The organism is Inquilinus sp. NPDC058860 (genome assembly GCF_042743185.1).
Lineage (GTDB): Bacteria > Pseudomonadota > Alphaproteobacteria > DSM-16000 > Inquilinaceae > Inquilinus.
This window is the reverse complement of the sequence record NZ_JBHYMS010000016.1, coordinates 54,242-109,131: the sequence shown is the minus strand read 5'-3', so window position 1 is coordinate 109,131 and position 54,890 is coordinate 54,242. Positions and strand designations below refer to the sequence as shown.

At 70.5% G+C, this 54,890-nt stretch carries 55 protein-coding genes and 1 riboswitch (2 of these 56 running past the window's edge); of the genes, 23 read left to right on the top strand and 32 right to left on the bottom strand.

Annotation, left to right across the window (positions count from 1 at the left end; all coding sequences use genetic code 11):
* Window positions 1–777: the 5' portion of a LysR family transcriptional regulator gene (locus ACFW16_RS13780; RefSeq protein ID WP_380305786.1), read on the bottom strand. It extends 147 nt beyond the left edge of the window; the window shows 777 of its 924 coding nt (coding positions 1–777); it begins with the start codon at window positions 775–777; its stop codon lies off the left edge, out of view.
* A 94-nt stretch (window positions 778–871) separates the two neighbouring features.
* Here ACFW16_RS13780 and ACFW16_RS13775 point away from each other — a divergent pair, with 94 nt between their 5' ends.
* From ACFW16_RS13775 to ACFW16_RS13760, 4 genes are all read left to right on the top strand, one after another.
* Window positions 872–1,669, top strand: coding sequence for an NAD(P)H-dependent oxidoreductase (locus tag ACFW16_RS13775; RefSeq protein WP_380305785.1), 798 nt, complete (start codon window positions 872–874; stop codon window positions 1,667–1,669).
* 66 nt (window positions 1,670–1,735) lie between these two features.
* Window positions 1,736–2,626, top strand: a complete 891-nt coding sequence (locus ACFW16_RS13770) for a LysR family transcriptional regulator (protein ID WP_380305783.1) — start codon at window positions 1,736–1,738, stop codon at window positions 2,624–2,626.
* A gap of 124 nt (window positions 2,627–2,750) precedes the next feature.
* Complete coding sequence (locus ACFW16_RS13765) at window positions 2,751–3,335, top strand: NADPH-dependent FMN reductase (protein WP_380305781.1); 585 nt, start codon at window positions 2,751–2,753, stop codon at window positions 3,333–3,335.
* Window positions 3,332–4,528, top strand: coding sequence for an MFS transporter (locus ACFW16_RS13760; RefSeq protein ID WP_380305779.1), 1,197 nt, complete (start codon window positions 3,332–3,334; stop codon window positions 4,526–4,528). The genes ACFW16_RS13765 and ACFW16_RS13760 overlap by 4 nt, the downstream gene beginning before the upstream one ends.
* Here the strand turns inward: ACFW16_RS13760 and ACFW16_RS13755 are convergent.
* On the bottom strand, window positions 4,525–5,427 hold the full coding sequence (locus ACFW16_RS13755) for a LysR family transcriptional regulator (protein ID WP_380305777.1): 903 nt from the start codon (window positions 5,425–5,427) through the stop codon (window positions 4,525–4,527). The two genes, ACFW16_RS13760 and ACFW16_RS13755, sit on opposite strands and share 4 nt — an antisense overlap.
* Window positions 5,428–5,480: 53 nt before the next feature.
* Between ACFW16_RS13755 and ACFW16_RS13750 the strand changes: the two genes are divergently transcribed.
* The 3 genes from ACFW16_RS13750 to ACFW16_RS13740 are packed head-to-tail and all read left to right on the top strand — an operon-like array spanning window position 5,481 to window position 8,233.
* Complete coding sequence (locus tag ACFW16_RS13750) at window positions 5,481–6,455, top strand: nitrilase family protein (protein WP_380305775.1); 975 nt, start codon at window positions 5,481–5,483, stop codon at window positions 6,453–6,455.
* 46 nt (window positions 6,456–6,501) lie between these two features.
* A complete protein-coding gene (locus tag ACFW16_RS13745; protein ID WP_380305773.1) occupies window positions 6,502–7,002 on the top strand; it encodes a MarR family winged helix-turn-helix transcriptional regulator in 501 nt (166 codons plus the stop codon).
* A 4-nt stretch (window positions 7,003–7,006) separates the two neighbouring features.
* Window positions 7,007–8,233, top strand: a complete 1,227-nt coding sequence (locus tag ACFW16_RS13740) for an MFS transporter (RefSeq protein WP_380305771.1) — start codon at window positions 7,007–7,009, stop codon at window positions 8,231–8,233.
* Between the two features lie 101 nt (window positions 8,234–8,334).
* Here the strand turns inward: ACFW16_RS13740 and ACFW16_RS13735 are convergent, their stop codons facing one another.
* The 7 genes from ACFW16_RS13735 to ACFW16_RS13705 form a co-directional block, all read right to left on the bottom strand.
* Complete coding sequence (locus tag ACFW16_RS13735) at window positions 8,335–9,009, bottom strand: glutathione S-transferase family protein (protein WP_380305769.1); 675 nt, start codon at window positions 9,007–9,009, stop codon at window positions 8,335–8,337.
* Between the two features lie 147 nt (window positions 9,010–9,156).
* Window positions 9,157–9,453, bottom strand: coding sequence for a 50S ribosomal protein L28 (rpmB, locus tag ACFW16_RS13730; RefSeq protein WP_342240429.1), 297 nt, complete (start codon window positions 9,451–9,453; stop codon window positions 9,157–9,159).
* Window positions 9,454–9,575: 122 nt separating this feature from the next.
* Window positions 9,576–11,096: an alpha-N-arabinofuranosidase gene (locus ACFW16_RS13725; protein WP_380305766.1), complete on the bottom strand. Its 1,521-nt coding sequence runs from the start codon at window positions 11,094–11,096 to the stop codon at window positions 9,576–9,578.
* Between the two features lie 64 nt (window positions 11,097–11,160).
* Entirely contained in the window at window positions 11,161–12,474 is a 1,314-nt protein-coding gene (locus ACFW16_RS13720; protein ID WP_380305764.1) for an extracellular solute-binding protein, read from the bottom strand.
* 40 nt (window positions 12,475–12,514) lie between these two features.
* Entirely contained in the window at window positions 12,515–13,378 is an 864-nt protein-coding gene (locus ACFW16_RS13715; protein ID WP_380305762.1) for a carbohydrate ABC transporter permease, read from the bottom strand.
* Complete coding sequence (locus ACFW16_RS13710; RefSeq protein WP_380305760.1) at window positions 13,375–14,304, bottom strand: carbohydrate ABC transporter permease; 930 nt, start codon at window positions 14,302–14,304, stop codon at window positions 13,375–13,377. Before ACFW16_RS13710 ends, ACFW16_RS13715 begins: the two co-directional genes overlap by 4 nt.
* Before the next feature lie 24 nt (window positions 14,305–14,328).
* Window positions 14,329–15,411 carry an ABC transporter ATP-binding protein gene (locus ACFW16_RS13705; RefSeq protein ID WP_380305758.1) on the bottom strand — a complete coding sequence of 361 codons (1,083 nt, stop codon included), beginning with the start codon at window positions 15,409–15,411 and terminating at the stop codon, window positions 14,329–14,331.
* 117 nt (window positions 15,412–15,528) lie between these two features.
* Here ACFW16_RS13705 and ACFW16_RS13700 point away from each other — a divergent pair, with 117 nt between their 5' ends.
* Window positions 15,529–16,260: a FadR/GntR family transcriptional regulator gene (locus ACFW16_RS13700; RefSeq protein ID WP_380305756.1), complete on the top strand. Its 732-nt coding sequence runs from the start codon at window positions 15,529–15,531 to the stop codon at window positions 16,258–16,260.
* An 85-nt stretch (window positions 16,261–16,345) separates the two neighbouring features.
* On the opposite strand, the gene ACFW16_RS13695 is transcribed toward ACFW16_RS13700, so the two are convergent.
* The 7 genes from ACFW16_RS13695 to ACFW16_RS13665 all read right to left on the bottom strand — a co-directional run bounded on the left by ACFW16_RS13695 (window position 16,346) and on the right by ACFW16_RS13665 (window position 22,210).
* A complete protein-coding gene (locus tag ACFW16_RS13695) occupies window positions 16,346–16,711 on the bottom strand; it encodes a hypothetical protein (RefSeq protein ID WP_380305754.1) in 366 nt (121 codons plus the stop codon).
* 20 nt (window positions 16,712–16,731) lie between these two features.
* Window positions 16,732–17,271, bottom strand: a complete 540-nt coding sequence (locus tag ACFW16_RS13690; RefSeq protein WP_380305752.1) for an SRPBCC family protein — start codon at window positions 17,269–17,271, stop codon at window positions 16,732–16,734.
* A complete protein-coding gene (locus ACFW16_RS13685) occupies window positions 17,268–17,588 on the bottom strand; it encodes an ArsR/SmtB family transcription factor (RefSeq protein ID WP_380305750.1) in 321 nt (106 codons plus the stop codon). Before ACFW16_RS13685 ends, ACFW16_RS13690 begins: the two co-directional genes overlap by 4 nt.
* Window positions 17,589–17,739: 151 nt before the next feature.
* The gene (locus ACFW16_RS13680) at window positions 17,740–19,482 is read right to left on the bottom strand and encodes an ABC transporter ATP-binding protein/permease (protein WP_380305748.1); all 1,743 of its coding nucleotides are present in this window, start codon (window positions 19,480–19,482) and stop codon (window positions 17,740–17,742) included.
* Window positions 19,483–19,593: 111 nt separating this feature from the next.
* Window positions 19,594–20,226 carry a pseudouridine synthase gene (locus ACFW16_RS13675; RefSeq protein ID WP_380305746.1) on the bottom strand — a complete coding sequence of 211 codons (633 nt, stop codon included), beginning with the start codon at window positions 20,224–20,226 and terminating at the stop codon, window positions 19,594–19,596.
* Between the two features lie 546 nt (window positions 20,227–20,772).
* Window positions 20,773–21,717: an alpha/beta hydrolase gene (locus ACFW16_RS13670; RefSeq protein ID WP_380305744.1), complete on the bottom strand. Its 945-nt coding sequence runs from the start codon at window positions 21,715–21,717 to the stop codon at window positions 20,773–20,775.
* Window positions 21,718–21,730: 13 nt separating this feature from the next.
* On the bottom strand, window positions 21,731–22,210 hold the full coding sequence (locus ACFW16_RS13665) for a Tat pathway signal sequence domain protein (protein WP_380305742.1): 480 nt from the start codon (window positions 22,208–22,210) through the stop codon (window positions 21,731–21,733).
* A gap of 218 nt (window positions 22,211–22,428) precedes the next feature.
* Here ACFW16_RS13665 and ACFW16_RS13660 point away from each other — a divergent pair, with 218 nt between their 5' ends.
* The 4 genes from ACFW16_RS13660 to metA all read left to right on the top strand — a co-directional run bounded on the left by ACFW16_RS13660 (window position 22,429) and on the right by metA (window position 27,749).
* Window positions 22,429–24,063, top strand: coding sequence for a cell wall hydrolase (locus ACFW16_RS13660; RefSeq protein ID WP_380305740.1), 1,635 nt, complete (start codon window positions 22,429–22,431; stop codon window positions 24,061–24,063).
* 159 nt (window positions 24,064–24,222) lie between these two features.
* Entirely contained in the window at window positions 24,223–25,515 is a 1,293-nt protein-coding gene (locus ACFW16_RS13655; RefSeq protein WP_380305738.1) for an MFS transporter, read from the top strand.
* 11 nt (window positions 25,516–25,526) lie between these two features.
* Complete coding sequence (locus ACFW16_RS13650; RefSeq protein WP_380305736.1) at window positions 25,527–26,591, top strand: TAXI family TRAP transporter solute-binding subunit; 1,065 nt, start codon at window positions 25,527–25,529, stop codon at window positions 26,589–26,591.
* A gap of 86 nt (window positions 26,592–26,677) precedes the next feature.
* Window positions 26,678–26,784: riboswitch (SAM-I-IV-variant riboswitch) on the top strand.
* A 44-nt stretch (window positions 26,785–26,828) separates the two neighbouring features.
* Complete coding sequence (metA, locus tag ACFW16_RS13645; protein WP_380305734.1) at window positions 26,829–27,749, top strand: homoserine O-succinyltransferase; 921 nt, start codon at window positions 26,829–26,831, stop codon at window positions 27,747–27,749.
* A 259-nt stretch (window positions 27,750–28,008) separates the two neighbouring features.
* On the opposite strand, the gene ACFW16_RS13640 is transcribed toward metA, so the two are convergent.
* Complete coding sequence (locus ACFW16_RS13640) at window positions 28,009–28,644, bottom strand: glutathione S-transferase family protein (protein ID WP_380305732.1); 636 nt, start codon at window positions 28,642–28,644, stop codon at window positions 28,009–28,011.
* Between the two features lie 91 nt (window positions 28,645–28,735).
* Between ACFW16_RS13640 and ACFW16_RS13635 the strand changes: the two genes are divergently transcribed.
* From ACFW16_RS13635 to ACFW16_RS13625, 3 genes are read left to right on the top strand one after another with little or no spacing between them, the layout of a single operon-like run.
* Window positions 28,736–30,121, top strand: a complete 1,386-nt coding sequence (locus ACFW16_RS13635; RefSeq protein WP_380305730.1) for a leucyl aminopeptidase family protein — start codon at window positions 28,736–28,738, stop codon at window positions 30,119–30,121.
* 40 nt (window positions 30,122–30,161) lie between these two features.
* Window positions 30,162–30,518 (top strand): MarR family winged helix-turn-helix transcriptional regulator, encoded by a 357-nt coding sequence (locus ACFW16_RS13630; RefSeq protein ID WP_380305728.1) that lies wholly within the window; start codon window positions 30,162–30,164, stop codon window positions 30,516–30,518.
* A complete protein-coding gene (locus ACFW16_RS13625; RefSeq protein ID WP_380305726.1) occupies window positions 30,515–31,384 on the top strand; it encodes an NlpC/P60 family protein in 870 nt (289 codons plus the stop codon). The genes ACFW16_RS13630 and ACFW16_RS13625 overlap by 4 nt, the downstream gene beginning before the upstream one ends.
* 14 nt (window positions 31,385–31,398) lie before the next feature.
* Here the strand turns inward: ACFW16_RS13625 and ACFW16_RS13620 are convergent, their stop codons facing one another.
* From ACFW16_RS13620 to ACFW16_RS13610, 3 genes are all read right to left on the bottom strand, one after another.
* Window positions 31,399–31,635 (bottom strand): type II toxin-antitoxin system RelE/ParE family toxin, encoded by a 237-nt coding sequence (locus tag ACFW16_RS13620; RefSeq protein ID WP_380305724.1) that lies wholly within the window; start codon window positions 31,633–31,635, stop codon window positions 31,399–31,401.
* Between the two features lie 43 nt (window positions 31,636–31,678).
* A complete protein-coding gene (locus tag ACFW16_RS13615) occupies window positions 31,679–31,978 on the bottom strand; it encodes an antitoxin of toxin-antitoxin stability system (RefSeq protein WP_380305722.1) in 300 nt (99 codons plus the stop codon).
* Between the two features lie 66 nt (window positions 31,979–32,044).
* Window positions 32,045–32,977 carry a 2-hydroxyacid dehydrogenase gene (locus ACFW16_RS13610; protein WP_380305720.1) on the bottom strand — a complete coding sequence of 311 codons (933 nt, stop codon included), beginning with the start codon at window positions 32,975–32,977 and terminating at the stop codon, window positions 32,045–32,047.
* Window positions 32,978–33,238: 261 nt separating this feature from the next.
* Between ACFW16_RS13610 and cysE the strand changes: the two genes are divergently transcribed.
* A complete protein-coding gene (gene cysE, locus ACFW16_RS13605; protein WP_380305718.1) occupies window positions 33,239–34,090 on the top strand; it encodes a serine O-acetyltransferase in 852 nt (283 codons plus the stop codon).
* Between the two features lie 53 nt (window positions 34,091–34,143).
* Window positions 34,144–34,962, top strand: coding sequence for an arylamine N-acetyltransferase (locus tag ACFW16_RS13600; RefSeq protein WP_380305716.1), 819 nt, complete (start codon window positions 34,144–34,146; stop codon window positions 34,960–34,962).
* Here ACFW16_RS13600 and ACFW16_RS13595 read toward each other — a convergent pair.
* Window positions 34,946–36,322, bottom strand: coding sequence for an Nramp family divalent metal transporter (locus ACFW16_RS13595; protein WP_380305714.1), 1,377 nt, complete (start codon window positions 36,320–36,322; stop codon window positions 34,946–34,948). The two genes, ACFW16_RS13600 and ACFW16_RS13595, sit on opposite strands and share 17 nt — an antisense overlap.
* 229 nt (window positions 36,323–36,551) lie before the next feature.
* Here ACFW16_RS13595 and mntR point away from each other — a divergent pair, with 229 nt between their 5' ends.
* Both mntR and ACFW16_RS13585 read left to right on the top strand, forming a co-directional pair.
* A complete protein-coding gene (gene mntR, locus ACFW16_RS13590) occupies window positions 36,552–36,986 on the top strand; it encodes a manganese-binding transcriptional regulator MntR (RefSeq protein WP_225770744.1) in 435 nt (144 codons plus the stop codon).
* Between the two features lie 198 nt (window positions 36,987–37,184).
* Window positions 37,185–39,047 (top strand): calcium-binding protein, encoded by a 1,863-nt coding sequence (locus tag ACFW16_RS13585; protein ID WP_380305711.1) that lies wholly within the window; start codon window positions 37,185–37,187, stop codon window positions 39,045–39,047.
* Here ACFW16_RS13585 and zapE read toward each other — a convergent pair whose 3' ends face one another.
* The 10 genes from zapE to ACFW16_RS13535 form a co-directional block, all read right to left on the bottom strand.
* Complete coding sequence (zapE, locus tag ACFW16_RS13580) at window positions 39,048–40,214, bottom strand: cell division protein ZapE (RefSeq protein ID WP_380305709.1); 1,167 nt, start codon at window positions 40,212–40,214, stop codon at window positions 39,048–39,050.
* 109 nt (window positions 40,215–40,323) lie between these two features.
* Window positions 40,324–40,524, bottom strand: a complete 201-nt coding sequence (locus ACFW16_RS13575; protein ID WP_380305707.1) for a DUF433 domain-containing protein — start codon at window positions 40,522–40,524, stop codon at window positions 40,324–40,326.
* Between the two features lie 29 nt (window positions 40,525–40,553).
* Window positions 40,554–41,345 (bottom strand): GNAT family N-acetyltransferase, encoded by a 792-nt coding sequence (locus ACFW16_RS13570; RefSeq protein WP_380305705.1) that lies wholly within the window; start codon window positions 41,343–41,345, stop codon window positions 40,554–40,556.
* The gene (locus ACFW16_RS13565) at window positions 41,342–42,754 is read right to left on the bottom strand and encodes a homospermidine synthase (protein ID WP_380305703.1); all 1,413 of its coding nucleotides are present in this window, start codon (window positions 42,752–42,754) and stop codon (window positions 41,342–41,344) included. Before ACFW16_RS13565 ends, ACFW16_RS13570 begins: the two co-directional genes overlap by 4 nt.
* Window positions 42,755–42,897: 143 nt before the next feature.
* Entirely contained in the window at window positions 42,898–43,680 is a 783-nt protein-coding gene (locus ACFW16_RS13560) for a succinate dehydrogenase iron-sulfur subunit (protein ID WP_380305701.1), read from the bottom strand.
* 7 nt (window positions 43,681–43,687) lie between these two features.
* A complete protein-coding gene (gene sdhA, locus ACFW16_RS13555) occupies window positions 43,688–45,478 on the bottom strand; it encodes a succinate dehydrogenase flavoprotein subunit (RefSeq protein WP_380305699.1) in 1,791 nt (596 codons plus the stop codon).
* A 4-nt stretch (window positions 45,479–45,482) separates the two neighbouring features.
* A complete protein-coding gene (gene sdhD / locus ACFW16_RS13550) occupies window positions 45,483–45,878 on the bottom strand; it encodes a succinate dehydrogenase, hydrophobic membrane anchor protein (protein ID WP_380305697.1) in 396 nt (131 codons plus the stop codon).
* Window positions 45,878–46,285: a succinate dehydrogenase, cytochrome b556 subunit gene (gene sdhC / locus ACFW16_RS13545; RefSeq protein WP_380305695.1), complete on the bottom strand. Its 408-nt coding sequence runs from the start codon at window positions 46,283–46,285 to the stop codon at window positions 45,878–45,880. The genes sdhD and sdhC overlap by 1 nt, the downstream gene beginning before the upstream one ends.
* A 172-nt stretch (window positions 46,286–46,457) precedes the next feature.
* Window positions 46,458–47,330, bottom strand: a complete 873-nt coding sequence (locus ACFW16_RS13540; RefSeq protein WP_380305693.1) for an HpcH/HpaI aldolase/citrate lyase family protein — start codon at window positions 47,328–47,330, stop codon at window positions 46,458–46,460.
* Between the two features lie 310 nt (window positions 47,331–47,640).
* Window positions 47,641–48,228 (bottom strand): TlpA family protein disulfide reductase, encoded by a 588-nt coding sequence (locus ACFW16_RS13535; RefSeq protein WP_380305691.1) that lies wholly within the window; start codon window positions 48,226–48,228, stop codon window positions 47,641–47,643.
* Window positions 48,229–48,242: 14 nt separating this feature from the next.
* On the opposite strand from ACFW16_RS13535, the gene argH reads away from it, so the two are divergent.
* The 4 genes from argH (at window position 48,243) to ACFW16_RS13515 (ending at window position 54,576) form a co-directional block, all read left to right on the top strand.
* Window positions 48,243–49,667, top strand: coding sequence for an argininosuccinate lyase (gene argH / locus ACFW16_RS13530; RefSeq protein WP_380305689.1), 1,425 nt, complete (start codon window positions 48,243–48,245; stop codon window positions 49,665–49,667).
* A gap of 133 nt (window positions 49,668–49,800) precedes the next feature.
* On the top strand, window positions 49,801–51,063 hold the full coding sequence (lysA, locus tag ACFW16_RS13525; RefSeq protein WP_380305688.1) for a diaminopimelate decarboxylase: 1,263 nt from the start codon (window positions 49,801–49,803) through the stop codon (window positions 51,061–51,063).
* 20 nt (window positions 51,064–51,083) lie between these two features.
* Complete coding sequence (locus tag ACFW16_RS13520) at window positions 51,084–53,576, top strand: TIGR02302 family protein (RefSeq protein ID WP_380305687.1); 2,493 nt, start codon at window positions 51,084–51,086, stop codon at window positions 53,574–53,576.
* A gap of 31 nt (window positions 53,577–53,607) precedes the next feature.
* Window positions 53,608–54,576, top strand: coding sequence for a threonine/serine dehydratase (locus tag ACFW16_RS13515; RefSeq protein ID WP_380305686.1), 969 nt, complete (start codon window positions 53,608–53,610; stop codon window positions 54,574–54,576).
* Between the two features lie 10 nt (window positions 54,577–54,586).
* Here ACFW16_RS13515 and ACFW16_RS13510 read toward each other — a convergent pair whose 3' ends face one another.
* A protein-coding gene (locus ACFW16_RS13510) for a cupin domain-containing protein (RefSeq protein ID WP_380305685.1) crosses the window boundary here: on the bottom strand, window positions 54,587–54,890 show its end. It continues 317 nt past the right edge of the window; 304 of the gene's 621 nt are visible here — the last part of the coding sequence; the start codon falls outside the window, past its right edge; its stop codon occupies window positions 54,587–54,589.

The window sequence follows — 54,890 nt, the reverse complement described above, 5'->3', positions numbered from 1 at the left end:
CAGCCGTCCGGCCGTCAGCAGGTCGTCGACCAGCCAGCGATGGGCCGGGGCGATGCCGCGGCCGGCGGCCATGGCCTCGCGCGCGGCGAGCCCGTGATCGACCCGGAACCGCCCGCCGAAGGGCACCGCATGGCGCTCGCCGCCCGGCCCCTCGAGAACGAGCGTGTCGCTGCCGGCGATGTTCGTCATCCGGATGCCCTCGTGGCCGGCCAGGTCCTGAGGCACCGCCGGCCGGCCCCGCTGCTGTGCCAGATACTCCGGCGCCGCCACCAGGAGCCGCCGGGACCGGCCGAGGGCCCGCAGCTTCATCGAGCTGTCGGTGAGCGGGCCGAGGCGCAGCGCGATGTCCACCCCCTCCCGCACCAGGTCGACGCGCTCGTCGGTCAGGCTGAGATCGACGCCGATGTCAGGGTATTGGTCCTGGAAGGCGAAGATCAGCCGGCTGACATGCAGCACCCCGAAAGCGGCCGTGCAGGAGATCCGGATCGTGCCGGCCGCAGCACCACGCGTCGCCCGCGCCTCGTCGCCCGCCTGGTCGACCAGGCGCAGGATCTGGACGCAGTCGGCATAGTAGCGGCCGCCCTCGTCGGTCATGGTCACGCGCCGCGTGGTCCGGCTGAGCAGGGGCACGCCGACGGCCTCCTCCAGCTCCCGCAGATGCCGCGTCACCGTCGACTGGCCGATCCCGAGCTCGCGCGCCACGGCCGACAGGCTGCCGCGTTCGGCGACCCGGACGAAGCTGCGCATGCGTTCGAGCGTGACGTCCGGCCTATCCATTTATCGGCACAATCCTATCCATTCCCGACATATACCGGATCGGCTGTCCGCCGGCCATCTGGAGGGGCGATTCCCTCTGAAAGGATCGCCGACCATGAAAATCCTGCTTGTCTTCGCCCATCCCGAACCGGGTTCGCTCAACGCCGCGCTCCGCGACGTCGCCGTCCAGGAGCTCGAGGCCCAGGGCCACCAGGTGCGGGTGTCCGACCTCTATGCCGAAGGCTGGAAGTCCGAGGTCGACCGCGCCGACTTCCCAGCACTGACGCCGGGTGAGCGGCTCATAGCGGTCGCGGCCTCCAAGACGGCTTTCGAGGCCGATGCGCTGACCGAGGATGTCAAGGCCGAGATCGAGAAGCTGCTGTGGGCCGATGCCCTGATCCTCCAGTTCCCCCTCTGGTGGTTCGGCATGCCGGCCATCCTCAAGGGCTGGGTCGACCGGGTGTTCGCCTACGGCTTCGCCTATGGCGTCGGCGAGCACAGCGACCGGCGATGGGGCGACCGCTACGGCGAGGGGACGCTGGCGGGCAAGCGCGCGATGCTGATCGTCACCGCTGGCGGCTGGGAGGAGCACTACTCCGCCCGCGGGGTCAACGGGCCGATCGACGACCTGCTGTTCCCGATCAATCACGGGATTCTGTACTATCCGGGCTATGAGGTGCTGCCGCCCTTCGTGGCCTACCGGGTCGATCGTCTCTCCGAGGCCGGCTTCGAGACCGTCGCCGAGGGCCTGCGCGAGAGGATGCGGACGCTCGCGACCACCCCGCCGATTCCCTATCGGCAGCAGAATGGCGGCGACTATCTGATCCCGAGCATGCAGCTTCGCCCCGGTCTGGGCGATCCCGAGGCCGGCGGCTTCGCGCTCCACCTGAACGGCGCCGTCGCGGCCGGTTAGGATGCCCTGGCCAAGGATCCATGCGGTTTCGTATAGATGGACTCCGCCCGTCGGAGTCCATCACCCATGGATTGGGACGACCTGAAGATCGCCTTCGCCGTGGCCCGGCACGGCTCGCTCAGCGCCGCGGCGCGGGCCCTGCGCACCACCCAGCCGACAGTCAGCCGGCGGCTGGACGGGCTGGAGCGGCGGATCGGCGTCAAGCTGTTCGAGCGTTCCGCCGGCGGCCTGTCCCCGACGCCGCTCTGCGCCGCGCTGGTCGACGGGCTGCAGCGGATGGAGGAGGGGGCGCTGGCGGTGGAGCGCCGGATCGCCGCGCGCGACACCGGCCTGCAGGGCGCCATCACCATCACCAGCCTGGACTGGTTCGGCGATCATGTCGTCGCCCCGATCACCGCGCGGTTCGGCGCGCTGCATCCGCTGGTGGCGATCGAGCTCTTGAACGAGCCGCGTGTCTTCAACCTGTCGCGGCGCGAGGCCGACCTCGCCTTCCGCTTCGCCGCCTTCGCCCAGGAGGACCTGATCGAGCGCAAGGTGGCGGAGGTCGGCTACGGCCTCTACGCCACGCCCGGCTATCTCGACCGGCACGGCCCGCCGGACTTCGCCGCCGGCTGCGCCGGCCACGCCGTGGTCACCATGTACGAGTTCGCCGCCCGGTCGACCCAGGCGGTCTGGCTGCACGGCATCGCGCCGCAGGCGCGGGTGATCTCGCGCACCAGCGGCCTGGGATCTCAGATGGCCGCGGCCGAGACCGGGCTGGCGATGGCCGCCCTGCCACGGCTGCTGGGCGATGCGCGCCCGGCGCTGCGGCGGATCGAGACGCCGGTGTCCTGCCCGGTGCAGTCGGTGCGGTTGGGCGTGCATGCCGACCTGCGCGACTCGCCGCGCATCCGCGCCTTCATCGACTTCGCCGTGGCCGGGCTGAAGGCCCGGGCGCCGGAGCTCAATCCGCCCTGATCGGTCATACGGAATCGTATAGGGTGCATACGAAGCTCGCCGATGCGCATTCGGCCGCTTCCTGCCCAAATCCCCTCCATCCGGCGCCGGCGACGGCGCCGGCCAGACTCGGAAGGGGCTTGCCATGTCGAACCCGGTCCACATCCTCGGCCTGTCGGGCAGCCTGCGGCGGGCGTCGCTGAACACGGCGCTGCTGCGCGCGGCGGGCGAATTGCTGCCGGCGGACGCCACGCTGGAGATCCGCCCGCTGAACGACCTGCCGTTCTTCGACGAGGATGTCGAGGCGCGGGGCTTCCCGCCTTCGGTGCAGGACCTGCACGCGAAGATCGCGGCAGCCGACGCGCTGCTGCTGGCCGTGCCGGAATACAACTATTCGATCGCGCCGGCGTTGAAGAACGCCATCGACTGGGCCTCCCGTCCCTACGGTGCCTCGGTGCTGGCCGGCAAGCCGGCGGCGATCCTCGGCGCTTCGGTCGGGATGGGCACGGTGCGGGCGCAATTGCATCTGCGCGACGTGGCGATCACCACCGGCCTGCATGTGCTGAACCAGCCGGAGATCTTCGTCAGCCAGGCCGCCGGAAAATTCGATGACCAGTTGCGGCTGGTCGATGGGCCGACACGGGCGATCGTGGCCCGGATGCTGCGGCGCCTGGTCCATTGGACCCGTGCGATCCAGAGCTGCCGGCCGATCCTGGAGTCCGCGGCGTGATCGCAGCGCTCGCACGGGCCGAGGCGCCGCCGACCCGCTGGGTCGCGGTGGCCGTGGTCGTCGCCTCCGGCGTGGTCGCGGCGCTGCAGGTCGGCAAGGGCGCCATCGCCCTGCCGGCCCTGCGCGCCGAGTTCGGCCTGGGGCTGGAGGCGGCCGGCTGGATCATGTCGGTCTTCGCCCTGCTGGGCGTGGCCGGCGGCATCCCGGCCGGCGCGGCGGTGGCCCGGTTCGGCGACCGCCGGCTGCTGGCGCTCGGCCTCGCCGCCCTGGCGCTGGGCAGCGCGGCCGGTGCGGCGGCGGGAAGCTTCCCGCTGCTGCTCGGCACCCGGATTCTCGAGGGGCTGGGCTTCCTCCTGATCGTGGTCGCGGCGCCGGCCCTGCTGCAGCGGATCGTCGCGGCGGAGGATCGCGACCTCGCTTTCGGGATCTGGAGCGCCTTCATGCCGGCCGGCATGGCGATCGCCCTGCTGCTCGGCGCCTCGCTCGCGGGATGGCGGCCGTTCTGGCTGGCCAATGCCATTCTGGCCGGCGCCTTCGTCCTGCTGCTGCTCATCGCCGTCCGGGCGGGGTCCGCCAGCGACGACCACCTGTCCTGGCGCGGAATAGGCCGCGACGCGGCGCTGACCGCGACCTCGCGCGGGCCGCTGCTGCTGGCCTCGGCCTTCGTGCTGTACAGCCTGCTCTACTTCGCCCTCGCCAGCTTCCTGCCGGTGCTGCTGATGGAGCGGATGGGCGTGACCGTCGCCGCGGCCGGGGCGCTCAGCGCCGTCGCGGTCGGCGCCAATGTCCTGGGCAACCTGGCCGCCGGCCTGCTGCTCGGGCGCGGCGCGGCCCGCTGGGCGCTGATCGCCATCGCTGCTGCCGTCATGACTGCGTCCGGCATCGCCGTCTTCGCCCTGGCCCTGCCGCCGACGGTGGTGTTCCTGCTCTGCGTCCTGTTCTCCGGTGTCGGCGGGCTGCTGCCGGCCACGGTGCTGGGGGCCGCGGCGCTGGTGGCGCCGAAGCCGAGGCTCGGGCCGATGACGCTCGGCCTGACCATGCAGGGCAGCAATCTCGGCCAGGTGATCGGCCCGGTCGCGGTCGGCGGCGTGGTCGACGCCGCGGGCTGGCCGGCGGCGGCGATCCCGGTTGCCGTGGCGGGCGTGCTGGCGCTGGCCGTCGCGGCGCTGCTGCGGGGCGTGGTCCGAACCTAGCCGAACAGCGCCCGGTTCTCGCGGAACAGCCCGGCCAGCGCGTCGGCCACCGCCCGCACCCGTGGCACCTCGGCCAGGTCGGGGCGGATCAGCAGCCAGATCTCGCGCGGCGGCGGCAGGGCGTCGAGCGCGACCGGCGCGAGCCCGGGATCGGGGTCGCCCAGGAAGCGCGGCAGCAACGCCACGCCCCAGCCGGCGCGGGCAGCGGCGGCCTGCGCCATCTGGCTGTCGCAGCGGAAGGCGATCGGGCGGCCGGGGTGGCGCCGCGCCAGCCAGGCGGCCTCGGATCCGCCGTCCTCGTCACCGATCAGAGGCGGGGTGCCGCCCGCCTCCGCCTCGGCCGCCACCGTGGGCGACGCATAGGCGCGATAGGCGATGGCCGCCACCCGCTTTCCGACCAGGGCGCTGTCCGCCGGCCGGCCCAGGCGCAGGGCGATCTCGGCCTCGCGCCGGGCCAGGCTGGTGATCCGCGTCTCCAGCACCAGCTCCAGTTCGATGCCCGGATGGCGGCGGCGCAGCCCGTCCAGCCGGTCGATCAGGAAGCCCAGCGCCAGCGACCGTGCGGTGGTCAGCCGCACCGGCCCGGCCGGACCGTCCTCGACCCGGTCGAGCCGGCGCAGCAGGGCCATCGCCCCGGCCTCCATCGCCTCGGCCTCGGCCAGCACCGATAAGCCGGCCGAGTTCGGCCGGTAGCCGTCGGGGCGGCGGTCGAAGATCGGCCGGCCCAGCGCCCGCTCCAGCCCATCCAGCCGGCGCGACACGGTGGCGTGGTTCACGCCCAGCGCCCGGGCGGTGGCGGACAGGCTGCCGTGCCGGGCCAGCGCGACGGCGTAGCGGACATCGTCCCAGTCCAGTGTTGTGCGGTTTCGATCGGGCATGGTGCAGGGATGATAGTCCATGCACAGGCCCCTCGGCAGCTAGACTCGCGTCCCCGACATCCCGCGAGGCCGTGATGACCCTGCTGCGCGCCGCCACCGTCCAGTTCCGCCACCGGGCCGGCGACAAGCCGTACAACCTGTCCCGCATCCGCCACTTCACCGAAGCCGCGGCGGCGGAAGGGGTGAAGATCCTGGCCTTCCCGGAGATGTGCGTCACCGGCTACTGGCATGTCCGCAACCTGGGCCGCGACGCCATCGCCGCCCTGGCCGAGCCGGTGCCGGACGGGCCGTCGGTGCAGGCGGTTCGCGCGCTGGCGATGCAGCACGGCATGGCGATCGGCGCCGGGCTGGTCGAGGCGGGCGGCGACGGCCGCTTCACCAATTCCTACGCCGTCTGCCTGCCGGACGGATCGGTGCATTGCCATCGCAAGCTGCACGCCTTCGAGAACGACCACATCGCCAGCGGCAGCCGCTACACCGTGTTCGACACGCCGTGGGGCGTGCGGCTGGGCGTGCTGATCTGCTGGGACAACAACCTGGTGGAGAATGCCCGGGCCACGGCGCTTTTGGGCGCCGAGATCCTGCTGGCGCCGCACCAGACCGGCGGCTGCGCCTCGCGCAGCCCGCACGCCATGGGGCTGATCGACCCGGCGCTGTGGCACCGGCGGCGCGAGGAGCCGGCGGCGATCGAGGCCGAGTTCGCTGGGCCGAAGGGCCGCGGCTGGCTGATGCGCTGGCTGCCGGCGCGGGCGCATGACAACGGCCTGTTCCTGCTGTTCAGCAACGGCGTCGGCGAGGATGACGGCGAGGTGCGCACCGGCAATGCCATGGTGCTGGACCCCTATGGCCGCATCCTGGCCGAGACCGGCGTGGCCGACGACGCCATGGTCGTCGCCGATCTCGACCTCGACCTGCTGCCGCTCTCCACCGGCCGGCGCTGGATCCGCGGAAGGCGGCCGGAGCTGTACGGATTGCTGACCGAGCGGCAGGGCCATGAGCTCGACCCTCGCCAGGCCCGCTTCTCGCCGGATCCGGTGGTGCGGCGCTGAGCCCGGCCGGGCGGAACCTGGTCCCGCCGACTCATGTTCCGCTCATATGAGCGACTCATACGCTACGAACCTCCTCGGCGCCCTCGGGCTGGCGGTGACCGATGCCGTGACGGCGGCACGGACGGCGCTGTCGCTCGATGAACGAGCTTGCGAGGCGCTTGTGCTGGTCGCGCACAACCCAGGCCGCAGCCTCGACTGGCTGCGGCGGCGGCTGGCGCTGACCCATTCCGGCGCCGTCCGGCTGGTCGACCGGCTGGAACGGGAGGGGCTGATGCTCCGCTCCCGCTCCGGGCGGGAAGTCCAGCTCGCCCTTTCCCCGGCCGGCGATGCCGCGGTGCGGCGCCTGCTCTATGCCCGGCGCTGCGCGCTGGACGCCTTGATCGCCCCGCTCGCCCCCGAGGATCGCGACCATCTCGCGCGGCTGATGGACGCGATGCTCGCTGCGCCGCGCCGCAGCCGGGCGGAGGCCGACCGGGGCTGCCGGTGGTGCGATTGGCCGGCCTGCGGTCACGACTGCCCGATCGACCGCACCGCGCCGCCGGAGTGACGCCATGACGATCTCCCCCGTGACTCGGCTGACGGCCGTTCTGCTGCTGGCGACGACGGCGGACCAGTTCATGCTGATCGCGCTGCTGTGGTTCGTGCTGGAGGACTCGGGCGCGCCGGCCATGGCCGCGATGGTGGTGCTGGTGCATCAGATTCCGGCGATCGTGGCCGGGCCGCTGGCGGGCTGGCTGCTCGACCGTTTCGGCGCCGCCCGGCTGATGCTGGTGGACAATCTCGCCCGTGCCCTCTGTCTGTCGGCGGTGCCGCTGCTGCAGCTGGCGGGCGGGCTGGACCTCACCGTCATCTTCCTCGCCGTCGCCGCGGCCGGGGCGCTGTCGCCCTTCACCTATGCCGGGTCGCGGGCGCTGCTGCCGACGCTGGCAGGCGGCCGCGGCCTGGCCGGCGCCAACGGCCTGCTGTCGGTGGGCGACCAGCTGCCCTACATCTTCGGCCCGGCGCTGGGCGGCGTGCTGGCCGCGGCGATGGGCGGGGCGGTCGCGGTGGCGGTGCCGGTCGCCCTTCTGCTGGCCGCCGGTCTGATCGCGGCCGGGCTGCCGGCGAGGGCGCCTGCAGAGACGGCAGAGCCGGATGATTCCGGCGGCTGGCTGGGCTTCCGGCCGCTGCTGACCGATCCGGCGCTGCGGGCGCTGCTGTGTCTCGGCATCGTCTATTGGGTCGCCTACGGCCCGCTGGAGCCGGCGCTGGCCGCCTTCGCGCGCGACCGGCTGCACACCGGCGCCGCCGGCTTCGGCGCGCTGTGGGCCGCCTTCGGCATCGGCGCCCTGGCCGGCCTGCTGCTGGTGAAGCCGCTGTCCCGTCGCGGCCCGGGGCTGATGAATGCGCTCACCGTCGTCGCCTTCGGCCTGGTCATCGCGCCGCTGGTGCTGGTCGACAGCCTGCCGGCGGCGATCGCGATCATGCTGCTCGGCGGCGTCGCCTGGGGACCCTATCTCGCGCTCGAGGCCTCGGTGATCCAGCGGCGGGTGCCGGCGCGCCGCCTGGCCGGCGCCTTCGCCGCCCGGCGCACCATCCTGCTGACCGTCTCGCCGCTCGGGGTCGGGGCCGGCGGGGCACTGCTGACCGTGCTGCCGCCGGCGGCGGTGATCGGCCTCAGCGCCGCCGCCTGCATCGCCGCCGGGCTCGGCTGCCTGTTCATCCGCGACCTGCGGGCGGTGCGGGATCCTGACGCCGCGGCGCCGGCCGCCCCTGCCGCCGCGACCTCGCCGGATTGACGCCGCCGCGGATGCGGAAGGCTTCGCCGTCCTCGATCTATAGATGCCCTCCCGCAAGAGGAGGGGGATAAAAGTCGGTGCAAAAGCGCTGGGGGGCCGACCTACGCGTCGAACAGATGCGGCGACAGCTCGCGGTCGGCGGCGGCGACCTCGGCAAGGACCTTGGCAAAGGCCGGGCGGGCGGAGAGGCTTTCGTACCACGCGGCCAGGGCTGGGAACCCGTCCAGCCGCGGACCGTGCAGCCGCAGGGCGAACAGCACGGTCATGAACAAGGCGATGTCGGCGACGGTCAGGGCGTCGAACAGGAAGGCGTGCCCGGCCAGCCGGCCGTCCAGCCGGCGCCAATGGCCGCGCAGCGATTCTTCCGCCTTGCGGGCGCCGACCTCCTGCGCCTCGCGCCGGGCCGGATCGGGCGGTTCGCTGCGATGCATCAGCGGCCGGACGTCCGGCATCACGATCTCGTCGGCCTCCAGCTCGGCCAGGCGGCAGCGGGCGCGGCCGGCGGCGCCGTGCGGAAACAGCGGAGGCGTCGGATAGGCGTCCTCGAGATAGTCGAGGATCACCGTCGAATCGAACAGGGTGAGGTCGCCGTCGACCAGCACCGGCACTTGGCCCTTGGGGTTGGCAGCCAGCACCGCCGGGTGCTTCGGCCGGTAGCCCTCGGTCTGGGTGAAGGGCACCATGATCCGCTCATGCGCCAGGCCCTTCTCGGCCAGCGCGATCTCGACCTTGCGCGAGAACAGGCTCAGCGGCCCGGAATAGAGCGTGATCCCCATGGCGGTCCCCCTCGTTGTTTTCGAGTGAGAGCGTTACGGGAACATCGGCCTGTCCGCAATGCCCGCAGGCGGCAACGAAAAAAGCCCGCGACCGTGGGCGGGCTTTTCACGCGAGGCGCGGCGGAGCCGCGCCGAGGCCTGGGTCGATCAGGCCGCCTGGGCGGCGGCCTGGGCCTTGATGATGCGGTGCTTCAGGCCGCGCAGCTCGGCGTCCAGGGCCGAGTCCGGGGCGCCGGCGAGATAGCCGTCGAGGCCGCCGCGATGCTCGATGGTGCGGATGCCATTGGTGGTCAGGCGCAGGCGCACCGACACGCCGAGAACCTCCGAGACCAGCGAGGTGGTCTGCAGGTTCGGCAGGAAGCGCCGACGGGTCCTGTTCTTGGCGTGGCTGACATTGTTGCCACTCATCACGCCCTTGCCGGTCACCTGGCAGCGTCGCGCCATGGGTCTATCCTCGAAACACGGTCAAAAACAATGGCCCGGCATTGCTGCCGGGACGAGGGCGTTCGTATAAGGGGCCGCACGCTTGGCGTCAAGCCGAGAGTCGCGGCCCCGTCCGGCCCAGGCTACGCCCGCGGCGCGCTGCGGGTCACGATCACGTTCCAGGAGGCCGGCTTCAGCTTCGCCCGCAGCCGCTCGCCGTCGATCGAGACGTCGGGATTCGCCGCCGGGGCCACGGTGTCCGGCGCCTCCTTGGTGTTCACCGCCTTCAGGTTGGCGTGGTGGATCTCGGTCGCCTCCACCAGCCGGCGGTCGGCGCCCAGGCCGCGCAGAGTGACATCGAGGTCCATCGGGTCGGACAGGCTGCGGTTGAGTGCGAAGACCGTCGTGGTGCCGTCGGCCGGGTTGTCGACCACGGTGGCGTAGAGATACGGGATCTCCGGCCAGGACACGGCGGCGTAGCCCGGCGACTCGACCTTGGCCTGCAGCACCCTTCCGTGACCGTGCCGGGCGGCCAGGGCGAAGGGGTGGAAGATGGTCTGGCGCCAGGCCGCGCCGCCGGTCTCGGTCATGATCGGGCCGATCACGTTGACCAGCTGGGCGATGCAGGCGGTCTTCACCCGGTCGGCATTGTTCATCAGGGCGATCAGCGCGCCGCCGACGATCAGCGCGTCCTCGGCATTGTAGACCTCCTCGATCAGATGCGGCGCCTCGGGCCAGCCCGGCTTGCGCATATGCTCGATCTTGTGGGTCTTGTACCAGACGTTCCACTCGTCGAAGGACAGCATGATCTTCTTGCGCGACCGGCGCTTGGCGCCGACCGCGTCGCAGATCGCCGCCACCTCCTTGATGAAGGCGTCCATCAGCTCGATCACGCCGAAATACTCCGGCGCCGAATCGGCGTTGTTGTTGAAGTAGGTGTGCAGCGAGATGAAGTCGACCTGGTCGTAGCAGTGGTCCAGCACCTCGTATTCCCAGGCGCCGTACGTCGCCATGTTGCGGTGGGACGAGCCGCAGGCGGCGAGCTGGATGGTCGGGTCGACCCAGCGCATCGCCTTGGCCGTCTCCAGCGCCGCCCGGCCATACTCTTCGGCGGTCTTGGCGCCGATCTGCCAGGGGCCGTCCATCTCGTTGCCCAGGCACCAGAACTTGACGTCGTGCGGCGCCTCATGGCCATGCGACCGGCGCAGGTCCGACAGGGCCGAGCCGCCGGCGTGGTTGCAGTATTCCAGGAAGCGGCGCGCCTCGTCCGGCCCGCGGGTGCCGAGATTGACGCCCAGCATCGGCTCGACCCCGGCGGCGCGGGCCCAGTCCATGAACTCGTTGGTGCCGAAGCGGTTGGTCTCGGTCGAGGACCAGGCCAGGTCGCGCCGCACCGGCCGCTGCTCCACCGGCCCGACCCCGTCCTCCCAGTCGTAGCCGGACAGGAAGTTGCCGCCGGGGTAGCGGATGATGGTGGGCCCGAGCTCCCGGGTCAGCTCCAGCACGTCGCCGCGGAAGCCGCGGGCGTCGGCGGTCGGGTGGCCGGGCTCGTAGATGCCGCCATAGACGCAGCGGCCCATATGCTCGACGAAGGCGCCGAAGACGCGGCGGTCGAGGTCGGAGAGGACGAAGTCGCGGTCGACGGTGAGCCGTGCGGAGATCATGGGTCGATGGTCTCGATCGGATGGTGGAAGGATCGGCCGCGCCGGATGGCGCGGCCGGGAAGGGTCAGCGGGCGTTGGCCAGCAGCTCGTTGACGCGGCTCTCCGCGTCGGCCAGCGCCTGGTCGACGGTCTTCTGGTCCTGGGCCGCGGCGTTGAACTCCTCGGTCAGGATCTCCTGCAGCCCGAACTGGCGCTTCACCGCCTGGGGCAGGGCGGTGCCGTCCTTGGTCAGACTGACGATGTCCTTGCGGTGCGGCAGGTCGAGGAAGGCCTGGCTGGTGGCGACCGAGGTCCGCACCGGCAGATGGCCGGTCCGCGCCCATTCGAAGTCGTTGTCCCACAGGAACTTCAGCACCTTGACCGCGGCCTTGCGCTTGGCGTCGTCCAGCCCGGCCCTGGGCACCACCCAGCTGTGGCCGTCGGCCCAGACCTTGGCGTTGCCGTAGAGCTGGGGGAAGGGCACGACGGTGTAGCCGTTGCTCAACGCGCCGCCGGGCTTGGCCGCCTCCTCGTTGTAGCTGTCGATCAGCCAGGTGCCCATGATGTAGACGCCGCCGTCACCCTGGGCGAAGCCGGCCGTCGACGCGGCATAGTCCTGGTCCTTGGTGGTGTCGCCGCCCTGGTAGATGGTCTTGAACAGCTCGACCGCGTTGCGCGCCTCGGGCGTCTGCAGCTTGATCTGGGTCGGGTCGGCGAAGAAGTCGGAGTTCTGCTGGTACAAGAGGGTGTAGAGCGTGCGGGCGTAGTTCGCCTGCTCGTTCACCGTCGCCTGCACGAAATAGGGCTTGCCGGTCTTCTCCTTGAACTGCTTGGCCTGGGCCAGCAGCTCCTCCGGCGATTTCGGCAGGATCGGCTTGCCGTCGTCGCTGACGAGCCCGGCCTGCTTGAACAGGTTCAGGTTGATGTGCCAGAGCCAGGTGTGGGTGTCGAAGGGCAGGGCGTAGATCTTGCCGTCCTTGGTCACCCCGGTCCTGGCCGCCTCGGTGAAGTCGGAGATGTCGATGCCGGCGGCCTTGAAGTCCTCGTCCAGCGGCTCCAGCAGGTCGCGCGAGGCGTAGTCGCTGATCACCGCCTCGTGCATCACCGAGATGGTCGGCGGGTCGTCGGAGCGCAGCCGGGCGGTCAGCTGGTCGTAGCCGGGCCATTCGACGATGTCGACCTTGACGTGGACGTCCGGGCTCTCGGCGTTGAACTTGTTGATCAGCGCCGTGATGATGCCGCACTCGCCATGCGCCTTGGCGACGTCGGTGACATCGGCATAGTCGGCCTCGCAGGCGCCGAAGAAGCGCGACAGCGAGATCTCGGTCTTGTCCTGCGCCCAGACGGGGCCTGTGGCCAGGACCAGCCCCGCCAGGGCCAAAGCAAAGCGGCTTCTCATGGCTCTCCCTCCTTGGTTCCGGCCGTTTCTGCCGCGCGCCTCAGCGGACGGCGGCGCCGGCGACGGCCGTGACGATGTATTTCTGGAAGAACAGGTAGACGATCAGCACGGGCAGCCCGGCGAAGACCGACTGCGCCATCAGGTAGCCCAAGCCCTCGGACTGGGCGAAGTTGGTCTGGGTCGAGGCCAGGCCGACGGTCAGGGTGAACATCTCGGGCTTGGTCGCCGAGATCAGCGGCCACAGATAGTCGTTCCAGGAGCTGAGGAAGGTGAAGATCCCCAGCGTCGCCTGGGCCGGCACGGTCAGCGGCAGCAGCACGCGCCAGAAGGTCTTCAGGCGCGAGGCGTTGTCCAGCAGCGCCGCCTCGTCCAGCTCGCGCGGGATCGCCTTGAAGTACTGCGTCATCAGGAAGACGCCGAAGGGCGCCGACAGATGCGGCAGGATCAGGCCGAGATAGGAGTTGTGGATCTTCAGGTCGTTGAACATCTGGAAGCGGGCGATGATCACCGCCTGCTCCGGCACGGCCAGGCCGATCAGCACCAGCGCGAAGACCAGGCCGCGGCCGGGGAACTGGGCGCGGGCGAAGCCGTAGCCGGCGAGGGACGCCAGTATCAGCACGCCCACGGTCTGGCCCAGCGACACGACCACGCTGTTCAGCACCCAGCGGAACACGCCGGAATTGGCGAGGATGTCGGTGTAGTTCTTCAGCGTGTAGGGCGCCCGGAACAGCGTGCCGGTGCTGGTCATCAGCTCACTGTTGGGCTTGAAGGACAGGCCGGTGATCCAGGCCACCGGAACCACCCAGATGACGGCGAGCAGGATGACGGCCCACAGGACCAGCCGGTCGCCCAGGCTGCGGCCGACCATGCCCTGCCGCGGCTGCGCCGTCGCGATGGCGGTCATCCCTCGGCCCTCCGGCGGGTCAGCAGGTATTGCGCCATGGCGGCGATCAGCATCAGCCCGAACAGCACCTCGGACGCCGCGGCGGCGTAGCCCAGATCCCAGTTGCGGAAGCCCTGCTCGTAGATGAACTGCACGATCGGGCGCGAGGCGTTGTTCGGCCCGCCGCGGGTCAGCAGGTAGGACTGCCCGAACAGCTGGAACTGGTAGACGATCTCGACCACGGCGACGAGCACCACGGTCCGCCGGATCGAGGGCAGGGTGATGTGCCGGAACGACCGCCAGCGGCCGGCGCTGTCCAGCGCCGCGGCCTCGTACAGCTCGCGCGGGATCTGCTGCAGCGCCGCCAGGAACAGCATCATCGGCAGGCCGATGCCCCACCACACCGTGGCGGCGGCGATGCCGGGCAGGGCCAGGGCCGGGTCGCTCAGGATCGGGATCGGCGCCTGCCCGAACAGGGCCAGGACATTGGTCAGCAGGCCGCGGTCCGGCAGGTACACCATCTTCCAGACGATGGTGACGATGGTGACCGACAGCACCGAGGTGGCGAAGAAGGTGGCGCGCAGCGCGGCGGCAGCCCGAGTCGGCCGGTTCAGCGCCAGGGCCAGGACCAGGCCGATGACGACGAAGGCCGGCACGGTCATCAGCACGAACAGCACCGTGTTCCAGACCGCGCCGAGGAAGATCCTGTCGGCGAACAGGCGCTTGTAGTTGGCCAAGCCGGCATAGGCGCCGGTGCCGTCGAACATGTCGAACTTCTGCAGGCTGATCCAGATGCCGTCGAACAGCGGCCAGACCAGCAGCACCAGATAGACGATCAGGAAGGGCAGGACGAAGCCGGCGTTGCGCCAGTCCGGCCCGATCCGGGCGCTGCCCAGTCGGCGTGCCCGTTCGACGGTGCGGCCGGCGGCAGTGGCGGCGTCGGTCACCATGTCCTCCTCACGCGCCCCTCCTCACACGACAGCGTGGCGGCCGACGCCATCGGCGCCGAACAGGTGGACGGCGGCCGGGTCGATCCGCAGCGCCACCCGATCCTCGACCGCGACGCCGCTCAGCCCGGCATCCTCGGCGATCAGGGTCGACCCGTCCTGCAGCCGGACATGCAGATGGGTGCGGTCGCCCAGCCGCTCGACCACCTCGACCGTGCCCTGCATGCCGCCCTGGCGGTCGATCCGCACCGCCTCGGCCCGCAGGCCCAGCGTGATCGGCTGGTGCGCCGGCAGCCCGTCGGCCGGCACCGGGGTGCGCAGCTCGGTCCCGTCCGGCAGGCGCAGCACGGCGCCGCCCTGTTCGCCGATGACGGTGGCGTCGAGGAAGGTCATCGCCGGCACGCCGACGAAGCGGGCGACGAATTTCGTGGCCGGCCGGGTGTAGATCTCCATCGGGGTGCCGACCTGCTCGATCCGGCCCTCGTTCATCACCACGATGCGGTCGGCCAGCGTCATCGCCTCGACCTGGTCATGGGTGACGAAGATCATGGTGGCGCGCAGCCGGCGGTGCAGCCGTGCCAGCTCGACCCGGGTGCGCACGCGCAGCGCCGCGTCCAGGTTCGACAGCGGCTCGTCGAACAGGAAGGCCCGCGGCTCCTTGACGATGGCGCGGCCGATGGCGACGCGCTGGCGCTGGCCGCCGGACAGCTGGCCCGGCTTCCGCTGCAGCAGCTCCTCGATCTCCAGCGTCCGGGCGGCCGCCAGGACGCGCTGCTCGATCTCCGGCTGCTTCAGGCCGATGTTGCGCAGCCCGAACGCCATGTTCTCGAAGATCGTCATATGGGGGTACAGGGCGTAGTGCTGGAACACCATCGCTACCCGGCGGGCGCCCGGCGGCAGGGTGTCGACCCGGGTGCCGGCGATGCGGATCTCGCCACCGTCGACGCTCTCAAGCCCCGCGATCATGCGCAAGAGGGTGGACTTGCCGCAGCCCGACGGTCCCAGGAAGACCATGAACTCGCCCGACTCGACCGACAGCGACAGGCCGTCGAACACCGTCACCGGCCCGAAGCGCTTGCTGACATCCCGGATCTCGATGTCGGCCACGCCATTTCCTCCCCAATGGTATTATCATATGATTCGATCATCGGGGCGATCGACGGGTTTTGTCAACCGGGGCTTCCCCGGCCTGTTCGATAAAAGGGGAAGGGTGGAGACGGTCTGATGCTGGAACGCGAGATGGTGCTGGTCGGGACGATGAGCGCCCAGGTATCGAACAGCCTGGGCATGCGCATCGTATCCGGCGAGTTCCGGCCGAACGACGCGCTGCCGATCGAGAGCGAGCTGTGCCAGACCTACGGCGTCAGCCGGACCACCCTGCGCGAGGCGATCAAGAGCCTGGCGGGCAAGCGGCTGATCGAGGTGTCGCCGAAGACCGGCACGCGGGTGCTGCCCTTCGGCGAATGGAACCTGCTGGACCGCGACGTGCTGGCCTGGCGCCTGCAGGCGCAGTTCGACGCCAAGATCGTCGAGGACATCTACGAGATGCGGCAATGCTTCGAGCCGCGGGCATCGTTCCTGGCGGCGCGCGACGGCACGGCCGAGGACCATGCCGCGATCGAGCGCCATTTCCACGAGCTGGCCCGTGCCTATGACGAAAAGCAGCCGGTGAAGGCGTCGTCCGAAGCGGCGCTCGAATTCCACCTGGCCATCATCACCGCTTCGCATAACGGCCTGTTCGTGACCATCGGCGCGGCGGTGAAGTCGGCGCTGCGGGTGTCTTCGGAGATGCTGCAGCGCCACGCCGCCCGGCCGAGCGAGGACGTGGCGCTGCACGACGCGGTCCGCACCGCGATCATCGGCCGCGAGCCGGAGGCCGCGGCCGCGGCGATGGCGCGGCTGCTGGAGGCGTCGCACGCAAGGCTGCTGCCGCTGACGACGGAGCCGCGAATGTAGGTTGGGTTCGCGTTAGCGAACCCGACATCGCGCAGCCCGGACCAGTGCTGGGTTCGCAGTCGCGAACCCAGCCTACGACGTGGCCTCAATACTGGCTGCGCTTCCCCGAAACGATGTGGATGATCCCGACGGGATCCGAGATCCAGAAGCCGTCGAAGCCCTCCGGTAGGCGCTCGATCTCGTCGCGCCGGGCCACCCCGGAGGCGGCGAGATGCCCGGCCGCCTGCGGCACGTCGTCGGCCACGATCTCCAGCCACAGCTCGGCCTGGCTGAGGGCGTCGACGCGGTCGATCCACAGCTGGTTGGCGCCGAATTCGAAACCGACCGCCGGCGGGTGGTTGTCCAGCGGCTTCAGGCCGATCACGTCGCGGTAGAAGCGGACGGTGGCGTCGTACTGGTGCGGCGGCACCTTCAGTGCGATGTTGCGGCCGCCGGCGAAGGTCGCGGTCATGGTCATGTCCTCCGTCGGGATCATCGGGCCGAGGCGATGCGCTTCTCGTACTCGGCCTCCAGCGGCGTGTGAGTGATGAAGAAGGGCTGCGGCACCCGGCCATGCATCCGGTCGACCAGGATGCCGAGATGGGTGTGCCAGCCGCCGGCGGCGCTCGCCATCTTCTCCGCCCCGAGGTGGCGGTGGGTCAGCACCAGCAGCACATCCTCGCCCTGCGGCGTCAGCTCGAAGGTCACCTCCGACTCCTGGCCGGCCGGCCCGGGCCAGCTGTGGCTCAGGAGGCGCGGCGGCTCCCAGCGCGTCACCCGGGCGGTGGAACTGGCGCCCTTCTCCAGCGACTTGTACTTGGCCGGGATCTCGTCCGGCAGCGGCGACAGCTCGGAATGCAGGAAATGCAGCTCCACCTGGCCGTCGGCGCGGGGCTCGACCGCGCCCTTGGCCAGCCAGAGCCCGCGCTTCTCGGACTCCGTCAGATAGGCCCAGACCCGTTCGATCGGGCCCGGCAGCAGCCGTTCGAACCGAATCGCGCCCGGGGCGATGATGGTGCCGTACTCGCTCATGACGTCTCTCCCGTGTCGGGGGCGGCGCGCAGCTGCCGCTCCAGCTCGTCCAGCCGGCCGCCCCAGAAGCGGCGGACGCGGCTCAGCCATTGCTCCATCGCATCGAAGCCATTGCGGTCGAGCGCATAGATGCGCCGCTGCGCCTCGGCCCGGACGGCGATCAGCCCGGCCTCCCGCAGCACCTTCAGGTGCTGGGAGACCGCCGGTCCGCTCATCGCGAACTGGGCGGCGATGTCGCCGGCGCTGCGCTCCCCCTGCGCCAGCATCTCCACGATCCGAAGCCGGGTGGGGTCGGCGAGAGCAGCGAAGGCGTTCATGAGTCCCTTATGAAGCTAGTTCTTAAATAAGTCAATTCTTAAATATGGATGTAGGTTGGGTTCGCAAGGGCGAACCCAACATGGCGCGACCGCATGGGTGTTGGGTTCGCGGCCGCGAACCCAACCTACGCTGTGACTGCCTTCGGTTCCCTCAGGCCACGGCGGCGGCCGGCGCCTCGACCAGGCGTCCGGGGGCCGAGCCTTCCTTCTCGATCCGCCAGCGGCGATTGTGGAAGGCGGCGACCTTGGGGTCGTGCGAGATGGTCAGCCAGGTGGTGCCGGGCAGCCGGTCGCGCAGCAGCGCGAACATCCGCTGCTCGGTCGCCTCATCCAGCGCGCTGGTCGCCTCGTCGAGGAACAGCCAGTCCGGCCTGGCCAGGACCGCCCGGGCTACCGCCAGGCGCTGCTGCTCGCCCGGCGACAGGCGGCGGGCCCAGGACTCCTCCTGCTCCAGCGCCGGCACGAGATGGCCGAGATCGACCGCGCGCAGCGCCTCGGTCGCCGTCTCGGCGGAGACCTCCTCGGGCTTGGCCGGATAGGCGACGGCGGCGTGCAGCGTGCCCAGAGGCAGGTAGGGCCGCTGCGGCAGGAACAGCACCTTGGCGTCCTGCGGGATGCGGATCTGCGCCCGGCCGAAGGGCCAGATGCCGGCCAGGGCGCGGAACAGCGTCGACTTGCCGGCGCCGGACGGGCCGGTCAGCAGCAGCCGGTCGCCGGGGCGGACGGAGAGATCCTGGCCCTCGAGCAGCGGCTGGCCATCGGGCAAGGCGAGCTGGACGGAGGCGACGGCGAGGTCGTCCTGGGCATGGGGCGCGACGTCGATCTCGGTCAACTGGGCCTGGGTTCTGGCCGCCTCGATGCTGCGGCGGAAGCCGGTGAGACGGTCGACGGTCGCCTTCCAGTCGGCAATCGTCGTGTAGGCGTCGACGAACCAGGACAGCCCGTCCTGGACCTGGCCGAAGGCCTGGAGAGTCTGGATCAGGCCGCCCAGGGTCAGCGTCTTTGCGAAATATTGCGGCGCGGACAGGATGATCGGGAACACGATGGCGGTCTGGCTGTAGGTCGCGGTCATGAAGGTCAGCTTCTTCTGCCGGGTCATGATGGCGTACCAATTTTCCATCACGCCGCGGAACAGGGCCAGGAGCCCCTGCTTCTCCGCGACCTCGCCGTTGTAGAGCGCGACCGACTCCGTGCTCTCGCGGAAGCGGACGAGGCCGAAGCGGAAATCCGCCTCCCGCTGCTGCTGCTGGAAGCTCAGCCGGATCAGCGGGCGCCCGATGATGTGCGTCAGCCAGGTCCCGGCGACCGCGTAGACGACCGCACCCCACAGCATGAAGTGGGGAATGACGATCTCAGTGCCGAACAGCGGGATCGAGAGCGGCCCGGCGAGGGTCCAGAGGATGGCGATGAAGGAGACGAGATTGACGAGGTTGCCGAGGAACCCCAGGCTGAGGCTCAGCGTCGAGCTGATGAACAGCCGGATGTCCTCGGCGATGCGCTGGTCCGGGTTGTCGGTGGTGTTGCCGAACTGCTGGCGGTAATAAGCCCGATCCGACAACCAGGCTTCGACCAGGTGATCGGTCAGCCAGCGGCGCCAGCGGATCTGCAGCCATTGGTTCAGGTATAGGCGGTACACGCCGGCCAGGACGCTGGCCGCGGCGATGGCGCAGAAGACCAGCAGCTCCCGCGAGAACCCGCCGTAATCGTAGTCCTGCAGGGCCGTATAGAACCGGTTGTACCAGAAACTGTACTGCACGTTCAGGAAGACGCCGCCGAGCGTCAGGGCCAGGACTGCGGCCAGCAGCCCGATCGCCGGCCATTTCTCCTTCGACCGCCAGAACGGCATCAGGAGAGCGAAGAAATCCTGCCAGAACCGGCGCGTGCTTGGCTTCATCGGGTGCGTCCGCCGCGCGGCGGATCCTCGGCTGCGACTGCAACCGTGATATCCCCCGCGGACGGACCGCACCCGTGAATTTCACGTAAGTTCCCGGTAATCCGGGCGTTATCAGCGCAGGCCGGACAGGATTTCGCCCCGTTCGACCGTGCTCCAGGTGCCGGGCGCCAGCTCGCCGAGCGCGAGCCCGCCGAGGGCGACGCGGACCAGCCGCAGCGTCGGGTGGCCGACCGCCGCCGTCATCCGCCGCACCTGACGGTTGCGGCCCTCGGTCAGGGTCAGGCGCAGCCAGGCGGTCGGGATCGATTTGCGGGCCCGGATCGGCGGGTCGCGCGGCGGCAGGTCCGGCTCCTCCGCCAGCCGCTCGATGCCGCAGGGCCGGGTCGGGCCGTCGGTCAGGGCGATGCCGCCGGCCAGGGCGGCCAGCGCCTCCTCCGCCGGGTCGCCCTCGACCTGCGCCAGATAGGTTCGGGGGTGGCCGTGCTTCGGGTCCAGCAGGCGCTTGATCAGCGGCCCGTCATCGGTCAGCAGCAGCAGCCCCTCGCTGTCGGCGTCCAGCCGGCCGGCGGCGTAGATCCCGGGCGGCAGGCCGAATTCGTTCAGGCCGCGCCAGCGCCCTTCCGGCGTGAACTGGCTCAGCACGCCGTAGGGCTTGTGGAAGACGATGTAGCGGGCCTGGTCCGGCTCCGGCGACGGGCGTTTGCGCCGCTCCTCGCGCCAGCGCTCGCCCGGTTTTGCCGACACCGGCTTCGGTGCTCCGGTGTCGCGGCCGATCCGGCGCGACGAGGTCAGTGGGCCGCGCGTCCGGCGGCGCGGTGCCGGTGCTTCGGCGGGCTCGGCACGGTCCTCCGGCGCCGGGCCGCGTGGGCGGCCGCGCCGGGGCGGGGCGGCTTCCTCCGCCGGCTCCTCGCCATCCCACAGCCATTCCGGTATCGCGGCGCGCGCGGCCTCCTGCGGCGAGGCCGCCTTGGACCGCGATCCGCGCGGCTTGCCGGCGGTCGGGGGGCGCCGTCCGGCCGCGGCCGGGCCGGCCCGCTTCGCGCCGCGTGGCGCCGCGGCCGGCGGGAGCTCGCGTGGTGCGGCGGGGTGCCCGCTCGGCCTCCTCGCGGTCCGCCGGGGTGCCGCGGGACGGGCCGCCGGAGCGCTTGGCGTCCCGCGCCGGGCGGTCGGCCTCGGCTCGACTGGCGGGCTGGCGTCCGCGCGGCGGGCGCCGTTCGTCGCCGTCGCCGGTGGGCTTTCCGGGGCCGCGCGCGCGTCCGGCGCCGGATTTCGGGGGGCGAGGGGGGCGGCTCATGCCGTCGCCTGCCGGTGCAGGAAGGCGGCCAGATGGTCGATCTCGGTGCGCATCGCCTCGACATTCCCGGCCATGTGCAGGCATGCGTGGATCATGCCGCGCCACAGCCGGAATTCGTGCGGTTGCCCGGCCAGGGCCAGGCGATAGGCGAGCTGTTCACTGTCGGTCCTCAGGCAATCGTACTCCGCCGCGGTCAGGTACAGCGGCGGCAGGCCGGCGAGATCGGCGTAGAGCGGCGCGGCCAGCGGCGTGCGCCGGTCGGTGCCGGCCGGGACGTAGTGGCCCCAGAACCACTCCATCTCGGCGGTCGACAGGAAATAGCGGTTGTCGCCGCCATACGCCAGATGCGATGGCGTGTCGTGGTCGGGCGCGAACACGCCGTAGACCAGCGCCGCCCCGCGCAGCGGCCGCTCGCCGGCGTCGCGCAGCGCCAGCAGGGTGGCGAGCGACAGGTTGGCCCCGGCGGAATCGCCGGCGATGACCAGCCGGCCGGGATCGATGCCCCAATCATCGCCCCGGGCGGCCAGCCATCGCACCGCCGCCACGCAATCCTCGACCGGGGCCGGGAACGGATGCTCCGGCGCCAGCCGGTAGCCGATGCTGACGACCTTGAGGCCGGAACGCTGCGCCAGCTCCCGGCACACGCCGTCATGGCTGTCCAGGTCGCACAGCACCCAGCCGCCGCCATGGATGAAGACGATCGCGGGCGAGGGGGCGGCCGTTCCGGGATCGTAGAATCGTGCGGCAATCGGCCCCGCCGGGCCGGGCAGGGTGCGGTCCTCGACCCGCGCGACGGCCGGCGCGTGCTCGTTCAACAGCGGCAGAACCGCGGCCATGCTGCGGCGCGCCTCGACCGGGGACAGGCGCTCGGTCGGCGGCGCGTCGCCGGCGACAGCGTCGATGCGCTCCAGCATCCGGGCGATCTGCGGGTCGATTGCCATGATCCGGCCTTCTTTACTTGATGAAACCGATCGCCGCCCGGCTGGTGGGAACCAATAGATCGATGCAACGTTCGACCGCTGCGTCCCCCGCCTTGCAAGTCAGCACGTCGTTCAGCAGCACACGGCCGAAATTCCCACAATCATGACCGGCGATCTCGAACACCTTGACCATGGTCTTGCCCGCGCTCAACGGGGCCATGTCCACGGCCAGCTGGTCGACGATGATGCCCTTCGGGTCGAAGACCACGAGGTCGAGCTGCAGGTTGCTGTAGCTCCGGTCGGTGCCGTTGTGCATGACCATGAAGGCCCGGCAGCCGTTGTTGCCGGGCTCGAGCTTGTTGAGCTCGATGTCGATCCCCTCCTTCGGCGCCGACTCGGCGGCAGGCTTGTCCTGCGCCAGGGCCGGAAAGGTGGCAATCGCGATAAAAAAAGCGAAAAAACGTGCCGGGCGAACCCAGGCGAAACGGCGGATTTCAGCGGTTTTGCGGGACATATGGCCTTCCGTACGTCTGGACTCGCAGGGCGCGCCATGATACCCGCGCCCCCCGTGACCGCAATGAAATGCACTTGGGCGGTCGGTGTTCCCCGGTTTGTCGACACCATTCCGGGCCCCGACCGTCGGCGCAGAACGTTGCCCCGTCTCCCGGCGACGCCGGGCGGATTGCGCCCGGACGGGCTCCGCCCCGCGCGCCGACAAGGGGGGAGGCGGGCATGACGTCGAAGGGCCTCCTTCTTCTGTCGATCGCTCTGGTCGGGGCTGCGGCTCTCGGCGGCGCGATCGCGATCGATTCTGCGCGCCCGCCTTCGCCGCCCGTCGTCGCCGTCGATCTCGCCGGGATCGCGGTCGAGCCCGCGCATGTCGTCGATCCGGCGGAGGCGGTCCGGCCGCAGCCGGTCATCGCCACGACACGGCGCCTGGCCGAGATGTCTCCGGATCCTGCCCCTGCGCCGCCCGGCAACCCGCTGCAGATCTTCTTCGGCACGGCCTTCGCCGCGGTGCCGCGCATCGCCGTCCCGCCGCAGCCCCCGCTCGACCCCTGGGCCGGTGCCCTGCAGGAGGTGACGCGCCCGGCGCCGGAGCCGCAGGACGGCGCGCCCGTGCTGGTGCCGGTCAACCTGCCCGGGCCGGGCATGGAGGCTGAGCGCCTCGACGCTCCGGCCCGCCTGGCCGACCCCTTGCCGGCACCCGCCGGCCTTCCGGTCGCCGCGCCGCCGGTGCAGGCGACCAGCGAACCGCCCCTGGCGCCGGCCGAAGGACGGGCGGAGACGGCGCCGGTGACGCCCGCGTCCTCTCCCACTGCGGCGCAGCCCGGCACCGCGACATTGATCGACGTCGCGCCGAACGCGCCGAAGCCCGTCGTCGTCGCCTCGCTGGCGCCGATGGCGGATCTCCTGGCCGAGACAGCGGCCGCGTCGCCGTCGTCGATCGCGCCGGTGGCCGCGGTGGCGCCTGCGACCGCCGACGCCGTCCCGTCCCAGCCGGCGCTGGCCACCCCAGCCGGATCGGGGCAGGCGGTGGTCGCGGCCGATGCCGTGGCCGTGGTGCAGCCCTCCGCGCCGGGCGCGGCACCGGTCTGGGCGCGGCCGCGCTCCTCGCTGCTGCGGGTCGACCGGCCCGAGCCGGAGGAGACCGAGCGGCTGGACACGGCATTGGCCCGCGCCGTGTCGCTGATCGAGCCTGCGGGCGCGCCCTGGCTGCGCGACGCCGAGGCCGACGGCGCCGGCCGCCGCCTGACCGGCTGCGGTCCGGGCGACCTGGCCTGCACCATCTTCGTCTCCGGCCGCGGCACCGCGCTCGACCAGCCCTCGCCGCTGCTGCGGCGGGCCGGAACGGCGCCCATGAGCATCGGCGGCGTGCCCCTGCCGGCCGAGCCGGTCCAGGCGGAGCGCGCGCTGCGCTGCCTCGCCTTCACCGCCTATACCGAGGCCGGCAACCAGGGCACGCGCGGCATGGCGGCGGTGGTCTGGGTGGTGATGAACCGCATCGCCGTGGCCAACGACTTCGGCGATTCGCCCTGCGAGGTGCTGGCCGATCCGGGCCAGTTCGAACCGCTGTCGCGCCCGCGTTTCCGCGCCTTCGCCAAGGCGGTGCGGGGCGGCGCCATGCCGCAGTTCCCGCCGCCGCTGAGCGCCCAGGACGAGATCCTGCAGCGCACCGCGCGGCTCGTGGTCTGGCAGATGCTGGACGGCTATTTCGCCGACGACCCGACCGACGGCGGCCAGTACTTCCTGGCCCCGGCGGCGATGCGGGCGCTGGGCCGCGGCATGCCGGCCTGGACCAACCGTTTCCGCCGCAGCGCCTCGATCGGCGACCACGTCTTCTACCGGCCGAAGCGCGGCGGCTGAACCGCAGCCGTCGCGCCGTCCGCCCGAGGCTGCGAGGGGCTGGTCCGCCCGGCTGTCCGACCCACCTTATCTGCTGGCCGGGACCATCGGGCGGCTTGCCCTGAAATCGTCACGAATCTTCCCTGGCCCCGGCCTTTCGGCCGACCTAGAACGGACGTGATGGCTGCCACCGATTCCGCCTCTTCGCCGCCTTCCCTCGGCTCAGTCCTTCTGGCCGTGGCGCCGCTGCTGTTCAGCGCCGCCATCATGATCATGGGCAACGGGCTGTTCGGCACGCTGGTCGCGGTGCGGATGGATCTCGACGGCTTCGACGTCGGGACCATCGGTCTGGTGCTGGCCTTCTATTCCGGCGGCTTCGCCCTGGGCACGCTGATCTGCCCGCGGATCGTGCTGCTGGTCGGCCATATCCGCACCTTCGCCGCCTTCGCCGCGATCGCCTCGGCGACGGCGCTGGTTCACGCGCTGTGGGTCGACCCGGTGGTATGGGCGGTGCTGCGCCTGATCACCGGCATCAGCATGGCGGTGCTGTTCACGATCATCGAGAGCTGGCTGAACGCCCGGGCGGTGAACGCCGTGCGCGGCCGGGTGATGTCCTCCTACATGGCGGTGAACTACACCGCCTTCGGCCTGTCGCAGCCCTGGCTGACGGTGATGGACCCGGCCGGCTTCGCCCTGTTCTCGGTGGTGGCGATGCTGGTGTCGCTGTCGCTGGTGCCGCTGTCGCTGACCCCGGTCGAGACGCCGCCGGTGATCAAGGTCAAGCGCTTCGGCCTGCGCGCCCTGATCGCGATCTCGCCGCTCGGCGTCGCCGGCTGCTTCTCGGTCGGGCTGATCAGCGCCGCCTTCTCCGGCATGGGGCCGGTCTATGCCCGCACCATCGACCCGTCGCCGGACTGGATCGCCGGCTTCATGATGACGGCGATCTTCGCCGGCTTCCTGCTGCAATACCCGGTCGGCAAGCTGTCCGACCGCTTCGACCGGCGCCAGGTATTCCTCGGCATCACCATTTCGCTGGCGCTGATCAGCGCCGCCCTGGCGGTGTTCGGCGGGCTGTCGCCCACGCTGTTGCTGGTGCTGCTCGCGGCCTTCGGCGGGCTGTCCTACACCATCTATCCGCTCAGCCTCAGCCACGCCAACGACTTCATGACGCCGGAGCAGCTGGTGCCGGCCGCGGCCGGCCTGCTGTTGTGCTACGGCACCGGCGCGGTGTTCGGGCCGATCGTGGCGTCGCGGGTGATGCAACTGCTGGGCCCGTCCGGGCTGTTCGTCTGGACCGGCGCGGTCGCGGTGCTGCTGGCGCTGTTCACCGTCTTCCGCATGACCCGGCGGGCGGCGATGCCGAACGAGGAGCAGGGCAGCTTCGTCGCCGTGCCCACCACCACGCCGGTCGCGGCCGAGCTCGACCCGCGCGCGCCGGACGAGACGCCGCCGACCATGCGCGACGCCGCCTGAAGGGAACCGCCATGCTGACCCGCCGCCGCCTGCTGACCTCGGTGCTTCCCGCCGCCGGGATGGCCGCGGCGGGGATCGGCATAGCGGGATTGGGGGGAATGCGATCGGCGCGGGCGCAGGACCCGCTGTTCTTCCGCATCGGCACCGGCACCACCGGCGGCACCTATTTCCCGATCGGCGGCATCATCGCCGGCGCCATCTCCGGCCCCCCCGGCCTGCCCCCCTGCGGCAGCGCCGGCGGCAGCTGCGGCGTTTCCGGCCTGATCGCGGTGGCCCAGGCCAGCGCCGGGTCGATCGACAACATCAGGCGGATCAACGCCGGCGAGTTCGATTCCGGCTTGGCCCAGGCCGACGTCGCCTTCGCCGCCTATGCCGGCGAGGGGCCCTTCGCCGGCCAGCCGCCGGTGACCAGCCTGCGCGCCATCGCCCATCTCTTCTCCGAATTCGTCCATGTCGTGGTGCCCGCCGACAGCCCGGTGCAGTCGGTGGCCGACCTCAAGGGCAAGCGCGTCTCGGTCGGCGCCGAAGGCTCCGGCACGATCTATGACATCCGCCTGATCCTCGCCGCCTACGGCCTGAAGCAGACGGATGTGACCGAGATCTACGAGCGGCCGGAGCCGTCGGCCGACCTGCTGGCCGAAGGCGGGCTCGACGCCATGGTGATGACCGGCGGACCGCCGCTCGGGGTGATCGCCGACCTGGCGCGGCGGCGGCCGATCCGGCTGCTGCCGATCGCGGGGCCGGAGGCCGAGGCGCTGGTCGCCAAGGTGCCGTTCTTCGCCGAGGAGCCGATCCCCGCCGGCCTCTATGACGGCGTCGCCGCGGAGGTGCCGGGCCTGTCGGTCGGGGCGATCTGGCTGGTGGCGGAGCGGATCGCCGAGGCCACGGTCTACGAGATCGCCCGTGCCCTGTGGCAGAAATCGACCCTGGACCTGCTGGCGGCGGGCCATCCGCGCGGCAAGGAGATCGCGCTCGACGGCGCCACGCGCGGCCTCGGCGTGCCGCTGCACCCCGGCGCCGCCCGCTATTATGCCGAGCATGCGGTGCTGAGCCTGCCCGCCCGGGCGACGCCCTGAGAGACCTCCCTGAGCCGAAGCCCGGCGGACCGGACGTAGATCCACATTCATCCAGTTGAAATGTGCCGGCGGACCCCGTAGAACTTGACGCACATCAGGAGTTGGGCACTGCCCGACGCCAACCTGCTTCCCCGAGCAAGGTGGCGCTCCCGCGAGGGAGGATGTGGTCGAACCGACAACCAAGCGGGTCATTCCACAATCGGTCCTGCCCACGACGCGTGGAAACAGACCGAAGCTATGCCGATCAAGATTCCGAACGACCTGCCCGCCCGCTCCGTCCTCGAAGCGGAAGGGGTCATGGTGATGCTCGAGGCGCAGGCGGTGCGGCAGGATATCCGGCCGATGCGGATCGGCCTGCTGAACCTGATGCCGAACAAGGTCAAGACCGAGACCCAGTTCGCCCGGCTGCTCGGCGCCTCGCCGTTGCAGGTCGAGCTGACGCTGGTCAAGATGACCAACCACGTGCCGCGCAACACGCCCAGCGACCACATCCTGTCCTTCTACCGCGACTGGGAGGATGTCCGGACGGAGAAGTTCGACGGCTTCATCGTCACCGGCGCGCCGGTCGAGACGATGGCGTTCGAGCAGGTGACCTACTGGGACGAGCTGCGCCGGGTCTTCGACTGGACGCAGACCAACGTCCATGGCTGCTTCAACATCTGCTGGGGCGCCCAGGCCGCCGTGCATCATTTCCACGGCGTGCCCAAGCACGCGCTGCCCGCAAAGAAGTTCGGCGTGTACCGCCACCGCATCGTCGAGGCGGCCTCGCCCTATCTGCGCGGCTTCTCGGACGATTTCACCATCCCGGTGTCGCGCTGGACCGAGAACCGGCGCGAGGACATCCCGGCGGCCAGCGGCATGAAGGTGCTGATGGAGTCGGACGATGCCGGGTTGTGCCTGCTGGAAGATGCCAGCCGCCGGTCGCTGCACATGTTCAACCATGTCGAGTACGACACCGACACGCTCGGCGACGAGTATTTCCGCGACGTCGCTGCCGGCAAGGCGATCGCCCTGCCGCACGACTATTTCCCGGGGAACGACCCCGGCCGCAAGCCGCAGAACCGGTGGCGCAGCCACGCGCATCTGCTGTTCGGCAACTGGATCAACCAGCTGTACCAGACCACGCCGTACGAGATCGGCGACATCGGCCGCGGTTAGCCGGGGGTTGGAGCGGGGTGATCTTGGGCCGGATCGATCAGCCTATCGAACGAAGGAGCTGTTTTTTTGCCTCTCCCGTTTACGGGAGAGGTCGGAGACGCAAGCGGCTCCGGGTGAGGGGAGTTTGTCGAGGCCGGGACCAACCCTCACCCGGTCTCGCTGCGCGAGCCCGACCTCTCCCGCCAGGCGGGAGAGGCACCACATAGACGCTCGGCGTCATGTCTGACCGTGCCCGAATGCGCGGTCGTATCATCCCGCTCTAAAAGGTGAGCACCCAGGGCTCGGCCATCCCCGCCTCGACCCAGCGCCGCATCGCCGGCAGGCCCAGGATCTCGTCGGCATAGGCCCGGCAGACCGGGTCGAGCGGCACGCCGTAGCGGTCGAATCGCACCGCCACCGGGGCATACATGCAGTCGGCCGCGCCGAAGGCGCCGAACAGGAACGCGCCCTCGGTGCCGGCCGCCTCGCGGCACTGCCGCCAGATCGCGGTGACGCGGGCGATATCGGCTTCGGTCGCATCGCTGTGGGCCCCGCCGGGGTCGGGCGGATCCAGGTCCATCGGCAGCTCGTTGCGCAGACCGATGAAGCCGCTGTGCATCTCCGCCGAGATCGACCGCGCGAGTGCTCGGCGCGCCGGGTCGCGCGGCCACAGGGCGAGATCCGGGAAGCGCTCGGCCAGATATTCGAGGATCGCCAGGCTGTCCCAGACCGTCGTTTCGCCGTCGATCAGGGTCGGCACCTTACCGCTCGGCGAATGGCGCAGGATCGCCTCCTTCGACCCGTCGCGGTAGAGCGGGATCAGGATCTCCTCGAACGGGATGTCGTGATGCGCCAGGGCCAGCCACGGCCGTAGCGACCAGGAGGAGTAGCGCTTGTTGCCGATGATGAGGCGCATGGCGGTCCGCTCCGGCTGAGGGGTTGGCAAGGCAAACGGGCTGGAGCATGGTGTGCCGCCCCGAGTTCCCGAACGCAAGAAGGCCTGCGCCGTGCTGCCGAATCTGGTCGATGCCGCCGAGGGAGAGACCGTCTCTCTGATCCCGCTCAGCAAGGCCGCGCTCGACGGCTGGCGCGCCGCCGCGACGCCGGCGCGGCGGGCCTGGGCCGAGGCCAACGGCTTCGCCGCGGAATCGGGCCGCATCCTGGCGCTGCCGGGCGAGGGCGGGCGGGTCGATGCGATCCTGGTCGGTATCGAGTCCGCGGCCGATGCCTGGGCCTTCGCCGGCCTGCCGACATCGTTGCCGGTCGGAGCTTACGCGCTAGATGATTCGGCCGAGCCGGCGACCGCCACGGCGGCCGCCTTCGGCTGGGCGCTCGGCGGCTACCACTATGGCCGCTACAAGGGGCCGGAGCGGGTCTCGGCGAAGCTGGTCTGGCCGAAGGCGGCCGACCGCGCCGCGGTCGAGCGTGCGGCCAGCGCCACCACGCTGGTGCGCGACCTGGTCAACACCCCGGCCAACGACCTCGGCCCGGCCGAGCTGGCCGCGGCGGCCGAGGCGCTGGCGAAGGAGTTCGGCGCCCGTTTCGGCGTCATCACCGGCGACGAGCTGCTGACCCGCAACTACCCGCTGATCCACGCCGTCGGCCGCGCCTCCAGCCGGGCGCCGCGGCTGATCGACATCGAATGGGGCGACCCGTCGGCGCCGAAGGTCACGCTGGTCGGCAAGGGCGTCGTCTTCGATTCGGGCGGCCTCGACCTCAAGGATTCCGGCAACATGCTGCTGATGAAGAAGGACATGGGCGGCGCCGCCCATGCCCTCGGCGTCGCCCGCATGGTGATGATGGCGCAGCTGCCGGTGCGGCTGCGCGTGCTGGTGCCGGCGGTCGAGAACGCGGTGTCCGGCGACGCCTTCCGGCCGATGGATGTCTATCGCAGCCGCAAGGGGCTGACGGTCGAGATCGGCAACACCGACGCCGAGGGGCGGCTGGTGCTGTGCGACGCGCTGGAGGAGGCGTCGTCGGAGAAGCCCGAGATCATCGTCGACTTCGCCACCCTGACCGGCGCCGCCCGGGTCGCGCTCGGCACCGACGTGCCGGCGATGTTCTCGAACGACGACGCCACCGCCGACGCCCTGGCCGCGGCGTCGCGCCGGGTCGAGGACCCGCTGTGGCGCCTGCCGCTGTGGCAGCCCTACAACCGGCTGCTGAAATCCGGCATCGCCGACATCAACAACGCGCCCGACACGCGCTTCGGCGGGGCCATCATCGCGGCCCTGTTCCTCGAGCGCTTCGTGGCGCCGGGCGTGCCCTGGGTGCATATCGACCTCTATGCCTGGAACGGCGCCGACCGTCCGGGCCGGCCGAAGGGCGGCGAGGCGATGACGATGCGGGCCGTCTACGCCCTGCTGGAGGAGCGGTTTGGAGGCCGGCGCTGATTCGATCGACCGTCTCGCCGGAGCCGGGGGAGAGGACGGCATGACCGTCGCCCTGACCTCGCGCCAGGCGCTGGAGCTGTGGCGCCACGCCCTGACCGCTGCGGTCCGGCGCGAGGCGCCGGACCTGTCGTCGCGGCAGATCGCGCTCCTGCTCACCATCTACCTGACCCCGGCGCCGCACACCGTGCGCGGCCTGTCCTCGACCCTGCACATCTCCAAGCCGGCGGTGACCCGCGCGCTCGACCGGCTGGGCGAGCTCGGCCTGACCCGCCGCACCGTCGATCCGGCCGACCGGCGCAACGTGCTGATCGAGCGGACCGAGGCCGGGCAGGCCTATCTCGACGGCTTCGCCGATCTGGTGCGCCAGGCAGCCAGCATGATCAGCGCCGTCGCATGAGCGGAATTGACCGCAACCTGGTGCCCTGGCGGCCGGACCTCGCGGCCGAAAGCCTGCGCGGGATCCATGCGGCGGAACGCTACGCCGCCGGCACGCTGCACCAGGCGGTCCGCGGCATCGTGCCGATGCGCTCGGCCCCCGACGCGTCGCGCGGCCAGGCGACCGAGATGCTGCATGGCGAGACCATCACGGTCTACGAGGTGAAGGACGGCTGGGCCTGGGGCCAGCTGACCACCGACGGCTATTTCGGCTATGTCGAGGCGGCGGGCCTGTCCGACCGGATCGCCGCGCCGACTCACCGGGTCCGGGCCTTCCGCGCCTTCCTCTATCCGGCGCCGGACTTCAAGCGCCCGCCGGTCCGCGCCCTCAGCTTCCGCAGCCCGGTCGAGGTGGTGGAGTCGGAGAAGGGTTACGCCCGGATCCGCGAGGCCGGCGAACCCGGCGGCTGGGTGCCGGAGGTGGCGCTGGGGCCGCTCGACGCGGTCGAACCGGACGTCGTGGCGACGGCGCAGCGCTTCCTCGGCGTGCCCTATCTCTGGGGCGGCCGCTCCAGCCTCGGCATCGACTGCTCCGGCCTGGTCCAACTGGCCTGTGCCGCGGCCGGCCGTGCCATCGAACGCGACACCTACCGCCAGGCGCAGACCGCCGCGACGCTGGTCGGGACGGATGAAGGCGTCGGGCTGCGACGCGGCGACCTGGTATATTTCCCCGGCCATGTCGGTCTGATGGTCGATGGCGAGATCCTGATCCACGCCAATGTCCGGGCGGCCTGCGTCTCGCTCGACCCGGTGCGCGAGGTCGCAGCCCGGGTGGCGGCGGACGAGGGCAGGGGCATCATCGCGGTGCGGCGGTTCGGGTCGATCTAATCCGTCCCGAGCGTTCAGATTTGGCGTGGCCATCTCTGGGCACCGTGCAGAAGTCGCAGGATGACCACAACTCTGGCTTCGATGCGGTAGGCGATCACATAGGGTGTGTCGACGATCACCAGTTCGCGCGTGCCCCTGAGTCGGCCTGGCCGGCCGATGTGCGGATGTTCGGCCAGATGCTGCTGGGCTGCTTCAATGGCGTCGCCCATGTCGATCGCAGCCCAAGGATTCCTCTCGGCGACATAGGCCAACTGGCTGTCCGGTCTTCCTCCGCCAGGGGCAGCCATTCGATCTTCACTCGGTCCGCTCACCGGCGCGTTTCACCAGTTCGGCCCGTTGCCGGCGCCATCTAGCGGAGACTTCCTCCTGCGGGATGCGCTTCACACCGGGATCATCGGCCTCGCGCATGCCCCGCTCGACCTCGGCGCGGAACCAGGCGTCATGCTCTCGGGCCGCGCGCTGCTGCTGGATGAAGTCGCGCATGAATTCACGGATGATCTGGGATGCCGGCCGATCCGCAGCCGCAGCCTCGGCCATGAACTGCTCGCGCAGTTCCGGCTCCAGCTTGAGTGTGAACATCGCTTCTTTCGGCATCGAAGTCTCCTGGGTATCAACGCAGTATATACCATGTTGATACTGCCTCGGCGATATCCGCGTCCCTCAATACCCTCGCGCCCGGTCGACCACGTCCTCCATCGGCTCGCCGCGCTCGAAGCGGGCGATCTGCTCGGCCAGGCGCAGCGTCGCGTAGGTCGCGTTGTTGTTGGCCGCGACGTGCGGGGTCAGCACCACCTTCGGATGCGTCCAGAACGGATGGTCCGGCGGCAGCGGCTCGGTCCGGAACACGTCCAGCACCGCGCCGGCGAGATGGCCGGAGTCGAGCGCCGCGACCAGATCGGCATCGACCAGGTGATGGCCGCGCCCGGCATTGAGCACCCAGGCGCCGCGCGGCAGGGCGGCGAACAGCCGGCGGTCGAGGATGTTCTCGGTCTCCGCCGTCAGCGGCAGCAGGCAGACCAGAATCTCGGATTGCGCCAGAAAGGCGTCGAGCTGTGCCGCGCCGGCAAAGCCTTCGACGCCCTCGACCGCCTTGGGCGTGCGGCTCCAGCCCGCGACCCGGAAGTTCAGCGCCGTCAGCGCCCGCGCCACGGCGCCGCCCAGCGTGCCGAGGCCGAGGATGCCGACCGTGACGTCGCGCGCCAGCCTCTGGTCGTGCTGCTGCCACACCCCCGCCACCTGCTGGGCGCGGTAGGTCCGGGCCTGGCGATGGATCGCCAGCACTTGCTCCGCCACATACTCGACCATGCCCTCGGTCAGGCTGAGATCGACCATGCGCACCAGCGGCACGTCGGCCGGCAGGGTCGGGTCGCGCAGCATGGCGTCGATGCCGGCGCCGAGCGAATAGATCACCCTAAGGTTGGGCAGCCCCGCCAGCATCCCGGCCGGCGGCTTCCAGACGATGGCGTAGTCCACCTCGGCGGGATCGCCGATCTCGGGCCAGACCCGGACCTCCAGCGCCGGCATCGCCGCGCGCAGCGCCGGCAGCCACTGGGCGGGATCGTCGGTGGCCGAGGCGAAGACGGCGATGGGCATCGGAAGCTCTCCGGGGCAGATCCTGTGTCGCCCAGCGCATGCCCGATCCGGGACGATCCCGCAAGGCTCTCCTCGGGCCGCGTGGGAGTTTGTAGTACTGATTTTTACTGATGAAATAATAACAATAGCTAAATTATGATGTATATGAGGAAGAATTTATCTGCGCTGATGACAAGTGCTTGGGGAAGGCCTATCTCCTCTCGGAGGTCATGTTGCCGGGCGCTGCTCCCCGCCGCCCGGCCCGGCAAAGGGGAAGAGGCCATGCCCGACACCGCCCTGGCGCGGAAGGCCGAAGCCACGATCGCGTTCGACAGGAATGCCGAGGTCTTCGCGCTGATGCGCGACTCCGCCGCCGTCCTGGCGCGGCAGGAGCCGATCCTGGCCCCGGTCGTCGAACGCATCGTGCTCGGCGCCGCCGATTTCAGCGATGCTCTCGCCCGCCTGCTGGCCACCAAGCTGGAATGCGACACCGCCTGCCATGACCGGCTGCTGGCGCTGGCGACCGAGGCGATGCGCGCCGACCCGGCGATCGCTGGCCATGCCGTGCTGGACCTCGACGCCATCAAGGATCGCGACCCGGCGGCGCGCAACCACCTGACGCCGTTCCTGTTCTTCAAGGGCTTCCACGCGCTGCAATGGTACCGGGTCGGCCACTGGCTGCTCGGCCAGGGGCGCCATGCCCTCGCCAGCTTCCTGCAGAGCCGGGTGTCCGAGAGCCTCGCGGTCGACATCCACCCGGCCGCCCGGATCGGCTGGGGGCTGCTGATCGACCACGGCACCGGCGTCGTCATCGGTGAGACCGCGGTGGTCGGCAACGACGTCTCGATCCTGCACGGCGTCACCCTCGGCGGCACCGGCAAGGAAAGCGGCGACCGCCATCCCAAGGTGCGCGACGGCGTGCTGATCGGCGCCGGCGCCAAGATCCTCGGCAACATCGAGATCGGCGAGGGCGCCAAGATCGGCGCCGGCAGCGTGGTGCTGACCGCCGTGCCGCCGCACCGGACCGCGGTGGGCAACCCCGCCCGCATCGTCGGCTCGTGTTCGGAGCCGCTGCCCGCCCTGACCATGGACCACTCGATCCCCGTCCCCCCGGGCATCGACTTCGTCATCTGATCGCTTGGGGTTAGGCTCTCCCCTCCGCAGGCTGCGGCAGGGGGAGGGCCGCCATGACCGACAGCTTCGATCTCGACGCCTATCTGCGCCGCATCGGCCATGACGGGCCGGTGGCGCCGGATCTGGCGACGCTGCAGGCACTGGTGTTCGACCACGCCTGCACCATCCCGTTCGAGAATCTCGACCCCGTCCTGGGCCGGGCGCCGTTGCTCGACTCTGCGTCGCTGCAGCGCAAGCTGGTGCGGGGCGGCCGCGGCGGCTACTGCTTCGAGCAGAACCTGCTGCTGCGCCGGGCGCTGCTGGCCATCGGCTTCCGCGTGGCGGCCCATACCGCCCGGGTGCTGTGGGGCCAGCCGGAGGATCATGTCGGCCCGCGCAGCCACATGCTGCTGCGGGTCGATCTCGACGACGGGCCGCGGATCGTCGATGTCGGCTTCGGCGGCCAGACCCTGACCGGCGTGCTGCGCCTCGAGCCCGGCATTGAGCAGCCGACCCCGCACGAGCCCTTCCGGCTGCTGCCGGCCGGCGGCGATCTCAAGCTGCAGGCGAAGGCCGGGGGCGAATGGCGGTCGCTGTACCGCTTCGACCTGCAGGAGCAGTGGCCGGTCGATTACGAGGCGGCGAACTGGTACCTCGCCACCCATCCCGAATCCCATTTCGTCACCGGGCTGATCGTCGCCCGGCCGCAGCCCGGCAGCCGCCACGCCCTGCGCAACGTCGATTACGCCGTGCACCGGCTGGACGGCGGCACCGAGCGCCGGACCCTCGCGGACGCGGCCGAGGTGACATCCGTGCTGGCCGAGGTGTTCGGCCTGGCACTGCCGGACGGGCTCGACCAGGCCCTGGCGCGGCTGCTCACGCCGCCCCGGTGACCCAGTCGAACAGCAGCTTGACGTTCAGCACGATGATCACCGCCGAAACCGCCCAGGCGGTCCATTTCAGCCAGGCCGGGTTGGCGAAGCCGCCCATCTTGGTCCGGTCGCTGGTGAAGGCGACCAGCGGCACCACGGCGAAGGGCAGCTGCAGGCTCAGCACCACCTGGCTCAGCACCAGCAGATGGGCGGTGCCGCTCTCGCCGTAGAGCGCGGTGACGATCACCGTCGGCACGATGGCGATGCCGCGGGTGATCAGCCGCCGCAGCCAGGGCTTCAGCCGGATCGAGAGGAACCCCTCCATCACGATCTGGCCGGCCAGGGTCGCCGTCAGGGTCGAGTTCTGGCCGGAAGCCAGCAGCGCCACGGCGAACAGCGTGCTGGCGATGCCGACGCCCAGCACCGGCGCCAGCAGCTGGTACGCGTCCTGGATCTCGGCCACCTCGGTCCGGCCGGTGGTGTGGAAGGCGGCGGCGGCCAGGATCAGGATCGCGGCGTTGATGAACAGGGCGAACATCAGCGCCACGGTCGAATCGATGGTGGCGTAGCGGATCGCCTCGCGCCGGCCTGTCTCGGTCCGGTCATAGGCCCGGGTCTGCACGATCGAGGAATGCAGATAGAGGTTATGCGGCATCACCGTCGCCCCGATGATGCCGATGGCGATGTACAGCATCGCCGGGTTGGTGACGATCTCGGGCGAGGGCAGGAAGCCGCGGGCGATCTCGGCGATCGCCGGCTGGGCCAGGATCAGCTCGACCAGGAAACAGCCGGCGATGATCAGCATCAGGCCGACGATGAAGGCCTCCAGATGCCGGAAGCCGCGATTCTGCAGGTACAGCACCACCATGACGTCGAGCGCGGTCAGCACCACGCCCCACAACAGCGGGATGCCGAACAGCAGCTGCAGCGCGATCGCGGTGCCGATCACCTCGGCCAGATCGCAGGCCACGATTGCGACCTCGCAGAGCAGCCACAGGGCCAGGGCGACCGGCCGGGAATAGTGGTCGCGGCAAGCCTGGGCCAGGTCGCGCCCGGTGACGATGCCCAGCTTGGCGGACAAGGCCTGCAGCAGGATCGCCATCACGTTCGACAGCAGGATCACCGACAGCAGCGTGTAGCCGAAGGCCGAGCCGCCGGCCAGGTCGGTCGCCCAGTTGCCCGGGTCCATGTAGCCGACGGCGACGAGGTAGCCGGGGCCGACGAAGGCAAACAGCTTGCGCAGCCAGCCCACGCCCTTCGGCACGACGATGCTGCGATGCACCTCGGGCAGGCTCGGGGCCGACGGTTCCGTGCGCCAGCCTGAGCCGGCGGCGCTGCCCTGCTGGGCGATCTCCTGGGCGGCGATGTCGCTTCTCATCATGCGCGCTCGTCTCTCTCCGCTGCCGCGCGGCGGCCGGGTCGTTGCTCGATCGATTTCCCCTTCTCCTGTATAATGTAGCCACGGCTAAATTCTTGGCAAGCGTCATCACCTTGTCATTTTCCGATCAGCCGGTATGATGCGCCGCAACCGCGCCGGCCTCAGGGACGCAGCACCGCGGTCCCGACGTATCAATGGAGCCGGAAGGCGTTCGGCTCCGAAGGAAGACGAGATGACGGAACAGGATCGCCCGACCGACACCGGGCTCCAGGCCGCGGGGTTCAGCCGGGTGCGCCAGGCCCGGCAGACCGAGACGGCGGAAGATTATGTCGAGATGATCGCCGAGCTGATCGACAGCCAGGGCGAGGCGCGGATCGTCGAGCTGGCCGAGCGATTCGGGGTGGCCCATGCCACGGTGAACAAGACCATCGCCCGGCTGCAGCGCGAAGGGCTGGTCAGCGCCCGGCCATACCGTTCGATCTTCCTGACCGACGCCGGGCGCGAGATGGCCGATTCCTGCCGCCGGCGCCACCGCATCGTGGTCGAGTTCCTGAAATCGATCGGGGTCAGCGACGAGGCGGCGGAGATCGATGCCGAGGGCATCGAGCACCATGTCAGCGCCGAGACCCTGGCCGCCTTCGAGCGCCTGGTGGTGCTGAAGAGCTAGCCGGGACGTCAGCCGGCGTCCCCTGCTGGCGACAGGATGCCGGTCATGGCCGGGCGCCGAATCGAGCCGAATTGCGCATCCTGAGCCGAATTGGTTCCTCCCGCCTCGTCCGTTCGGATGACGCGCCGTCCCGCGCGATGTGATGGCATGCGCCGGCTTCGCGCATAGGGCACCGCGCGCATAGGCTCGGAGGGTGGAATGGCAACTCGGATTTTTGCAGGGAACACGGTCAGCTCCGGAATCCCGGGCAATCTCGCAGTCGACGAAAGCGTCTTCGTCGCAGCCGGCGCGGTGGTCGGATCGACCGACAGCACGGCCATTCATGGGACAGGCAGCCACAGGGCGATCGTCCAGGGCACCGTCTTCGGTGATGTCTCCGGCATCCAGCTGGCCCAAGGCGTGGTCGACGTCGCCGTGGGCGCCTATGTCGGGGGGTATTACGGCGTGGCGATGGGCGACCGCGGCGTGCTCGACAACCACGGCACGATCTGGGGCGAGCTGATTGCTGTGGAGATCGGCGGTTCCCCTTTCAACCCCGACCCGACCCTCGGCGGGTGGACGATCGAGAATACGGGGCTGATCGAGAGTGCCGGCCTTGCAGGCGTCCGGCGCCATGACGGCTCCATAGAGACGATCAAGATCAGGAACAGCGGCGTGATCTCCGGCGACTACGCCTATCAGGGAGACACCGGCGACGGCATCGACGTGATCGTCAACACCGGGAGGATGGAGGGCAGCGTCATCCTCGGCTCCGGCGACGATCTCTATGACGGCCATGCCGGACGGCTCGACGGAGGGGTGTCCGGCGGCGACGGCAACGACCGGATCCTGTGCGCGGCCGGCGACAACGACATCGACGGCGGCGCGGGCATCGACTTCATGCAGGGCGGGGCCGGCAACGACCGCTATACCGTCGACACCGCCCGGGACACGGTCGACGAGAGCGTCGCCGGGTCGGGGGGGATCGACACGGTCATCGCGTATTTCAGCTTCAGCCTGATCGCTTCCGCCTATCTGCGCGGAGCGATCGAAAACCTGCAGCTCGGTCCGGGGAACATCAACGGCACCGGCAACGCGCTCGCCAACCAGCTGGTCGGCTTCACCGGAAACAACGTGCTCGACGGCGGGGCCGGGGCCGACACCATGATCGGCTATGTCGGCAACGACACCTATGTGGTCGACAACGCCGGCGACGTGGTCGACGAGAGCTTCACCGGCTCGAACGGCATCGACACGGTGCGCTCGACGATTAGCTTCAGCCTGGCCAACACGACAGCCGTGCGAGGGGCCGTGGAGAATCTGACGCTGCTCGGCAGCGCCAATCTCAACGGCACCGGTAACGCCCTGGCCAATCAGCTGGTCGGCAACGCCGGCGCCAACACGCTGAGCGGCCTGGCCGGCAACGACACGCTCCAGGGCGGCGGCGGGGCCGACCGGCTGGACGGCGGCGCCGGCAACGACATCCTCCGGGGTGAGGCCGGCGCCGACACGCTGATCGGCGGTACCGGCATCGACACGGCGAGCTACTACACCGCATCGGCCGGTGTCGCGGTCAATCTCGCCTCCGGCACCGGCAGCGGCGGCGACGCCCAGGGCGATACCCTGAGCGATATCGAGAATCTCGCGGGCAGCCGGTTCAACGACAGCCTGATCGGCAACACCAACGCCAACGCGCTGCACGGCGGAGACGGCAACGACGCGCTGGTCGGGGCAGGGGGGGCCGATGCGATGACCGGCGGCGCCGGGGCGGACCGCTTCGTCTACGGCTCCGCGGCCCAGAGCCTGACGGGCGCCGGCGCCGACCGGATCGCCGATTTCAGCCATGCCCAGGGCGACCGCGTCGACTTGTCGGCGATCGACGCGAACACGGCGGCCGCCGGCAACCAGGCCTTCGGCTTCATCGGCACCGCCACCTACACCGGCGTCGCGGGCCAGCTCCGCTATGCCGTGAGCGGCGGCGTCACCACCATCGCCGGCGACCTCGACGGCGACCGGACCTCTGATTTCGCCATCACGCTCACCGGCGCGATCAGCCTCGTGGCCGGCGACTTCGTGCTGTAGCTACGCGGCCTTGCGCGCCTCGACATACTCGGCCGACTGCATCTCCATCAGCCGGCTCTCGGTGCGGGCGAATTCCAGCGCCTGGCTGTCGCCGGCATAGAGTTGGGTGACCGGCACCTCGGCCGCGATCACCACCCGGCGGCGGGCCTCGTACAGGCTGTCGATCAGCACGATGAAGCGCTTCATCTCATGGCGCTTCGCCTCGGCGAAGCGCGGCACGCCCTCGATGATCACGGTGTGGAAGGCGTCGGCCAGGGTCAGGTAGTCGGCGGCGCCGAGCGGCCGGGCGCACAGCGCGTCGAAGTCGCACCAGGCCACGCCCCTGGCGGCGCGCGGCACCTCGAGCGTGCGGTTGCCGGGGACGGACAGGGTGACGGGGGCACCCTCGGCGTCGTCGGTCAGGTCGGCGAAGAGATCGGCCAGGGCCCGGTGCGCCATCGCGCCGAGCGGTGAATGGTAGACCGGCCGGCCGCGCAGCCGGTCCAGGCGATAGTCCCGGCCGCCGTCCAGCTGCACCACCTCCAGCTTCTTCTTGATCATGGCGATGAAGGGCAGGAAGCGGTCGCGCTGCAGCCCGTCCTTGTACAGCTCGTCCGGCGCCCAGTTCGAGGTCGCGACCACGATCACGCCGAGCCCGAACAGCGCCTGGAACAGCCGGCCCAGGATCATGGCATCGGCGATGTCGACGACATGGAACTCGTCGAAGCACAAGAGCCAGGCCTCGCCGGCGATGCGGCGAGCCAAAGGAGGGATCGGATCGGCGCTATCACCTTCGGCCGAGGCGCCGGACCGGCGCCATTCATGGATGCGCTGATGCACCTCGAGCATGAAGGCGTTGAAATGCACCCGTCGCTTCTTCGGGACCGGCGTCGTCTCGAAGAACAGGTCCATCAGCATGGACTTGCCGCGCCCGACGCCGCCCCAGAAGTACAGGCCACGCGGCGGGTCGACCACCGGCGCCTTCTTCCGGCCGAAGCCGAGGCGGGACAGCAGGCCGTTCCCGTTGTTCTCGGGCTCGGGCGGGGTGTAGCTGCGCAGCTGCCGGTGCAGCCGCTGCAGCTTCTCGACCGCCGCGGCCTGGGCGGGGTCGGGCCGCAAGGCGCCGTCGGCGATCCGGCGGCGGTAGAGGGCAAGCGGCTCGTCGTCTTGCGCTGCAACATCGGGCATGGCGAGCGTGCTTAACCCAAGCTCCGGCGAAATGCCAGACAAGGCGGTGCATCCCTGGCCTGACCCGGCGGCGCGTCAGGCTGCGCGCAGGTCCAGCTGCACCCGGCGCTCAGGCCAGTCGAGCGGCATAGAGCAACGCCTGCATGACGTCCTCGCGGTCCAGATAGGGATAGTCGGCGAGGATCTCGTCGATGCTGTGTCCAGCAACTATCTGGCCGACGATCATGCCGACGGTGACCCGCATCCCGCGGATGCAGGCCTTTCCCCTCATCACCTCGGGCTGTTGGGTAATGCGGTCCAGCGGTTCCATAGCGCTTTCCATCTCGGCACCGGTCAACGCTAGCACGGCGCGCTGTATCGGGCCGCGCGCAGGTCCAGTTGCACCCGGCGCTCGATCAGGGCGAAGCCGGCGCGTTCATAGACCCGGCAGGCGGCCGGGTTGAGGTCGTTGGTGGCCAGCAGCGCTGTCGCCACACCTTCGGCCTGCAGCGCGGTCAGCAGGCCGGCCAGCACCCGTCCGGCCAGCCCCTCGCCGCGGCGGGCGGGATCGACCAGGAAGTTGCCGATCATCGCCCGGTGGCCGGCGCGGACGATGGCGCCGCCGGCGGCGACCGGGCGGCCGTCCTCGACGATGGCGACGAAGGGCAGATCCAGCATCCAGGCGGAGAACACCGTTGCCGGATAGTGCTCGGCGTAGAAGCGGTGCAGCGGCTCCAGCCCGCCCGGTCCCATCCGCCGGCAGGCGGGATCCGGCTGCGGGAGATCGGCGAGGAGGCGGGCATAGAAGCGCAGCCCGTCCTCCAGCGCCAGCCGGTCGCCGCAGGCCGGGCGCAGCCGATCCGCCTCGCCCGGCGTCAGATGCAGCTCCAGCGGCCGCGGATCGGCTATCAGCGACAGAAGGGCGGCGTCGCTGACGCTGCCGATCGGGGTGTAGATCGACAGCCCGTCGAAATCGATGCCAAGGATCGCGCCGTCCGGCTCCAGCAGCACCGACCGGCTGCGGTCGCCCGCGGCCGCGGCATCGAGCGCCGCGTCCCAGTACAGCGCGAAGACCGGATGCCCGGCCACCAGGGCGCCGACCCGCGCCCGCTGCTCGCGGGACAGGCCGGCGACCGGGCGGAAGGCGGTCACACCACCCGGATGTTCTTGAACTGCCAGGGGTCCTCGGGGTCGATGTCCTCGGGGAACAGCTTGCCGCGCCCCTCCAGCGGGTTCCAGTCGGTGAAGGCTCCGGCCAGCTCGCCGAGATAGGGGCGGGCCACCTCGAGCACCCGCTCGTGGTCCATCTCCTCGGGCTCGACCAGCCCGCGGTCCGGATTCTCGATCGCCCAGACCAAGCCGGCCAGCACGGCCGAGGTCACCTGCAGGCTGGTGGCGTTGTTGTGCGGCGCCAGCTCGCGCGCCTCACCGATGGTCAGGCGCGAGCCGTACCAATAGGCGCCCTTGGCATGGCCGGCCAGCAGCACGCCCAGCTCGTCCATGCCCTCGGTGATCTCGTCCATCATCAGCCGCTTGTTCGGCTGCAGCTCGTAGTTGCGGCCGGCGAATTCGTGCACCGACAGCACCGCGTCGTCGGACGGGTGGTAGGCGTAGTGCACGGTCGGCCGGTACTCCGGCTGGGCGCCCGAGCCGACGGTCAGGTAGTCGGCCAGCGAGATCGCCTCGTTGTGGGTGATCAGGAAGCCGTGGATCGGCCCGGCCAGCGGGGTCCAGGTCCGCACCCGGGTGGCGGCGCCGGGGCGGGCCAGCCAGATCGCCGCCTGCGATCCCGCGACGTGGCGGTTGCCGTCGGCCGGAAAGTGGCGCTCATGGCTGCCCCAGCCCAGCTCGGCCGGCTGGCAGCCCTCGCCGACGAAGCCGTCGATCGACCAGGTGTTGACGAACTCGCCGGGCTTCTTCGGGAAGCGCGCCACCTGGGTGTCGCGCTCGGCGACATGGATGACCTTCACGCCCAGCGTCCGGGCCAGGCCGGCCCAGCCGGCGCGGTCGGCCGGCACCGGCGGCTCGAACCCGGTCGCGGCGGCGATGTCGAGCAGCGCCCGCTTGACGAAATGGGAGACCAGGCCGGGATTGGCGCCATGGGTCAGCACCGCGGTCGGCGTGCCCGGGCTGCGGCCCAGCGCCAGCGCTGCCTCGCGCAGTGCATAGTTCGACCGGTCGGCCGGGCCGAGGCTGGGATCGGTGTAGCCGCCGAGCCAGGGCTCGACGCAGGTGTCGATGTAGAGCGCGCCGCGCTCCCGCGCCAGCTCGATCAGGGCCACCGAGGAGACGTCGACCGAAAGGTTGACCAGGGCGTCGCCCGGGCCGAGCAGCGGTTCGAGCAGTGTCCGATAATTGCTGCGGGTGACCGGTTCCAGGATGAAGCGGACGCCGTAGAGTTCCGCCTCCTTCTGGCCTCTCGTCTCCGCCGTCACGATGGTGACGCGGTCGGAGGTCAGGGTCAGGTGCCGCAGCAGCAGCGGCAGCACGCCCTGGCCGATCGAGCCGAAACCGACCATCAGGATGCGGCCGGCAAAGGGTGTGCGCGCGGGTTTTGCCATTTAGAAGGACACTCCTCGAGTGTGTTGCGTGCAGGATCGCTCCGTGAGGTGGGCAAGCCTTGGTCAGGCTGGGCGGTTGATAAGAAAAAAGCGCCGGGGTCACCAGCGCTTTTTTGTGACGTTTTACTGCGGGGTGACGCAGGTCAGCCGGCGCGTTCCAGCATCAGCTTCTTGATCTCGCCGATCGCCTTGGCGGGATTCAGGCCCTTCGGGCAGGTCTTGGTGCAGTTCATGATGGTGTGGCAGCGGTAGAGGCGGAACGGGTCCTCCAGCGCGTCCAGCCGCTCGCCGGTCATCTCGTCCCGGCTGTCGGCGATCCAGCGATAGGCCTGCAGCAGCACCGCCGGGCCCAGATACTTGTCGCCGTTCCACCAGTAGCTCGGGCAGCTGGTGGTGCAGCAGAAGCACAGGATGCACTCGTAGAGGCCATCCAGCTTCTCGCGCTCCTCCGGGCTCTGCCGGCGCTCGCGGTCGGGCGGCGGCGGGCTCTCGGCCTGCAGCCAGGGCTTGATCGACGCGTATTGCGCGTAGATGTGGGTCAACTCCGGCACCAGGTCCTTCACCACCGGCATGTGCGGCAGCGGGTAGATCCTGACGTCGCCCTGGACCTCCTCGATCGGCTTGAGGCAGGCCAGCGTGTTGGTGCCGTCGATGTTCATCGCGCAGGACCCGCAGATGCCCTCGCGGCAGGAGCGCCGGAAGGTCAGGGTCGAGTCGATGTCGTTCTTGATGTGGATGATGGCGTCCAGGACCATCGGCCCGCAGCGCGCCAGGTCGATCTCGTAGGTGTCGAGCCGCGGATTCTCGTCGGTGTCCGGGTCCCAGCGATAGATCTTGAAGGTCCGCGGCTTCTTGATCTCGCCGGGGACCCGCACGGTCTTGCCGGGCTGGACCTTGGAATTGCGGGGCAGGGTGAATTCGGCCATGTCGTCCTCAGTACACCCGCGCCTTGGGCGGGAAGCTCTGGACCTCGTTGGTCATCGGCTGGAGATGGACCGGGCGGTAGTCGATGCGGGTCTTGCCGGCCTCGTCGATCCAGACGACGCTGTGCTTCATCCAGTTGACGTCGTCGCGGTCCGGGAAATCCTCGCGGGCATGGGCGCCGCGGCTCTCCTCGCGGTTGACGCCGGAGCGGATGGTGGTCACGGCGTTGATCATCAGGTTCTCGAGCTCCAGCGTCTCCACCAGGTCCGAGTTCCAGATCAGCGACTTGTCGTCGACGCCCAGGCCCTTCTGCTTGTCCCAGGTGACGTCCATCTTCTCGCAGCCCTCGGCCAGGGTCTGGCCGGTGCGGAAGACGGCGGCGTCGTTCTGCATCGTCCGCTGCATCTCCAGGCGCAGGTCGGCGGTCCGGATCTCCTGCTTGCCATGGCGCACGCGGTCCAGCCGGTTCAGCGCGAACTGGCCGGCATCGGCCGGCACCGGCTTGTGCGTCTGGCCTGGCTTGATCAGCTCGGCGCAGCGGATGGCGGCGGCGCGGCCGAACACGACGAGGTCGAGCAGGGAGTTCGAGCCCAGCCGGTTGGCGCCGTGCACCGAGACGCAGGCGGCCTCGCCGATCGCCATCAGCCCCGGCACCACGCGGTTCGGGTCCTCCGCCGTCGGGTTGACCACCTCGCAATGCACGTTGGTCGGCACGCCGCCCATGTTGTAGTGCACCGTCGGCAGGACCGGGATCGGCTCCTTGGTCACGTCGACGCCGGCGAAGATCTTGGCGCTCTCGGCGATGCCGGGCAGGCGGTGGTGGATGATGTCGGCGTCGAGATGCTCGACATGCAGGTGGATGTGGTCGTTGTTCGGGCCGACGCCGCGGCCCTCGCGGATCTCGATCGTCATCGACCGGCTGACCACGTCGCGCGATGCCAGGTCCTTGGCCGAGGGGGCATAGCGCTCCATGAAGCGCTCACCCTCGGAATTGGTCAGGTAGCCGCCCTCGCCGCGCACGCCCTCGGTGATCAGGCACCCGGCGCCATAGATCCCGGTCGGGTGGAACTGCACGAACTCCATATCCTGCAGCGGCAGGCCGGCGCGGGCCGCCATGGCGCCGCCGTCGCCGGTGCAGGTGTGGGCCGAGGTGCAGGAGAAATAGGCGCGGCCGTAGCCGCCGGTCGCCAGCACCGTCTGGTGGCCGAAGAAACGGTGGATCGTGCCGTCGTCCAGGTTCCAGGCGACGACGCCGCGGCAGGCGCCTTCCTCGTCCATGATCAGGTCGATGGCGAAGTACTCGACGAAGAACTCCGCCTCGTGCTTCAGCGCCTGCTGGTACAGCGTGTGCAGCATGGCGTGGCCGGTGCGGTCGGCCGCGGCGCAGGTGCGGTAGGCGCGGCCCTTGCCGTATTCGGTGGTCATGCCGCCGAAGGCGCGCTGGTAGATCTTGCCCTCCTCCGTGCGGCTGAAGGGCATGCCGTAATGCTCGAGCTCGATGATCGCCGGGATCGCCTCGCGGCACATGTACTCGATCGCGTCCTGGTCGCCGAGCCAGTCGGAGCCCTTGACGGTGTCGTACATGTGCCAGCGCCAGTCGTCCGGCCCCATGTTGCCGAGCGCGGCGGAGACGCCGCCCTGGGCGGCGACGGTGTGGCTGCGGGTCGGGAAGACCTTGGTGATGCAGGCGGTCTTCAGCCCTTTCTCGGCCATGCCGAAGGTGGCGCGAAGGCCCGCGCCGCCGCCGCCCACCACGACGACGTCGTAGTAGTGATCGATGAAGGTGTAGGAGGCAGGCATGGGGTTACCCCAGGATGGCGATCTTGAGGACGGAGACGGTCATCGCCGCCCCCAGGAACAGGGCCAGGCCCTTGGTCGCCAGGTCGGCGACCAGCTTGGTGTGGTGGCCGTGGACATAGTCCTCATAGACCTCGGTCAGGCCGTTGGCGGCGTGATGCAGGCCGATGGCGATGAACAGGATGAACAGGGCGGCGTTGACCGGATGGGCCAGCCAGGCCCGGACCTCCGGCAGCGGCGATCCCAGATGGGCGATCACCGCGATCACGAACCAGATGGTCAGCGGGATCAGCGCCAGCGCCGTGACGCGCAGGCCGCGCCAATGGGCGAAGCCGGACTTGGCGGAGCCGAGACCGCGGGCATGGGCCAGCGGGGTGCGGAGCGAGGTGTTCTTGGTCGTCATCACCACACCACCAGGCCGATGATCCAGGCCAGCACGGTCAAGACCGCGGTGGCGATCAGCACGGCGTAGCCGGTCTTGTGCATGGTCGGCAGGTCGTAGCCCCAGCCGGCGTCCCAGGCCAGGTGCCGGATGCCGGCGCAGAGATGGTAGAACAGCGCCACCGTCCAGCCGAACAGCATCAGGAGGCCGAGCCAGGAGCCGAGGAACCACTGCGCCGCTTCGAAGGCCTCCGGGCCGGCGGCCGCGGCGATCACCCACCAGGCCAGGAGCAGGGTGCCGATGGAGAGGGCGATGCCGGTGCCGCGATGGAAGATCGAGAGCGCGCTCGAGATCTGCGGACGGTAGATCTGCAGATGGGGCGACAGGGGCCTCGGCCGTTTCTGAGGAACTGCCTCGGAGGCGGACATGCGGAATTTACTCCGATGCGCAAATGGGCATCAGGCACGGGCGCGCCTGTCGCGATCGAGCCTGAAAGGGTCGGGAGTGACTTACGCGCCGCACTGCAGCAAGTCAACGAACAGGCCAATTATTTCAAGCAGATGAGAGCCGTTCGCAACTGGGCCCGGGCGGGCCGCAACGCTAGGTGCCGCCGCGGTCCGCGATAGCGCGGTGCATCGCCACCACCCGCTCCGCATCGCTGACATGCAGCGCCTCGACCAGCCGGCCGTCGACGACCGTGACGCCCTGGCCGGCCTCCAGGGCCGCGGCATGGGCGGCGATCACCCGCAACGCGGTCTCCACCGCCTCCATGCTCGGCGCGAAGGCGGCGTTGGCGGCGGCGATGGTCCTCGGGTGGATCAGCGACTTGCCGTCGAAGCCCAGCGCCGCGCCCTGGCGGCACGACTCGGCGAAGCCAGCCTCGTCCTCGAGATCGAGATGCACCCCGTCGATCACCGCCAGGCCGTGGGCGCGGCCGGCCAGGAGGCAGAGGCCGAGCGCGGTCAGCAGCGGCTGCCGCCCCGGCTCGTGTGCGGCCCGCAGGTCCTTGGCCAGGTCCGAGGTGCCGAGGATGAATCCCGCCAGACGGGCGGAGGAGCCGGCGATGGCGGCGGCGTTGAGCACGCCGAGCGGCGTCTCGATCATGCACCACAGCGCCAGGCTGTCCGGCGCGCCGCCGGCTCTTAGCGCCGCTTCGGCGGCCTTCACGGTCTCCGGCCGCTCGACCTTGGACAGGACAACGCCGTGGGCGCCGCTGCCGGCCAGGGCGGCCAGGTCGTCCGTCCCCCAGGGCGTGTCGGCGGCGTTGGCGCGGACCAGCACCTCGCGCGGTCCCCAGCCGCCGGCCCGGACCGCGGCCACGACGCGCTCGCGCGCCGCTACCTTGGCGTCCGGCGCGACCGCGTCCTCCAGGTCCAGAATCAGCCCGTCCGCGTCCAGGGTGCGCGCCTTGTCCAGCGCGCGCGGGTTCGAGCCGGGGACGTAGAGCAGCGAGCGGCGGGGGCGGATGGTCATGAGCGGCCTTCGGTTCTCGACCCCCTATTTGTCATTGCCGAGCTTGACCCGGCAATCCAGAAGGTCTCGACGCTCTCTGGATGCCCGGGTCAAGCCCAGGCATGACAGCAAGGGGAGCTGTTGCCGGCGCGCAGCGTACCGTGAAATCGCACCCGTGACCGCGGTCACAGTGAATTCACGGAAGGAGGCGTAGACATGATCCCGGGCCTTGAGCCCGAGGACAGGACCATGTTGCTTCGCACCATCATCTGGGTTTACGGCGTCATGCTGCTGATCGGCTTCTACATGGGCTCGACGCCGATCTGAGCCGTCAGGCCGACCCGGCCTTCCCGCGATCGAGATAGAAGCGCAGCAGCGCGACCGAGCTGTCGTCGTCCCATTCGGCGGCGCCCTCCTGCCGGCCCACCACGGTGCCGTCGCGGTCGACCAGCAGCGTCGTCGGCAGGCCGCGGGCGCCGAACTGCGCCGGCGACCGGCCGCCGGGATCGAGATAGGCCGCCAGCGCCCCGATTTTGTTCTGGGCGAAGAATGGCTGCACCTTGGCCAGCCCCTCGCGGTCGATCGACAGCGCCAGCACGGTGAAGTCGGCCCCGCCCAGCTTCGCCTGCAGCCGGTCCAGCGCCGGCATCTCCTTGACGCAGGGGGCGCACCAGGTCGCCCACAGATTGACCAGCACCACCTTGCCCTTGAAGTCGGCGAGACGAAGGGTGTTGCCCGCGGCGTCGGAGAAGGTAATCTCCGGTGCCGGCTCAGGCCGGTCGGCCAGGACGAAGCTGGCGACGGTGCCGCCCAGGGGCGGCCGGCCCTGCGGGGTCCGCAGCGTCCACCAGGCCGCGCCCGCCGCCAGCAGCAGCGCCAGGCCGGCCGCGCCCGCGGCGATCGTTGCTCTCTTCCTCATCCGGTCCGCACCCCATGTCCGATCCGACCCAGCCTGCCACCCCCGTCGTGCCCGATAAAGGCACCAATCCCATGTGGGGCGGCCGCTTCGCCGCCGGCCCGGCCGCGATCATGGAGCGGATCAACGCCTCGATCGGCTTCGACCGCAAGCTCTGGGCGCAGGACATCGCCGGGTCGCGCGCTCATGTCGCAATGCTCGCCGCCCAGGGCATCGTGTCCGCCGAGGATGCGGCCGCGATCGACCGCGGACTGGAACAGATCGCCGGCGAGATCGCCGAGGGCAAGTTCGAGTTCAAGACCTCGCTCGAGGATATCCACTTCAATGTGGAGTCGCGGCTGGCCGAGATCATCGGCCCGGCCGCCGGGCGGCTGCACACGGCGCGCAGCCGCAACGACCAGGTGGCGACCGATTTCCGCCTGTGGGTGCGCGACGCCTTCGACCGGCTGGAGCAGGGGCTGCAGGCGCTGCAGGCGGCGCTGATCGGCCAGGCCGGGCAGCACGCCGACACCATCCTGCCCGGCTTCACCCATCTGCAGGTGGCGCAGCCGGTTACCTTCGGCCATCACCTGCTGGCCTATGTCGAGATGCTGGGCCGCGACCGCAGCCGCGTCGCCGATGCCCGCGCCCGGGCCGATGAATGCCCGCTCGGCGCCGCCGCCCTGGCCGGCACGCCCTTCCCGATCGACCGGCACATGACCGCCAAGGCGCTGGGCTTCGACCGGCCGACCGCCAACTCGCTCGACAGCGTGTCGGACCGCGACTTCGCGCTCGACTACCTCGCCACCGCCGGCATCTGCGCCATGCACCTGTCGCGGCTGGCGGAGGAGATCGTGTTCTGGTCGACCCCGCAGTTCCGCTTCGTGCGCCTGTCCGACGGCTTCTCGACCGGGTCGTCGATCATGCCGCAGAAGCGCAACCCGGACGCGGCGGAGCTGGTGCGCGGCAAGACCGGCCGGGTGTTCGGCAGCCTCGGCGCGTTGCTGACCGTGATGAAGGGCCTGCCCCTGACCTACCAGAAGGACATGCAGGAGGATAAGGAGCCGGTCTTCGACGCCGACGACACGCTGATGCTGTGCCTGGCCGCGATGACCGGCATGGTCGAGAGCTGGACCGTCAATGCCGAGGCGATGCGCCGGGCCACCGAGGCCGGCTTCCCGACCGCGACCGACCTGGCCGACTGGCTGGTACGCAGCCTGGGCGTCCCGTTCCGCGAGGCGCACCACATCACCGGCCATCTGGTGAAGCTGGCGGAGGACAAGGGCTGCCGCCTGTCCGACCTGCCTCTGGCCGAGATGCAGGCGGTCCATCCCGGCATCACCGACGCCGTCTACGCCGTGCTGACCGCCGAGGCCTCGGTCGCCAGCCGCAAGAGCTACGGCGGCACCGCGCCCGACCGGGTGCGCGAGGCCGTCCAAGCCGCAAAGGAGCGTTTCCTATGAGATCAGCCGTCATCCTGAGGCTGCTCCTCGCCGTCACCCTCGGGTGCGGCCTCGTCGCCTGCGGCAAGAAAGCGGCTTCGGTCAGCGCCCCCGACAGCAAGACCTCCGCCTATCCACGAGGCTACCCAAGCACATGACCGCCTTCGCCTATCGTGACGGCGCCCTCTTCGCCGAGGATGTCGACCTCGCCGCCGTGGCCGCCGAGGTCGGCACGCCGGCCTATGTCTATTCGACCGCGGCGCTGGTCGCGAACACCCTTGCCTATGTGGACGCCCTGGCCGGGCTGCCGATCGCGGTCTGCTTCGCCGCCAAGGCCAATTCCAACCTTGCCGTGCTGCGCACCCTGGTGCAGCAGGGCGCCGGGATCGACGTGGTCTCGACCGGCGAGATGAGGCGGGCGCTGGCCGCCGGCTGCCCGCCCGACCGCATCGTCTTCTCCGGTGTCGGCAAGACTGTGGAGGATCTGGAAGCGGCCCTCTTGGCCGGCATCCACCAGATCAACGTGGAATCGCTGCAGGAGCTGGAGCTGCTGTCGCAGGTCGCGGTGCGGCTGCGGCGCGATGCGGTGGTCGCCTTCCGGGTGAACCCCGACGTCGACGCCAAGACCCACACCAAGATCTCGACCGGCCGCAAGGGCGACAAGTTCGGCATCGAGCTCGAGGACGCGGCCGTGGCGTATGAGCGGGCGCGGGCCTTGCCCGGCGTCCAGCCGGTCGGCATCGCCGCCCATATCGGCAGCCAGCTGCTCGACCTGTCGCCCTATCGCGACGCCTATCGCCGCCTGGCCGAGCTGGTGCGCGACCTGCGCGCCGCCGGCCATGTGGTCGAGCGGCTCGATCTCGGCGGCGGCATCGGCATCTCCTACAGGGGCGACCCGGCGCCGGCGCTGGCCGACTACGCCCGCATCGTGCGCGAGACGGTGGGCGACCTCGGCTGCCGGCTGATGTGCGAGCCGGGCCGGTCGATCTGCGGCGATGCCGGCGTCCTATTGTCGCGGGTGATCTTCATCAAGCCGGGGCGGACGCGGAATTTCGTGATCCTCGACGCGGCGATGAACGACCTGATCCGGCCGGCGATGTACGACGCCTGGCACGGCATCGTGCCGCTGCGCCAGCCGGCGGAAGGCGCGGCCGAGGCCGAGTTCGACGTGGTCGGCCCGGTCTGCGAGAGCAGCGACACCTTCGCCAAGGCCCGGTCCCTGCCGCCGCTGGCCGCCGGCGACCTCGTCGCCTTCACCGGCGCCGGGGCCTATGGCGCGGTGATGGCCTCGACCTACAACACCCGGCCGCTGGTGCCGGAGGTGCTGGTCGACAAGGATCGATTTGCTATCGTCAGAAAACGGCCCACATTTGAAGAGATGGTCGCCGGGGAGAGCCTGCCGCCCTGGCTGGACTGACGGAAGGCGTAGGAGGAGAGGTGGCCCGCAGCCCGACCGAGGCCCCCAGGACGACCGAGCCGGCCGAGCCGCGCGTCAAGATCGCGCTGGCATGGCTGGCCGCGGCCTGGGAGGCGGCGTGGCGCGCTGCCTGGCCAATCGCCACCGTGCTCGGCGCCTTTCTCGTCCTCGCCGGGTTCGACCTGCTGCCCGACCTGCCGGGCTGGCTGCACGCCCTGATCCTGGTCGCCCTCGCCGCGGCGCTGGTCCTCGCCAGCCGGCCGCTGTGGCGGCTGCGCCTGCCTGATGGCCTCGCGGCGCGGCGCCGGCTGGAGCGCGACAGCGGCATCGAGCATCGGCCGCTCACCGGCCTGCGCGACACCCAGGCCACCGGCACTTCCGACCCGCTCAGCCGCGTGCTGTGGCAGCGCCACCTGGCCCAGCGCGCGGCCCAGCTGCGCCTGCTCAAGCCCCGCCTGCCGCGGCCGCGCAACGCCGAGGCCGACCGCTTCGCCCTGCGCGGCCTGGTGGTGATCGGGCTGATCCTGGCCGTGGTCGCCGCCGGCGACGACTGGCGGGGACGGCTCGGCCGGGCGTTCTCACCCGGGCTGTTCGGCGCCACCGCCGCCACCGCGCCGCGGCTCGACCTGTTCGTCACCCCGCCCTCCTACACCGGCCGGCCGCCGATCTATCTCACCGCCGGGCAGGTGGCCGCGCCCGGCCAGCCGGCGCCCGGGCCGGTCGAGATCCCGGTCGGCAGTGCCCTGGTCGGCCGGGTCGCCGGCGGCGACGAGGTCCCGACCCTCAGCCTCGCCGGCAGCGACACCGCCTTCACCCCGATCGAGGGCGGCAACTATGAGCTGCAGGCCAAGGTGACCGGCGGCGACCGGCTCAGCGTCAGCCAGGACGGGACGGTGCTGGGCGACTGGCCGGTGAAGGTGCTGCCCGACGCGCCGCCGACCGTCGCCTTCACCGACAAGCCGAAGCCGACCGAGCGCCAGGCGCTGCGGATCGACGCCACCGCCGGCGACGATTACGGCATCGCCACCCTGACCGCGACCATCACTCTGGCGCCGGGCGCGCCCGCGGTGCTGGACCAGACGCCGATGACCATCCCGCTCTCGGTGCCGGGCCGCTGGCCGCGCGAGGTCAAGACCACCTCCTACCAGGACCTGACGCCGCATGCCTGGGCCGGGCAGGCGGCCGATATCGTGCTGACCGCGACCGACGCGGCCGGGCAGACCGCCAGAACGGCGCCGGAGCGGGCGACGCTGCCGGAGCGCGAGTTCCACCACCCCGTGGCCCGCGCCATCATCGAGCAGCGCCGGATCCTGACCCTGCAGCCGGACCAGTCGGAAAGCGTGGCCGAGACGCTGGACATGCTGTCGCAGCGGCCGGACCGCTACTATGACGACCGGGTGGTGTTCCTGGCGCTGCGCACCGCCGCCCGGCGGCTGTTCTTCGCCGAGGACCCGAAGCCGCACGTAGGTCCCCTGCGCGACCTGTTGTGGGACACCGCGCTCAGGATCGAGGACGGCGACATGTCGCTGGCCGAGCGGTCGCTGCGCGAGGCGCAGCAGCGCCTGGCCGATGCGCTGGAGCGCGGTGCCAGCGACGAGGAGATCAAGCAGCTCACCGACGAGCTGCGCCGGGCGATGGACCGCTACCTGCAGGCGATGGCCGAGCAGATGCGAGACAAGATGCAGCGCGGCGAGCTGAGCGAGATGCCGCTGCCGCCGGACGCCCAGGTCATGGACCGGAAGCAGTTCCAGGACATGATCGACCGGATGCAGCAGCTGTCCGAATCCGGCGCAAAGGACCAGGCGCGGGAGCTTCTGTCCCAGATGCAGAACATGATGGAAAACCTGCGCATGGGGCAGATGAACCAGCAGCAGGCCGAGGCGCAGCAGCGCGCCATGAACATGCTGAAGGACCTGCAGAAGCTGACCAACGCGCAGCGCCAGCTGCTCGACCAGACGTTCCGCCAGCAGCAGGCGCAGGAGGGTGGCGAGCAGGGCGACCCCTCGCAACAGCAGCCGCAGGACGGCACGCCGGAGCAGAACGCCCAGACCCAGGAAGCGCTGCGCCGGGCGCTGGGCGAGCTGATGCGCGAGCTGGGCGACATGAGCGGCGACATCCCGATGCCGCTCGGCCGGGCCGAACGGGCGATGAAGCAGGCGGGCGATGCCCTGGCCCAGGGCGACCCCGGCGGCGCCGTGCCGTCGCAGACCGAGGCGCTGGACCAGCTGCAGCAGGGGCTGCAGGGCATGGCGCAGCAGATGATGGAGGCCATGGGCGCCCAGCCGGGCATGGCCGGCCGCGCCCAGAACGGACAGAATTTCGAGAACCAGGATCCGCTGGGCCGGCCGATGACCAACAGCGGCGGCACCACCGACGGCGATGTCGGCCTGCCGACCAAGTTCGACACCGAGCGCGCCCGCGCCATCCTCGACGAGTTGCGCCAGCGGCTGAACGACCGCTCGCGCCCGCCGCCGGAACGGGATTATATCGAAAGGCTGCTGCGCCAGTTCTGAGCGCGGCTTTTCCGCCAGGACGAGGATTCCCGTGACGGCGATCACGCTCGAGACGATCCGCGAGGCGCGCGCCCGCATCGCGCCCTATGTGCTGCGCACCCCGACCCTGCCGCGCGGGCCGCTGGGCAGCCTGCTGGGGCTGCCGGTGGTGACGAAGCTGGAGCTGCTGCAGCATGGCGGCTCGTTCAAGGCGCGCGGCGCCTTCAATGCCATGCTCAGCCTGGGCGAGGCCGAGCGGGCGGCCGGTGTGGTCGCGGTCTCCGGTGGCAACCACGCCCTCGGCGTCGCCTATGCGGCCCGGGTGCTGGGCCTGAACGCCACGCTGATCATGCCGTCCGTGACGCCGGAGAACTACGTCGCCGGCACCCGTGCCGAAGGGGCGGAAGTGGTGCTGGTCTCCGACATCGCCGCAGCCTTCGCCGAGGCCGAGCGCCAGGCGGCGGCCGGCCGCACTTTGATCCACCCCTTCGACGACCCGCGCGTGATCTCCGGCCAGGGCACGATGGGGCTGGAGCTCCTGGAGGACGCGCCGGACATCACCGACATCATCGCTTCGATCGGGGGCGGCGGCATGATCTCCGGCGTCATCACCGCGGTGAAGGCGCTGCGGCCGGAGATCCGGATCTGGGGCGTCGAGACCGAAGGCGCCGACGCCATGAGCCAGGCCCTGGCCGCCGGCAAGCCGGTGCGCCTGCCGGCCGTCACCTCGATCTCCACCACCCTCGGCGCGCCCTCGGTCTCCGAGCGCACCCTCGCCATCGTGCGCGACGTAGTGGAGGAGGTGCTGGTGGTGCCGGATGCCGAGGCCGTGCGCGGCGTGCAGATCCTGGCCGAGCAGGCCAAGGTGGTGACCGAGCCGGCGGCCGGCTGCACCCTGGCCGCGGCGCTGCGGCTGAAGGACCGGCTGCCGCGCGACGCGCGGGTGGCGCTGATCCTGTGCGGCGGCAACGTCTCGCTGGCCGATATCGAACGCTGGCGCGCCCGCTTCGGCATCGCCTGACCCGGCCGGCTCAGAAGCTGGGGGGTGTGATCGCCCAGATCACCTGGGTGATGCCGGGGCCGGGGTTGCGGTAGCGGTGCGGCCGGGTGCTGGCCAGGGCGAAGCTGTCGCCGGCGCCGAGCACGTAGAGCTTCTCGTCCACCCACAGCTCCAGCGCGCCGGACAGGATGAAGCCGGCCTCCTCGCCCTCATGGGTGTAGCTGTCCGGGCTGCCGGCGCCGGGCTGGATGGTGCACAACAGCAGCTCCAGCTTGCCGTCGAGGTTCGGCACCAGCAGCTCGTCGGTCAGGCCCAGCCCGCCCATGTCCAGCACC

Bases quoted from the DNA above. Each gene is read 5' to 3' on its own strand.
- ACFW16_RS13775 (WP_380305785.1), top strand. From the start codon at position 872: ATGAAAATCCTGCTTGTCTTCGCCCATCCCGAACCGGGTTCGCTCAAC.
- ACFW16_RS13770 (WP_380305783.1), top strand. From the start codon at position 1,736: ATGGATTGGGACGACCTGAAGATCGCCTTCGCCGTGGCCCGGCACGGC.
- ACFW16_RS13765 (WP_380305781.1), top strand. From the start codon at position 2,751: ATGTCGAACCCGGTCCACATCCTCGGCCTGTCGGGCAGCCTGCGGCGG.
- ACFW16_RS13755 (WP_380305777.1), bottom strand. From the start codon at position 5,427: ATGGACTATCATCCCTGCACCATGCCCGATCGAAACCGCACAACACTG.
- ACFW16_RS13750 (WP_380305775.1), top strand. From the start codon at position 5,481: ATGACCCTGCTGCGCGCCGCCACCGTCCAGTTCCGCCACCGGGCCGGC.
- ACFW16_RS13745 (WP_380305773.1), top strand. From the start codon at position 6,502: ATGAGCGACTCATACGCTACGAACCTCCTCGGCGCCCTCGGGCTGGCG.
- ACFW16_RS13740 (WP_380305771.1), top strand. From the start codon at position 7,007: ATGACGATCTCCCCCGTGACTCGGCTGACGGCCGTTCTGCTGCTGGCG.
- ACFW16_RS13735 (WP_380305769.1), bottom strand. From the start codon at position 9,009: ATGGGGATCACGCTCTATTCCGGGCCGCTGAGCCTGTTCTCGCGCAAG.
- rpmB (WP_342240429.1), bottom strand. From the start codon at position 9,453: ATGGCGCGACGCTGCCAGGTGACCGGCAAGGGCGTGATGAGTGGCAAC.
- ACFW16_RS13725 (WP_380305766.1), bottom strand. From the start codon at position 11,096: ATGATCTCCGCACGGCTCACCGTCGACCGCGACTTCGTCCTCTCCGAC.
- ACFW16_RS13720 (WP_380305764.1), bottom strand. From the start codon at position 12,474: ATGAGAAGCCGCTTTGCTTTGGCCCTGGCGGGGCTGGTCCTGGCCACA.
- ACFW16_RS13715 (WP_380305762.1), bottom strand. From the start codon at position 13,378: ATGACCGCCATCGCGACGGCGCAGCCGCGGCAGGGCATGGTCGGCCGC.
- ACFW16_RS13700 (WP_380305756.1), top strand. From the start codon at position 15,529: ATGCTGGAACGCGAGATGGTGCTGGTCGGGACGATGAGCGCCCAGGTA.
- ACFW16_RS13695 (WP_380305754.1), bottom strand. From the start codon at position 16,711: ATGACCGCGACCTTCGCCGGCGGCCGCAACATCGCACTGAAGGTGCCG.
- ACFW16_RS13690 (WP_380305752.1), bottom strand. From the start codon at position 17,271: ATGAGCGAGTACGGCACCATCATCGCCCCGGGCGCGATTCGGTTCGAA.
- ACFW16_RS13685 (WP_380305750.1), bottom strand. From the start codon at position 17,588: ATGAACGCCTTCGCTGCTCTCGCCGACCCCACCCGGCTTCGGATCGTG.
- ACFW16_RS13680 (WP_380305748.1), bottom strand. From the start codon at position 19,482: ATGAAGCCAAGCACGCGCCGGTTCTGGCAGGATTTCTTCGCTCTCCTG.
- ACFW16_RS13670 (WP_380305744.1), bottom strand. From the start codon at position 21,717: ATGGCAATCGACCCGCAGATCGCCCGGATGCTGGAGCGCATCGACGCT.
- ACFW16_RS13665 (WP_380305742.1), bottom strand. From the start codon at position 22,210: ATGTCCCGCAAAACCGCTGAAATCCGCCGTTTCGCCTGGGTTCGCCCG.
- ACFW16_RS13660 (WP_380305740.1), top strand. From the start codon at position 22,429: ATGACGTCGAAGGGCCTCCTTCTTCTGTCGATCGCTCTGGTCGGGGCT.
- ACFW16_RS13655 (WP_380305738.1), top strand. From the start codon at position 24,223: ATGGCTGCCACCGATTCCGCCTCTTCGCCGCCTTCCCTCGGCTCAGTC.
- ACFW16_RS13650 (WP_380305736.1), top strand. From the start codon at position 25,527: ATGCTGACCCGCCGCCGCCTGCTGACCTCGGTGCTTCCCGCCGCCGGG.
- metA (WP_380305734.1), top strand. From the start codon at position 26,829: ATGCCGATCAAGATTCCGAACGACCTGCCCGCCCGCTCCGTCCTCGAA.
- ACFW16_RS13640 (WP_380305732.1), bottom strand. From the start codon at position 28,644: ATGCGCCTCATCATCGGCAACAAGCGCTACTCCTCCTGGTCGCTACGG.
- ACFW16_RS13630 (WP_380305728.1), top strand. From the start codon at position 30,162: ATGACCGTCGCCCTGACCTCGCGCCAGGCGCTGGAGCTGTGGCGCCAC.
- ACFW16_RS13625 (WP_380305726.1), top strand. From the start codon at position 30,515: ATGAGCGGAATTGACCGCAACCTGGTGCCCTGGCGGCCGGACCTCGCG.
- ACFW16_RS13615 (WP_380305722.1), bottom strand. From the start codon at position 31,978: ATGCCGAAAGAAGCGATGTTCACACTCAAGCTGGAGCCGGAACTGCGC.
- ACFW16_RS13610 (WP_380305720.1), bottom strand. From the start codon at position 32,977: ATGCCCATCGCCGTCTTCGCCTCGGCCACCGACGATCCCGCCCAGTGG.
- cysE (WP_380305718.1), top strand. From the start codon at position 33,239: ATGCCCGACACCGCCCTGGCGCGGAAGGCCGAAGCCACGATCGCGTTC.
- ACFW16_RS13600 (WP_380305716.1), top strand. From the start codon at position 34,144: ATGACCGACAGCTTCGATCTCGACGCCTATCTGCGCCGCATCGGCCAT.
- ACFW16_RS13595 (WP_380305714.1), bottom strand. From the start codon at position 36,322: ATGATGAGAAGCGACATCGCCGCCCAGGAGATCGCCCAGCAGGGCAGC.
- mntR (WP_225770744.1), top strand. From the start codon at position 36,552: ATGACGGAACAGGATCGCCCGACCGACACCGGGCTCCAGGCCGCGGGG.
- ACFW16_RS13585 (WP_380305711.1), top strand. From the start codon at position 37,185: ATGGCAACTCGGATTTTTGCAGGGAACACGGTCAGCTCCGGAATCCCG.
- zapE (WP_380305709.1), bottom strand. From the start codon at position 40,214: ATGCCCGATGTTGCAGCGCAAGACGACGAGCCGCTTGCCCTCTACCGC.
- ACFW16_RS13575 (WP_380305707.1), bottom strand. From the start codon at position 40,524: ATGGAACCGCTGGACCGCATTACCCAACAGCCCGAGGTGATGAGGGGA.
- ACFW16_RS13565 (WP_380305703.1), bottom strand. From the start codon at position 42,754: ATGGCAAAACCCGCGCGCACACCCTTTGCCGGCCGCATCCTGATGGTC.
- ACFW16_RS13560 (WP_380305701.1), bottom strand. From the start codon at position 43,680: ATGGCCGAATTCACCCTGCCCCGCAATTCCAAGGTCCAGCCCGGCAAG.
- sdhA (WP_380305699.1), bottom strand. From the start codon at position 45,478: ATGCCTGCCTCCTACACCTTCATCGATCACTACTACGACGTCGTCGTG.
- sdhD (WP_380305697.1), bottom strand. From the start codon at position 45,878: ATGACGACCAAGAACACCTCGCTCCGCACCCCGCTGGCCCATGCCCGC.
- sdhC (WP_380305695.1), bottom strand. From the start codon at position 46,285: ATGTCCGCCTCCGAGGCAGTTCCTCAGAAACGGCCGAGGCCCCTGTCG.
- ACFW16_RS13540 (WP_380305693.1), bottom strand. From the start codon at position 47,330: ATGACCATCCGCCCCCGCCGCTCGCTGCTCTACGTCCCCGGCTCGAAC.
- ACFW16_RS13535 (WP_380305691.1), bottom strand. From the start codon at position 48,228: ATGAGGAAGAGAGCAACGATCGCCGCGGGCGCGGCCGGCCTGGCGCTG.
- argH (WP_380305689.1), top strand. From the start codon at position 48,243: ATGTCCGATCCGACCCAGCCTGCCACCCCCGTCGTGCCCGATAAAGGC.
- lysA (WP_380305688.1), top strand. From the start codon at position 49,801: ATGACCGCCTTCGCCTATCGTGACGGCGCCCTCTTCGCCGAGGATGTC.